Source organism: Aeromicrobium sp. 636 (assembly GCF_024433585.1).
Classification (GTDB): domain Bacteria; phylum Actinomycetota; class Actinomycetes; order Propionibacteriales; family Nocardioidaceae; genus Aeromicrobium; species Aeromicrobium senzhongii.
Genome location: NZ_WNJU01000006.1, coordinates 1 through 48898 on the forward strand (window position 1 = coordinate 1; position 48898 = coordinate 48898).

The 48898-nt window shown below is 69.5% G+C and carries 48 protein-coding genes, 1 tRNA gene and 1 riboswitch; of the genes, 35 read left to right on the forward strand and 14 right to left on the reverse strand.

Annotation, left to right across the window (positions count from 1 at the left end; translation table 11 throughout):
* Positions 1-23: 23 nt before the first annotated feature.
* Positions 24-1892, reverse strand: coding sequence for an acyl-CoA dehydrogenase (locus GL325_RS15170; RefSeq protein WP_187770096.1), 1869 nt, complete (start codon positions 1890-1892; stop codon positions 24-26).
* Positions 1893-2255: 363 nt separating this feature from the next.
* Here GL325_RS15170 and GL325_RS15175 point away from each other — a divergent pair, with 363 nt between their 5' ends.
* Positions 2256-3176, forward strand: a complete 921-nt coding sequence (locus tag GL325_RS15175; RefSeq protein WP_154597469.1) for a LysR family transcriptional regulator — start codon at positions 2256-2258, stop codon at positions 3174-3176.
* 3 nt (positions 3177-3179) lie between these two features.
* On the opposite strand, the gene GL325_RS15180 is transcribed toward GL325_RS15175, so the two are convergent.
* The 3 genes from GL325_RS15180 to GL325_RS15190 are packed head-to-tail and all read right to left on the reverse strand — an operon-like array spanning position 3180 to position 5848.
* Positions 3180-3911, reverse strand: a complete 732-nt coding sequence (locus GL325_RS15180) for a sulfite exporter TauE/SafE family protein (protein WP_154597470.1) — start codon at positions 3909-3911, stop codon at positions 3180-3182.
* Positions 3912-3955: 44 nt separating this feature from the next.
* A complete protein-coding gene (locus GL325_RS15185; protein ID WP_187770097.1) occupies positions 3956-5236 on the reverse strand; it encodes a uracil-xanthine permease family protein in 1281 nt (426 codons plus the stop codon).
* Positions 5237-5242: 6 nt separating this feature from the next.
* Complete coding sequence (locus GL325_RS15190) at positions 5243-5848, reverse strand: enoyl-CoA hydratase-related protein (RefSeq protein WP_223111344.1); 606 nt, start codon at positions 5846-5848, stop codon at positions 5243-5245.
* 23 nt (positions 5849-5871) lie between these two features.
* Between GL325_RS15190 and GL325_RS15195 the strand changes: the two genes are divergently transcribed.
* On the forward strand, positions 5872-6762 hold the full coding sequence (locus tag GL325_RS15195) for an alpha/beta fold hydrolase (protein WP_187770098.1): 891 nt from the start codon (positions 5872-5874) through the stop codon (positions 6760-6762).
* Positions 6763-6799: 37 nt separating this feature from the next.
* A tRNA-Gly gene (locus tag GL325_RS15200) sits at positions 6800-6873 on the forward strand.
* A 231-nt stretch (positions 6874-7104) separates the two neighbouring features.
* On the opposite strand, the gene GL325_RS15205 is transcribed toward GL325_RS15200, so the two are convergent.
* Both GL325_RS15205 and GL325_RS15210 read right to left on the reverse strand, forming a co-directional pair.
* On the reverse strand, positions 7105-7317 hold the full coding sequence (locus GL325_RS15205; RefSeq protein WP_187770099.1) for a hypothetical protein: 213 nt from the start codon (positions 7315-7317) through the stop codon (positions 7105-7107).
* Positions 7317-8066, reverse strand: coding sequence for a hypothetical protein (locus tag GL325_RS15210; protein WP_187770100.1), 750 nt, complete (start codon positions 8064-8066; stop codon positions 7317-7319). Before GL325_RS15210 ends, GL325_RS15205 begins: the two co-directional genes overlap by 1 nt.
* Here GL325_RS15210 and GL325_RS15215 point away from each other — a divergent pair.
* Both GL325_RS15215 and GL325_RS15220 read left to right on the forward strand, forming a co-directional pair.
* Entirely contained in the window at positions 8052-8345 is a 294-nt protein-coding gene (locus tag GL325_RS15215; RefSeq protein WP_187770101.1) for a hypothetical protein, read from the forward strand. The genes GL325_RS15210 and GL325_RS15215 overlap by 15 nt on opposite strands.
* On the forward strand, positions 8338-8928 hold the full coding sequence (locus GL325_RS15220) for a hypothetical protein (protein ID WP_187770102.1): 591 nt from the start codon (positions 8338-8340) through the stop codon (positions 8926-8928). The genes GL325_RS15215 and GL325_RS15220 overlap by 8 nt, the downstream gene beginning before the upstream one ends.
* A gap of 77 nt (positions 8929-9005) precedes the next feature.
* Here the strand turns inward: GL325_RS15220 and GL325_RS15225 are convergent, their stop codons facing one another.
* A complete protein-coding gene (locus GL325_RS15225; protein WP_187770103.1) occupies positions 9006-9827 on the reverse strand; it encodes a DUF4839 domain-containing protein in 822 nt (273 codons plus the stop codon).
* A 312-nt stretch (positions 9828-10139) separates the two neighbouring features.
* A complete protein-coding gene (locus tag GL325_RS15230; protein ID WP_223111345.1) occupies positions 10140-10610 on the reverse strand; it encodes a universal stress protein in 471 nt (156 codons plus the stop codon).
* Positions 10611-10681: 71 nt separating this feature from the next.
* On the opposite strand from GL325_RS15230, the gene dcd reads away from it, so the two are divergent.
* From dcd to GL325_RS15260, 6 genes are all read left to right on the forward strand, one after another.
* A complete protein-coding gene (gene dcd / locus GL325_RS15235) occupies positions 10682-11260 on the forward strand; it encodes a dCTP deaminase (protein WP_187411589.1) in 579 nt (192 codons plus the stop codon).
* A gap of 5 nt (positions 11261-11265) precedes the next feature.
* Positions 11266-12075, forward strand: coding sequence for an HAD family hydrolase (locus GL325_RS15240; protein ID WP_187770104.1), 810 nt, complete (start codon positions 11266-11268; stop codon positions 12073-12075).
* An 80-nt stretch (positions 12076-12155) separates the two neighbouring features.
* A complete protein-coding gene (locus tag GL325_RS15245; protein WP_187770105.1) occupies positions 12156-13061 on the forward strand; it encodes a pseudouridine-5'-phosphate glycosidase in 906 nt (301 codons plus the stop codon).
* Entirely contained in the window at positions 13058-13927 is an 870-nt protein-coding gene (locus tag GL325_RS15250) for a carbohydrate kinase family protein (RefSeq protein WP_154597478.1), read from the forward strand. The genes GL325_RS15245 and GL325_RS15250 overlap by 4 nt, the downstream gene beginning before the upstream one ends.
* Positions 13928-14019: 92 nt before the next feature.
* Positions 14020-14940, forward strand: coding sequence for an ABC transporter ATP-binding protein (locus GL325_RS15255; RefSeq protein ID WP_187770106.1), 921 nt, complete (start codon positions 14020-14022; stop codon positions 14938-14940).
* A complete protein-coding gene (locus tag GL325_RS15260) occupies positions 14937-15731 on the forward strand; it encodes an ABC transporter permease (RefSeq protein WP_187770107.1) in 795 nt (264 codons plus the stop codon). The genes GL325_RS15255 and GL325_RS15260 overlap by 4 nt, the downstream gene beginning before the upstream one ends.
* Positions 15732-15798: 67 nt before the next feature.
* On the opposite strand, the gene GL325_RS15265 is transcribed toward GL325_RS15260, so the two are convergent.
* From GL325_RS15265 to GL325_RS15275, 3 genes are all read right to left on the reverse strand, one after another.
* The gene (locus GL325_RS15265; RefSeq protein WP_187770108.1) at positions 15799-18867 is read right to left on the reverse strand and encodes a heterodisulfide reductase-related iron-sulfur binding cluster; all 3069 of its coding nucleotides are present in this window, start codon (positions 18865-18867) and stop codon (positions 15799-15801) included.
* A 94-nt stretch (positions 18868-18961) separates the two neighbouring features.
* Positions 18962-20143, reverse strand: coding sequence for an MFS transporter (locus GL325_RS15270; protein ID WP_223111346.1), 1182 nt, complete (start codon positions 20141-20143; stop codon positions 18962-18964).
* Entirely contained in the window at positions 20140-20685 is a 546-nt protein-coding gene (locus GL325_RS15275) for a DUF4916 domain-containing protein (RefSeq protein ID WP_154597482.1), read from the reverse strand. Before GL325_RS15275 ends, GL325_RS15270 begins: the two co-directional genes overlap by 4 nt.
* Before the next feature lie 154 nt (positions 20686-20839).
* On the opposite strand from GL325_RS15275, the gene GL325_RS15830 reads away from it, so the two are divergent.
* The 16 genes from GL325_RS15830 (at position 20840) to GL325_RS15360 (ending at position 37446) form a co-directional block, all read left to right on the forward strand.
* Positions 20840-22927, forward strand: a complete 2088-nt coding sequence (locus tag GL325_RS15830) for a PT domain-containing protein (protein ID WP_308209246.1) — start codon at positions 20840-20842, stop codon at positions 22925-22927.
* Positions 22928-23003: 76 nt separating this feature from the next.
* Positions 23004-23113: riboswitch (TPP riboswitch) on the forward strand.
* A complete protein-coding gene (locus GL325_RS15290; RefSeq protein WP_154597483.1) occupies positions 23103-23696 on the forward strand; it encodes an ECF transporter S component in 594 nt (197 codons plus the stop codon). (Overlaps the previous riboswitch by 11 nt.)
* Positions 23693-25042: an ABC transporter ATP-binding protein gene (locus GL325_RS15295; protein WP_187770109.1), complete on the forward strand. Its 1350-nt coding sequence runs from the start codon at positions 23693-23695 to the stop codon at positions 25040-25042. The genes GL325_RS15290 and GL325_RS15295 overlap by 4 nt, the downstream gene beginning before the upstream one ends.
* Positions 25039-25713 carry an energy-coupling factor transporter transmembrane protein EcfT gene (locus GL325_RS15300; RefSeq protein WP_187770110.1) on the forward strand — a complete coding sequence of 225 codons (675 nt, stop codon included), beginning with the start codon at positions 25039-25041 and terminating at the stop codon, positions 25711-25713. The genes GL325_RS15295 and GL325_RS15300 overlap by 4 nt, the downstream gene beginning before the upstream one ends.
* 119 nt (positions 25714-25832) lie before the next feature.
* Complete coding sequence (locus GL325_RS15305; protein ID WP_187770111.1) at positions 25833-26834, forward strand: DUF6801 domain-containing protein; 1002 nt, start codon at positions 25833-25835, stop codon at positions 26832-26834.
* A gap of 60 nt (positions 26835-26894) precedes the next feature.
* Positions 26895-27878: an ABC transporter ATP-binding protein gene (locus GL325_RS15310; RefSeq protein WP_154597487.1), complete on the forward strand. Its 984-nt coding sequence runs from the start codon at positions 26895-26897 to the stop codon at positions 27876-27878.
* A 2-nt stretch (positions 27879-27880) separates the two neighbouring features.
* Complete coding sequence (locus GL325_RS15315; protein ID WP_154597566.1) at positions 27881-28654, forward strand: ABC transporter permease; 774 nt, start codon at positions 27881-27883, stop codon at positions 28652-28654.
* Between the two features lies 1 nt (position 28655).
* Positions 28656-29483: an MlaE family ABC transporter permease gene (locus GL325_RS15320; protein WP_373681484.1), complete on the forward strand. Its 828-nt coding sequence runs from the start codon at positions 28656-28658 to the stop codon at positions 29481-29483.
* Complete coding sequence (locus GL325_RS15325; RefSeq protein ID WP_187770112.1) at positions 29483-30799, forward strand: MCE family protein; 1317 nt, start codon at positions 29483-29485, stop codon at positions 30797-30799. The genes GL325_RS15320 and GL325_RS15325 overlap by 1 nt, the downstream gene beginning before the upstream one ends.
* Positions 30796-31881, forward strand: a complete 1086-nt coding sequence (locus GL325_RS15330) for an MCE family protein (RefSeq protein ID WP_187770113.1) — start codon at positions 30796-30798, stop codon at positions 31879-31881. The genes GL325_RS15325 and GL325_RS15330 overlap by 4 nt, the downstream gene beginning before the upstream one ends.
* Positions 31872-32858, forward strand: coding sequence for an MCE family protein (locus tag GL325_RS15335; RefSeq protein WP_187770114.1), 987 nt, complete (start codon positions 31872-31874; stop codon positions 32856-32858). Before GL325_RS15330 ends, GL325_RS15335 begins: the two co-directional genes overlap by 10 nt.
* Positions 32858-34057: an MCE family protein gene (locus tag GL325_RS15340; protein ID WP_187770115.1), complete on the forward strand. Its 1200-nt coding sequence runs from the start codon at positions 32858-32860 to the stop codon at positions 34055-34057. The genes GL325_RS15335 and GL325_RS15340 overlap by 1 nt, the downstream gene beginning before the upstream one ends.
* Positions 34057-35163 carry an MCE family protein gene (locus GL325_RS15345; protein ID WP_187770116.1) on the forward strand — a complete coding sequence of 369 codons (1107 nt, stop codon included), beginning with the start codon at positions 34057-34059 and terminating at the stop codon, positions 35161-35163. The genes GL325_RS15340 and GL325_RS15345 overlap by 1 nt, the downstream gene beginning before the upstream one ends.
* The gene (locus tag GL325_RS15350) at positions 35160-36428 is read left to right on the forward strand and encodes an MCE family protein (RefSeq protein ID WP_154597493.1); all 1269 of its coding nucleotides are present in this window, start codon (positions 35160-35162) and stop codon (positions 36426-36428) included. The genes GL325_RS15345 and GL325_RS15350 overlap by 4 nt, the downstream gene beginning before the upstream one ends.
* Positions 36425-36946 carry a hypothetical protein gene (locus tag GL325_RS15355; RefSeq protein WP_187770117.1) on the forward strand — a complete coding sequence of 174 codons (522 nt, stop codon included), beginning with the start codon at positions 36425-36427 and terminating at the stop codon, positions 36944-36946. Before GL325_RS15350 ends, GL325_RS15355 begins: the two co-directional genes overlap by 4 nt.
* Positions 36943-37446, forward strand: coding sequence for a hypothetical protein (locus GL325_RS15360; protein ID WP_187770118.1), 504 nt, complete (start codon positions 36943-36945; stop codon positions 37444-37446). The genes GL325_RS15355 and GL325_RS15360 overlap by 4 nt, the downstream gene beginning before the upstream one ends.
* Positions 37447-37464: 18 nt before the next feature.
* Here GL325_RS15360 and GL325_RS15365 read toward each other — a convergent pair whose 3' ends face one another.
* Positions 37465-38178 (reverse strand): class E sortase, encoded by a 714-nt coding sequence (locus GL325_RS15365; protein ID WP_187770119.1) that lies wholly within the window; start codon positions 38176-38178, stop codon positions 37465-37467.
* Positions 38179-38310: 132 nt separating this feature from the next.
* Here GL325_RS15365 and GL325_RS15370 point away from each other — a divergent pair, with 132 nt between their 5' ends.
* From GL325_RS15370 to map, 5 genes are all read left to right on the forward strand, one after another.
* Positions 38311-38769, forward strand: coding sequence for a MaoC family dehydratase (locus GL325_RS15370; RefSeq protein ID WP_154597497.1), 459 nt, complete (start codon positions 38311-38313; stop codon positions 38767-38769).
* Positions 38770-38774: 5 nt separating this feature from the next.
* The gene (locus GL325_RS15375) at positions 38775-39995 is read left to right on the forward strand and encodes an acyl-CoA dehydrogenase family protein (protein WP_154597498.1); all 1221 of its coding nucleotides are present in this window, start codon (positions 38775-38777) and stop codon (positions 39993-39995) included.
* Complete coding sequence (locus GL325_RS15380) at positions 39992-40777, forward strand: SDR family oxidoreductase (RefSeq protein WP_187770120.1); 786 nt, start codon at positions 39992-39994, stop codon at positions 40775-40777. The genes GL325_RS15375 and GL325_RS15380 overlap by 4 nt, the downstream gene beginning before the upstream one ends.
* Before the next feature lie 75 nt (positions 40778-40852).
* Positions 40853-42742 carry a hypothetical protein gene (locus GL325_RS15385; RefSeq protein ID WP_187770121.1) on the forward strand — a complete coding sequence of 630 codons (1890 nt, stop codon included), beginning with the start codon at positions 40853-40855 and terminating at the stop codon, positions 42740-42742.
* Between the two features lie 22 nt (positions 42743-42764).
* Entirely contained in the window at positions 42765-43535 is a 771-nt protein-coding gene (gene map / locus GL325_RS15390) for a type I methionyl aminopeptidase (protein ID WP_154597501.1), read from the forward strand.
* On the opposite strand, the gene GL325_RS15395 is transcribed toward map, so the two are convergent.
* Positions 43516-44883: an amidase gene (locus tag GL325_RS15395; RefSeq protein WP_187770122.1), complete on the reverse strand. Its 1368-nt coding sequence runs from the start codon at positions 44881-44883 to the stop codon at positions 43516-43518. The two genes, map and GL325_RS15395, sit on opposite strands and share 20 nt — an antisense overlap.
* 116 nt (positions 44884-44999) lie before the next feature.
* Here GL325_RS15395 and GL325_RS15400 point away from each other — a divergent pair, with 116 nt between their 5' ends.
* Both GL325_RS15400 and GL325_RS15405 read left to right on the forward strand, forming a co-directional pair.
* Positions 45000-45584, forward strand: a complete 585-nt coding sequence (locus tag GL325_RS15400; protein WP_187770123.1) for a maleylpyruvate isomerase N-terminal domain-containing protein — start codon at positions 45000-45002, stop codon at positions 45582-45584.
* A complete protein-coding gene (locus GL325_RS15405) occupies positions 45581-46183 on the forward strand; it encodes a DinB family protein (protein WP_154597504.1) in 603 nt (200 codons plus the stop codon). The genes GL325_RS15400 and GL325_RS15405 overlap by 4 nt, the downstream gene beginning before the upstream one ends.
* A 13-nt stretch (positions 46184-46196) precedes the next feature.
* Here the strand turns inward: GL325_RS15405 and GL325_RS15410 are convergent, their stop codons facing one another.
* Positions 46197-47147, reverse strand: coding sequence for an FKBP-type peptidyl-prolyl cis-trans isomerase (locus GL325_RS15410; RefSeq protein ID WP_187770124.1), 951 nt, complete (start codon positions 47145-47147; stop codon positions 46197-46199).
* A 141-nt stretch (positions 47148-47288) separates the two neighbouring features.
* Here GL325_RS15410 and GL325_RS15415 point away from each other — a divergent pair, with 141 nt between their 5' ends.
* Positions 47289-48728 carry an NCS2 family permease gene (locus GL325_RS15415; protein WP_187770125.1) on the forward strand — a complete coding sequence of 480 codons (1440 nt, stop codon included), beginning with the start codon at positions 47289-47291 and terminating at the stop codon, positions 48726-48728.
* The last annotated feature ends 170 nt before the right edge of the window (positions 48729-48898 follow it).

Genomic DNA, 48898 nt, shown 5'->3' on the forward strand with positions numbered 1-48898 from the left:
CGCCGCTCGAGTGAGTCAGTGGCTCAGAAGGCCGCTTCGTCCAGCTCCATGACGTCGAGGTCGACGGCCTCGGCCATCGCACGCTCGGCGGCCAGGCGGGGCAGGACGGTCTTGGCGAAGAAGGACGCCGCGGCGACCTTGCCCTCGTAGAACGACTTGTCCGCACCGGTGGCGCCGGCATCGAGCTTGTTCTGCGCGACCTCGGCGCCGCGCAGCAGCAGCCAGGACACGACCAGGTCGCCCAGGACGTAGACCAGGCGCGTCGTGTTCAGCGCGACCTTGTAGACGTTGCGGGCGTCGCCGTTCTCGTCGGCCGGGTTCGAGGCCATGAGGTCGTTGAACATCGCCGTGATGACGGCGGTGGTGTCCTCGAGGCCCTTCGCCAGCAGGTCGCGCTCGACCTTGAGGCGGCCGTTGCCCGACTCGTTGTCGATGAACGCCTTGATCTGGTCGGACAGGTAGCCCAGCGCGCGGCCCTGGTCCTTCACGATCTTGCGGAAGAACAGGTCCTGGCCCTGGATCGCCGTGGTGCCCTCGTACAGCGTGTCGATCTTGGCGTCACGGACGTACTGCTCGAGCGGGTACTCCTGCAGGAAGCCCGAACCGCCGAAGGTCTGCAGCGACTCGGTGCCCAGCAGGACCCAGGAGCGCTCGGAGCCGTAGCCCTTGACGATCGGCAGCAGCAGGTCGTTGACCGAGTGCTCGAGGCTGGCGTCCTCGCCCGACTCCTTCTTGACCATGACCTCGTCCTGGAAGGACGCGGTGTAGATCATCAGCGAGCGCAGGCCCTCGGCGAACGCCTTCTGCGTGAGCAGCGAGCGGCGCACGTCGGGGTGGTGCGTGATCGTGACGCGCGGGGCGTCCTTGGCCGGGTTCAGCATGTCGGCGCCCTGGACGCGCTCCTTGGCGTACTCGAGCGCGTTGAGGTAGCCGGTCGACAGCGTCGCGATGGCCTTGGAGCCGACCATCATGCGGGCGTTCTCGATGACGCGGAACATCTGGTTGATGCCGTCGTGCACCTCGCCGAGCAGCCAGCCGGTGGCCGGGCCGCCGAGCTGGGGGTCGCCGAAGGTGACCTCGCACGTGGCCGAGACCTTGATGCCCATCTTCTTCTCGACGTTGGTGACGTAGACGCCGTTGCGCTCACCGGTCAGCTCGCCGGTCTCGAGGTCGAAGTGATGCTCGGGGACCAGGAACAGCGACAGGCCCTTGGTGCCCGGGCCACCGGCGCCCTCGACGCCGACGGGACGCGCCAGCACCATGTGCATCGTGTTCTCGCCCAGGTCGCTGACGGCCGAGGTGATGAAGCGCTTGACGCCCTCGATGCGCCACGTGCCGTCCTCGTTCGGGAAGGCCTTGGTGCGGCCGGCGCCGACGTCGGAGCCGGCGTCGGGCTCGGTGAGGACCATCGTGGTCAGCCACTTGCGGTCGATCATGGTCTGCGCGATCTTCTGGTCGCGCTCGGTGCCGTTCTCCCACACGACGCGGCTGAAGGCCGGGCCGGCGCCGTACATCCAGATGGCGGGGTTGGCGCCCAGGACGAACTCGCCCATGGCCCACACGAGGGAGGAGGGGGCGGGCTGGCCACCGAGCTCGGTCGGCAGCTGCAGGCGCCACCACTCGGCGTCCATCCAGGCCTGGTAGCTCTTGGCGAACTCGGGGTTCTGCTTCAGCGTGTGGGTGGCCGGGTCGAAGACCGGCGGGTTGCGGTCGGCGTCGACGAACGACGCGGCGAGGTCCTCGCGCGACAGGCGCTCGACCTCGGCGAGGATGCTCTTCGCCGTGTCGACGTCGACCTCGTCGAAGGGACCGGTGCCGAGGACGGACTGGCGGTCGAACAACTCGAAGAGGTTGAACTCGACGTCGCGCAGATTGCTCTTGTAGTGGCTCATGGGCCGTGGACCTCCGGGAAGATGAAGCTGCCAGTGTTACTGGCGGGTTCTACTGGCCAGTAACTAGATCGTACTCCAGCGTCGTACCAGTGCGAAAGGCGATCCCGGAAAAGAAAAACGACCCGTCTCCGTGCGGAGAGCGGGTCGGTTCTGGGAGGTGCCGTCAGACGCGACGCGTGGGGACGCGGGTCAGGCCGTCGGTGGCGACCAGGTAGGCCGTGTGGATGGTGCCCGCGGTGAGGGCGACGACAGCGGCGAGGGTGAGGAAGGTCATGGGTGCTCCTTTCGTTCTCCCTCCATTCTGCGTCGTGCCACTGTCAAGGACAATCCAACAGAACTTCATCGAAGATGTAGTTTGTCTACATGGATGCGCGACGCCTTGCGATGCTGCGGGAACTGGCCGAACGGGGCACCGTGGGGGCGGTCGCCGATGAGATGGACGTCACTCCCTCGGCCGTGTCGCAGCAGCTGAAGATCCTCGAGGCAGAGGCGGGAGTGCCCCTCCTGGAGCCGGCCGGCCGCGGCGTGAGGCTGACTGCCGCAGGGCGGGCGCTGGCGGAGACGGCGACCGAGGTGGCCGTCGCACTCGAGCGGGCCGAGGCCAAGTGGCGCGAGTACCTCGGCGGCCCCGCCGGCGACGTCACCTTGACGGTGTTCCCGACCGGCGGCGAGATGCTCCTGCCGGGACTGTTGTCGCGGGTGGGCGCCGAGCCGGCGGTCAACCTGATCTGCTCGGACCGCGACCCGACGCAGCGGTTCGAGGTGCTCGACATGGTGGCCCACTTCGACATCGTCGTCGCGGACTCCCCGTCGGCCACCGAGGAGTGGCACGACCGCGGCCTGCAGTTGGTCCCGCTCATGCGCGAGCCCCTCGACGTCGCTCTGCCCGAGGACCACCGGCTCGCGGACCGGCCGAGCCTCTCGCCCAAGGACGTCGTCGGCGAGACCTGGATCGGCGCACCGCGCGACTTCCCCTACGACCGCGTGCTGCAGCATCTGGTGACCGTCACCGGCGAGTCGGTGCGCATCGCCCAGCGGTTCGACGACAACGGCGTCGTGGAGGCGGTGGTGGGCGCGGGGCACGGGATCGCGATCCTGCCGCGGTTCACGACCCGGACCCGCGACAACGGGCTCGTCACGCGCCCGCTGGTCGGCATCCGTGCCCGGCGCGACATCACGGCCGTCCTGCGACCGGACCGCTTCGAGCGGCCCAGCGTGCGGTTCGTGGTGCAGGCCCTGCGCGAGGAGGCTCGCGCCGTCGCCGATCGCCACGGCGCGCTCTGACCCTCACCGGGCGGCGTCGACCAGCAGCCAGAGGGCGACCAGGGTGATGGCCACGAGGTAGAGCCGGTCGAACCTGCGCTCGGGCATGCGGTCGAGGAACCGGCTGCCCAGCCAGGTCCCGCCGATGACACCGGCGATGCCGGCGGCGGCCGCGGGCGCCTGGGACGCGGGCAGCAGGCCGACCACGCCGAACAGCACCAGCTTGGCGAGGTGCCCGGACACCTGGGTGGCGGCGAACGTGCCGACGAAGCCCAGCCGGTCGCTGGTGCCGGCTCGGAAGAAGGGCGCAGCCAGCGGGCCGGTCGCGCCGACCACGGGATTCAGCGCGCCGATCACGCCGCCCAGACCGATCCACCCGGCGGTGCCCGGGGCACGGAAGGGCCGCGAGAGCCACTCGGGCAGCCAGGTCGCGGCCAGCACGGCCACGGCGATGAGCGCCTGCAACGCCGCCTCCGGCGCCTCCCGCGCGAGGGGGAGCGTCAGCGCTCCGGCCGGCAGGAGCAGCAGCGAGGTCTTCCAGACGACGGACCAGTCGACGTCCCGGTGCCGGACGACGGTACGCGTGCCGTTGGAGACCACCTGGATGGCCGCGTGCAACGGGATGGCCACGAGGGGGTCGACGAAGGCGACGAGGACGGCCAGCAGCACGATCCCGCCGCCGAAGCCGAGCACCGCGGTGAGCGCCGAGGTGGCGACGGCGCACACGCCGACGAGCACCACCGTTTCCAGGCCCACGGGACGTGTCTACCGTCTCGAGGCCCGCAGCGCCGGGTGGCGCGTCAGGCGCCCGGGTCGACCGGGTCCTTCGAGACCGTCTCGTGCGGATCGCGCTGGAGCGCCCGCATCACGTGGTAGATCACGATCGCGGCGATCGACCCGAGCGTGATGCCCGACAGGGACACGTCGCCCCGGGCGACCGTCAGGTTGCCGATGCCGATGATCAGGGCAGCGGCCGCGGTGTACAGGTTCACCGGGTCGGCGAAGTCGATGTGGTTGTCCGACCAGATCCGCACGCCGATCAGGCCGATGAGGCCGTAGAGGGCCACGGTGACGCCACCGATGACCCCCTCGGGGATCGTCATGAGCAGGGCGCCGAACTTGGGGGAGAGGCTCAGCAGTATCGCGACGACGCCGGCGACGACGTAGGCCGCGCTCGAGAAGACGCGCGTCGCGGTCATGACGCCGATGTTCTCGCCGTAGGTCGTGGTGGCGGAGCCGCCGAAGCCGCCGGCGACGGTCGTGGCGACCCCGTCGGCGATCAGCGCACGGCCCGACTCGCGATTGATCGCGGGGCGGTTCGTGAGGTGCGCGACGCTGCGCACGTGACCCACGTTCTCGGCGACGAGCGCGAGCACGATGGGCAGGAACATGGGCAGCACGGACCAGTCGACCGTGGGGTGGTGGAAGTCGGGCAGCCCGATCCACGCGGCCTTGTCGACCTTGTCGAAGCTGACGTCACCCAGCCCGAGTGCCACGAGGTATCCCACGATGATGCCGAAGAGGATCGACAGACGGGCGGCGAAGCCGCGCAGCACCACGGCCGACAGGCAGACGACGGCGAGGGTGATCGTCGCGACGAGGGGCGCCTTGCCGTAGTTCTCCGTCGCGGCGCCGGCGAGGGCGAAGCCGATGAGCGCCACGATCGCACCCGTGACGACGGGCGGCATGAGCCGGTCGAGCCACGCCGCGCCGGTGATCTGCACGATGGCACCGATGAGCGCCAGCAGGATGCCCGTGCACATGATGCCGAACAGCGCCGAGCCCATGTCGCCGTCCTCGACGAGCGCCTTGACCGGGGCGATGAACGCGAACGACGAGCCCAGGTAGCTGGGCAGGCGGCCCCACGTGATGAGTAGGAAGAACAGCGTGCCGAAGCCGGAGAAGAACAGCGTCGTCGTCGGCGGCATGCCCGTGAGCAGCGGCACGAGGAACGTCGCACCGAACATCGCCACGACGTGCTGGGCGCCGAACCCGATCGTGCGCGGCCACGACAGTCGTTCCTCGGGCAGGACGATCGCGCCGGGCTTCACGTTCGTGCCGTCACCATGCAGGGTCCACATGGACCCTTACTTTCCCACGGGTCGGGGTCGGTCCGCGCGGGGGATCAGCGCGAGGCGAACTTCGCGGCGAAGGCCGCGAACTCCTCGCTGCTGAGCGACTCGGCCTGCGCCCACGACTCGAAGTTCAGCGACTCGTGCAGGTCGGACCGCACCGCGACGCCGACGGACTTCTTGATTGCAGCCACCGCCGGGGTGCAGGCCGATGCGGCTGAACGTGGGGCCGAAGCCTGCCTGCGGACCGGCGATGATCACGTCGCAGGCCAGGGCGATGTTGAGCCCGGCGCCGACGGCGGCGCCCTGCACGGCGGCGATCGTGGGGATCGAGAGGCTGCGGATGCCGAGGAACGAGGAGTAGACGTTCATCAGGTGCTCGCGCAGGACGTCGGCGGGGCGGCTGGTGTCGCCGAAGAGGCTCTCGAGGTTCGCTCCGGAGCAGAACGCCTTGCCCGCACCGGTGACCACCAGGGCACGGGCCTCGTCGTCGGCGGCCACGGACTCGACGGCCGCACGCAACTCCTGCAGGAGCGGCCAGTCGAGCGCATTGAGCCGGTCGGGGGCGTTCAGGGTGATCGTGCGGACGGTGTCTTCGCGGCCGAGTTCGACGAGAGGCATGTGATCAACCTTACGATCGCCCTATGACCTCTCCGACCCTGCCGGTCGTTCCCGGCGTCGAACACCGATGGATCGATGTCGACGGGGTGCGTCTGCACGTCGCCGAGGCGGGCCTGGCCCATCAGTCCGTCGACCGTCCGTCCGTGGTGCTCGTGCACGGCTGGCCCCAGCACTGGTTCTGCTGGCGGCACGTGATGCCGGCGCTCGCCGAGACGCACCACGTGGTCGCCGTCGACCTGCGCGGCGCGGGCTGGAGCGACGTGCCGGAGGGCCCGGGCGCCTACGACAAGCGGGTCATGGCCGACGAGATCGCCCGCGCGATCGAGGAGCTCGGCCTCGACCGGCCGATCCTCGTCGGGCACGACTGGGGTGCCTGGATCTCGCTGTTGGTCGCCAGCCGCCACGAGGGTGCCGTCCGCGGGGTCGTCGCCGCCGCGATCGTCGCGCCCTGGGCCGACATCCCGTTGCACCAGATGTGGCGCTTCGCCTACCAGCCGATCGTCGGCGGTCCAGGCGGTGCCTTCCTGCAGCGGCAGGCGGGGCAGGTCGTCCTGAAGACGATCTTCAAGCTGGGGGCCGCCTCGGGCTACCGGTGGCAGCGCTCGGACCGTGAGGAGTACCTCGCGCGCTTCCGCGAGCCGGCCCGGGCCCGGGCCGGGCAGGCGCTCTATCGCACGTTCATGCTCCAGGAGATCCCGAAGGTCGGGCGAGGCTACGCGCGCCGCGTCGTGGAGATTCCGCTGCTGTTCCTGCCGGGCACGGGAGACACGGTCCTCGCGCCGAGCATCGTGCGCCGCGCCGGGGGCCCGCCGAACGTCACGGTGACCGAGATCCGCGGCAGCGGCCACTGGATCCCCGAGGAGAAGCCCGCCGAGCTGATCGCTCAGGTGCGCGACTTCCTGCGCCAGTTCTGACCCCGGTCGCCGGTGCTTGTACGATCGACGCAGCACCGCCGGTGTAGCTCAATGGCAGAGCGCTTGCTTCCCAAGCAAGATACGCGGGTTCGATTCCCGTCACCGGCTCCACGGGTTGTTCGGGTAACTGAGCAATTTCAGTCGGGAAACTCCCGCTCAAACTGACGTTTGGGCGGGAGTTCTCTGTTGGGGCCGGTCAGGCCCATGTCAACGCCGTGTCAACAACGACGAAGCCCCGCCGATCAGTGATCGGACGGGGCGTCGGGCTGTTTTCGGGGTCGCCAAGTTTGCTGGCTGTGGCGGTGTGGGTCGCGTTCAGTTCAACGCGGGGAAGATCGTTCGTCAGTTGTGACGGGTAGACGTGCCCGTCTGCTTCTGGCGCTTGAACTCGCCCTTGAAGTATGCGACCACCACGCTCCCGGCGATGATCGATACCGTCCCGATGAGACCCGCCTTCACGATGTCCGCTCCGGCTGCCATGTCCCCGGGGGCAAACACCAGACCAAACCAGAAGAACATCGTCGCGACTACTGCGGTGTTCACGATTTCCTTCATCAACAGTTCACCGTCTTCCACCTAGTTAACACTCCGGACGGAATGAAGAAGTGCAGTTCGATGCACTTCCCGTTCTTTGCTGCGCTTACGAACGACTTCCTCAACTTCGTGCCCACCAGAGCGACCGCGGCCGCGCACGTCGCCTTGCCGATGAGGGCCGGGATCCCCGTGCACAAGACCCCCGCGAAGATGGCCGCTGTGGCGCCCTCATCGACACGATTGCGGATCTTCTTCGTCTCGGACTTGCTGAACTTCACGCAGAGGTGCGTGTATGCGTCACACGTGAAGTATTTCGGGTCAGCGGTCACCGGGTAGGCGATGTCCGCCTGCCGATGGTCGACCACCTGAACGAGGTTACTCCCGTCCGTCACGTACCGAGTGGCAACTTCGACACCGTTCGCGTCCACGGCCCACGGCTTCTCGATCGCGGCGACCGGTTCACCGGTCTCGACGTCGATCACTCCGGCACTTCCGTCCTCCTCGAGAACGACCTCCTCGCCGACACCAGCGACACCGTACGTGAACGAGGTCGGCGCGGACGAGTCTCCCAGAACGGTGAGCACCTGAGTTCCACCTTCGAACGGGTTCACCGCGACGGCGTAACCGTCCGTCTTGTTCTGGTAGACGGCCATCCCGTCCTTGATCTGCCGGTCCCCGAGGCCCGCGGCGTCAGGCAACGTCAACGGTTCACTCGACGCCCCCGTCTCCACGCCGTTCGTCGCGTCGGTTTGGTCGTGTACGCGCCGCACTGGACCATCGTTGTCGAAGCGAAGACGTTCGCACCCGAACAGCCGCGACAACTAGAACGCCTTCACGACGAGTGGTCTGAAGACCCTTCGCCGTCCTTCGTGTTCCTGACGCGCGGGCGCCGCGAAGCAATGACAGCGGCACATACAGCCAGCCACTGGACCGCCCTGACCTGGTCAGATGTGGGACGCATTGCGCGTACCGCGATCGGGGTCGATTCCACGGTCGCGCCGGGCGTGCTCGACTACCTAGCCACTTTGGAGGCTTATCACCGTGTCTGACCCCAATCCGCCGGCCAACCGGGACGATGCTGACGCGAAAGCGTGGTTCTACCTCGATCATTGGCGCGACGTTGAGGAGTGGGCTTCACTCCGCGCTGACGCTGCCAGGCTTCTGGAAACGCGGCTTCTCGAACTCGGCCCGGAGGTCGAGGCCCTTGGCGAGGAATTCCAAGCAGCCACGATCGTCAGCGACGTCGAAAGTGGCAACTTTCCCGGGTACGGGTTGCATCGCCCAGAGTGGAACGCGATCGGATATGGCGGCGTCTCGGTCGTGATCCAATGGGAACGCACGAAATTGCTGAAACCGGGCTCCAACCAATGGCCCTACGTTGCCGTGCAGGTCGATGGTTCCGTCAAGTCCACGGCGCTTCACACCCTCGCCGAGGGTCTCTCCGATGTGAGTAAGCAGTTCGGCGGAAATCGACATTCCTCAACTTGGCCGCTCTGGGAGTATGTGGAACCCGGGGATGACGAGAAGGCTGTTTCCCCCGAGAGGCTCGCGAGCGCGGCCTTGGTGCGACTGCGTCGGTTGTGGCTCGCCGCGGCCCCGATCATCGACGGTACTCAACTCACGCTTCGCTGAGAGCGGCGCTCGGACATCATCGCAATGTGGATTGGTGCTGCGTTCTCGGAGCGTGTGGACGCGTAGCGACGCAGGCGTCAGCGGATGCGCACCATGACAGGTTCGAGCTCGAATAGGCCACTGTTGTCGTCGTAGCCCACTACGACTGCCTTGACGCGCACGTTATCTCCCTGTGAGAGCAGGGGGAGGTCGGCGTCCTTGAATTGAAAGTTGGGTCCGGAAGCCGTCGTCTCGCTGTAGTCATTGGCCAAGATGAGGATATTGGAGCCGATGTCGTAGGCCGCCACGTTGGCGACGTTCCCGTCGAACGCAATCGTTCTTCCCTCGTATTTCTTCGCGAAGGTCGACACGACCTCGTCGAACTCGCCAGCCTTTAGAAGAGCGGCAAGATCCTTGCTGTTCTTAACGGTGAGCGTCTCCACGGGAGCTGGCGCCGTCGTCTTCGCGGGCGCCTCTGTCGGCTCGGTCGCAGCCTTCGGGGGTTGGGTCGTGACCTTCTCGGTCGGCTTGGCAGTGGCCTTGGTGGGTGCAGCGACTGGTGCGTCGTCGTCCCCTCCGGCCGTGATGGAAATTGCAACGATCAGGGCGACGCCAGCACCCGCCGCTGCCAGGAAGCGAAGTTGATTGCGCCGCTCCCAGCGATTGATGGGTTTCACCGTTCCGGGCGAGAAGGATGCGAGACGAGCCCACAACGTTGTGGGTTTCGGTCGACGGAAGGTCATTTCCGTCCGCACGAGCCCTTGGCTCTCCGAGACGAGTTCCCACCCCGCGGTCTTGCGCTGGGCCTTCGTCGTTGCTTCCCGTCCGCGGATTGCCTTGACGGACTCGTATACGTACTTCGGCTCACCGCCAGGCGGGGGATCGCTCTGCGGACTGCTTGGGTCGTCGTGCGTACTCACGTCGTGACGCTAGCAGCGGGGCGACCGCCATGTAGAAGAGTTGCGGCGATCGTTCAAGCAGGTCACTCCCACCGAACGCCCCCAGAGTTGGGGACATGCAGGCGAGCGATCCAACAAGATGCAGCAAGGCCGAAGTGGTTGGGGTTGGGCAGAACCGGAAAACGTCAGCGAGTTAGCCGGAATGGCGTGGCGGCAGGGCGCATGAAGGCGCCGCATTGCAGGCTGAATCAGTTTCGCAACTGACTCTCCACGGACGTCGCGAGCAGCGCCCGGGCGGGACCGCGAAAGGCTCCCGCCCCGGGCGTTCCGGAGTCAGACCGTCTTGACGATGTAGACGTCGCAGGGCGCGTGGTGAGCCACGTCGGTGGCGACGCTGCCCAGCAGTCGGCTGATGCCCTGGACGCGACGGTTGCCCACCACGATGAGGTCGGCGTCGATCTCCCTGGCGACCTGCACCAGGGCGTCGGCGGGCTTGCCGGGCGCCGGGCTGGCCTGGACGGTTCCCTTGTAGGACAGGCTCTCGGCGACCTGGCGCGCGATGGCCTCGGCCCGCTCGCCGGGGCTGAGCGGATGCATGCCCCCGGGGAGGTCGGAGGGTGCGCCGCCCTTCTCGTCGACGGCGGTCACGATGTGCAGGGTGGCGCCGGTGGCCGAGGCCAGTCCGGCCGCGACCTCGGCGGCGCGCTGGGCGCTGTCGCTGCCGTCCACGCCGACCAGGATGTTCTTGTACACGTGCTGCTCCTCACGATTGGTTTCTCGCACGATGGCACACGTGGGGTTCACGCGCCGAGTGTGAAGAGCCGTTCCGCTCCGGGGCGCGGCTCCGCGCGCCGCCCGTGCGTTAGGTTCTCCTTGTGCTGCTTTCGGACCGCGACATCCTCGCCGAGATCGACGCCGGACGGGTCGCGCTCGACCCCTACGAGCCCTCGATGATCCAGCCGTCGAGCATCGACGTGCGCCTCGACAAGTTCTTCCGGGTGTTCGACAACCACAAGTACCCCCACATCGACCCGGCGCAGGACCAGTCCGACCTCACGCGCGAGGTCGAGGTCAACGGCGACGACGCGTTCATCCTGCACCCGGGCGAGTTCGTGCTGGGCTCCACGTACGAGTACGTGACGCTGCCCGACGACGTCGCTGCGCGGCTCGAGGGCAAGTCCTCCCTGGGGCGCCTCGGCCTCATGACGCACTCCACCGCCGGCTTCATCGACCCGGGCTTCCAGGGCCACATCACCCTCGAGCTCGCCAACGTCGCCACCTTGCCGATCAAGCTCTACCCCGGCATGAAGATCGGGCAGCTGTGCTTCTTCCGGCTGACCTCGGCGGCCGAGAACCCCTACGGCTCCACGAAGTACGGCTCCCGCTATCAGGGCCAGCGTGGACCGACGGCCTCCCGGTCCCACGCGAACTTCCACCGGAGTGTGATCGACTAGAGGGCATGACCGCGCCCGACATCCGACTCGTCGTGGCCGACCTCGACGGCACCCTGCTCGACGAGCACAAGCGCCTCCCGGACGGGACGATCGACCTGATCCGCGATCTGCAGGCGGCGGGTGTGGCGTTCGCCCCCGCGAGTGGCCGGCAGTGGGCGACCCTGACCGCCATGTTCGAACCGGTCTCGGACGGCCTCGTGATCATCGCCGAGAACGGCTCCTACGTCACCGACCGCGGGACCGAGGTGGCCGTGCACCCCCTCGACGCCGCGTGGGTCTCGACGAGCGTGGCCCGGATCCAGGAGCTGGCCGACGAGGGCGTCGACCTCGGCATCGTCGTGTGCGGCGTGAAATCGGCCTGGATCACCCGCACCGACCGGCCGTTCCTGGACCAGGTCGAGCCGTACTACCGGCGCCTCGAGGTGACGGACGATCTGACCACGATCGACGACACGATCATCAAGCTCGCCGTGCACGACTTCGGCGACCTCGAGGCGGTCACGGCGCCGTTCCTGCGCGAGTACTGCCAGCCGAATCCCGTCGCGGTCTCGGGCGCCCACTGGGTCGACGTGATGGCCGAGGGCGTCGACAAGGGACTCGCCGTCCGCGAGCTGCAGAAGGCCATGGGCATCGACGCCACGCAGACGATGGCCTTCGGCGACTACCTCAACGACTACGAGATGCTGCAGGCCGCGGACTGGTCGTTCGCCATGGGCAACGCCCACCCCGACATCATCGACGTCGCCAACTACACCGCCCCGCCGAACACCGAGAACGGCGTCATCACCACCGTCCGGACGGTCCTGGGCATCTGAGCGTCATCGGGGAGTGCCGAGGTCACGACGTGACTCCGGGACTCCCCGACAACGACGCTCACGGCGGATAGAGTCACGACGTGAACGTCCAGCCGTCCCCCGAAGTCGCCGCCGCGCTGTCCGAGGGACGGCCCGTCGTCGCCCTCGAGTCCACGATCATCAGCCACGGCCTGCCGCGCCCCGACAACCTCGCCGCGGCGCAGGAGTTCGAGGAGATCCTGCGGTCACAGGGCGTCACGCCCGCCACGATCGCGGTGCTCGACGGCGAGCTGAAGGCCGGTCTGACGGCCGACGAACTGGCCCGCATCGCCAACGAGGACGTCCCGAAGCTGACGGTGCGCGACCTGCCCGTCGTGCTGGCCATGGCGGGCAGTGGCGCCACGACCGTCGCGGCGACGTCATGGATCGCCGACCGCGCCGGCATCCGGGTCTTCGCCACCGGCGGCCTCGGCGGCGTGCACCGCGGCGCGTCGGAGACGTTCGACGAGTCCGCCGACCTGACGGTGCTGGGCGAGGTGCCGATCACCGTGGTCTCGGCCGGCGTGAAGTCGATCCTCGACATCCCGGCCACCCTCGAGCGCCTCGAGACCCTGGGCGTCATCGTGCTCGGGTTCCGGACCAAGGACTTCCCCAGCTTCTGGCTGACCTCCTCGGGGCACCAGCTCGACTGGCGGGCCGAGGACGCGTACGCCGTGGCCGCCGTGATGCGCAGCCGCGACGCGATGGGCCTGACCTCGGGCATCGTCGTCGCCAACCCCCTGCCCGAGGAGAAGCAGCTCGACCCCGTCGTCCACGATGAGGCGCTCGAGCGGGCGCTCGCCGAGGCGGACGCCCAGGGCCTCTCGGGCAAGGAGGTCACGCCCTTCCTGCTCCAGCGGATCGTCGAGCTGACCGGCGGCGACAGCCTCGCGGTCAACCTCGACATCGCGCGCAACAACATCGCGGTCGCGGCACGCATCGCGAAGGCGGCGGTGGAGCACCCGTGATCCTTGTCGTGGGTGACGTCGTCGACGACATCGGCGTCCTGCCCCTCGAGCCCGTGGCTCCGCGCAGTGACACCCGCTCGCAGATCCGGATGACGCCCGGGGGCTCCGCAGCGAACACCGCTGCCTGGCTGGGGTTCCTCGGCTCGGACACCCGGTTCTTCGGCAAGGTCGGCAACGACGGCATCGAGCGCCACGGCGGCGCGCTGCGTGAGCACCAGGTCGACCCGCGTCTGGTCGCCGACCCGCTGCTGCCGACCGCCACCATCGTCCTGACGCTCGACGACGAGGCCGACCGCACGATGTACGTCGACCGCGCGGCCAACGGCACCCTCACGGTCGACGAGATCCCCGACGACCTCCTGCAGGACGTCGACTGGCTGCACCTGACCGGGTACACCTTCTTCGACCCGCAGACCCGCGATGCGGCCATCGAGCTGATCGCCCGGGCGAAGCAACGCGGCGCCGGCGTCAGCGTCGACCCCAGCACCACCGCGTTCCTGCGCGAGGTCACCCCCGAGGCGTTCGTCGAGTGGACCCGCGGCGCCGACCTCGTGCTGCCCAACCTCGACGAGGCACGGTTGCTGATCGGCGCGACCGGCCCGTTCGTGGACTTCGACGCCCTCACCCGGATGTACCCGCACGTGGTCGTGACCCTGGGGTCCATGGGCGCGGCCTACGTCGCGGGGGACATCCGCGAGCAGGTCGCCTCGCCACGGATTCAGGTCGTGGACACGACCGGAGCCGGCGACGCCTTCACCGCGGGCTTCCTCGCCTCGTGGGTGTCGCAGCGCGAGCCGCGCACGGCACTGCAGGGCGGCATCGGCGCCGCGAGCCGCTGCGTCCAGCAGCGCGGCGCCCGACCCTGAGCCCGGACCCCGGCCGACCTCGGGGTCGGGTGGGGGCTGGCCGGGGGAGTCGCCCGATGTGCTGACGGACTCCGCGGGCAGACGCTGGGCGCATGATCGAAGCACACTCCCTGACGAAACACTACGACGACGCCGTCGCCGTGGACGGGATCGACCTCGTGGTCCGGCCGGGATACGTCACCGGCTTCCTCGGACCCAACGGCGCCGGCAAGTCCACCACGATGCGCATGATCCTCGGCCTCGACCGACCGACCTCCGGGACCGTCACCGTGAACGGACGGTCCTACACCGAGCTGGCCGCGCCCCTGCGCGAGGTCGGCGCCCTCCTCGAGGCGAACGCCCTGCACCCCGGGCGCACAGCTCGCCACCACCTGCGGCAGCTGGCCACCAGCAACCGCATCCCGGCGTCACGGGTCGACGAGGTCCTCGACCTCGTCGGACTGAGCGACGTCGCCGATCGCCGGGCCGGGACGTTCAGCCTCGGCATGGGCCAGCGGCTCGGGATCGCCGGCGCCCTCATCGGCGACCCCGCGGTGGTCGTCCTGGACGAGCCGGTCAACGGGCTCGACCCGGAGGGCATCCGCTGGGTGCGATCCCTGGCACGCCGGTTGGCCGACGAGGGCCGGACGGTCTTCATCTCCAGTCACCTCATGAGCGAGATGGCCCTGATGGCCGATCACCTCGTCGTGGTCGGCCGCGGGCGGATCCTGGCCGACTGCTCGATGGAGCAGTTCATGCAGGACCACGCCACCTCGACCGTGCGGGTGAGGACCCCGGACCCGGCGGCCGCGGCGCACGCCCTGCCGCGGGCCGAGCTCGCCCGCGAGGGCGACGCCCTGGTCGTGCGCGGGATGGGCGCCGCCGAGATCGGCGACGCCCTCTTCGGCGCCGGGGTGCGGGTCCACGAGCTCGCCCCCCAGCGGTCCTCGCTCGAGGACGCCTTCATGACCCTGACCGCCGACGCGGTGCAGTTCCACACCGCGTCCCACACTCCCGAGGACGTGCCCGCATGACCACCGTGACCGCTCCCGCAAGCGCGGGACCCACCTGGCTCGACGCCGTCCGCGCCGAGCGACAGAAGCTGTTCAGCGTCCGATCCACGTGGTGGACGCTGGCCGCGATCGTGGTGCTCGGCGCCGGGCTCACCACGATCATCTGCGCGGCGAGCGCCGATTGGCTCGCCAGTGACGACGCCGACGAGGCGGTCGGCTCCTTCATCACCTGGGGCATGATGATCGCCCAGGTCGGCGCCGTCGTGCTGGGCGCCCTGGCCGTCACGACCGAGTACGGCTCGGGACAGATCCGATCCACGTTCGCGGCGACGCCGTCGCGCGGCCGGGTGCTGGCCGCCAAGGCCCTCGTCGTCACCGTGGTGCTGTTCGTCGCCGGCACGGTCACGGCGCTGCTCGGCTACGTCGGCGGCAACTGGTTCCTCGACCGCGAGGGCATCGGCATGGCGCTCGAGGGGGACGTCCTGCGCTCGATGTACGGGTCGGGTCTGTACCTGGCCGGCCTCGGACTCATGTCCGTGGGCGCCGGCTTCATCCTGCGCCACACCGCCGGGGTCATCTCCCTGCTGCTGGCCCTGGTGTTCGTCCTCTCGGCCATGGCACCGCTCATCCCCGGTGTCGTGGGGGAGTGGATCGAGAAGCTCATGCCCGGCAACGCGGGCGCCTCGATCGCCACCCCGGTGACGTTCAACCCGGGACTGCTCGATCCCTGGCCCGGGTACGGAGCCTTCGTGGTCGAGATCGCCGTTGTGCTGGCCGTCGCGTGGATCCTGGTGAAGCGGCGCGACGCCTGAGCCCCTTCGGGAACGACATCGCGCCAGCGCCCCTGAGGGGCACTGGCGCGATGTCGGATGAGGGCCGTCAGGCCTTCGTGTCGTCGCTCTCGACGTTCGACGCGTCGGTCGCCGATCCGCTCAGGTCCTCGCCCGAGGGGTTCGCCTCGCTCAGGGGCGCGGCGTCCTCGGAGACCGGATCGGGTGCCGGAGCATCCTCGACGGGCGTGATGGCCGCCAGCTCCTCCTCCTCGGGGGTGGGCTCGGCGTGCTTCTCGGCCGGGATCTCGGGCCTCGGGTCGTCGTACACGACCGACTCCGCGTCGGGGTTGGTCGTGTCGCCGCTCTCGGGGTGCGGCTCCGGCTTCGGCTCGTCCTCGGCCGCCGTGTGGGGCTTCGGCTCGTCCTCGATCGAGTCGAGCAGCGACGGCTGCTCGTGCTCGGTCGCCGGCGTGGCGTCGGCCTTCGGCTCTTCCTCGGGCGTCGGCTCGGCCGCGGGCTCAGCATCGGCCTCGGGCGTCGGCTCCGCCTCGGGCTGGTCGGCCTCGTCCTCGGAGTCGAACTCCGGCTGCGACACCGCGGTGCCGACGGCCTCGGGCTCGGGATCGGACTGGGCCGGCTCGTCCTCGGGCTCGGTGGCCACGGAGACGGGCTTGGTGCCCTCGGCGTCGGCAGCGCCCTCGGGCGTCGCGTCCCCGGACTCGAAGATGCCGCCCGCCGTGCCCTGGTCGTCGACCGCGATGTTGTGCTTCGCGGCCACCTCGGCGTCCGCGGCCCGGCTGTCGCCCTCGGGGTTGTCGAGGTCGTCACCGGCGTCGGTGGGCGCCTCGGCGGACTCGTGGGCGTCGGCGGCAGCGCCGACGTCCTCGGTGTCCGTCAGCGTGCCGGCGTCGGCCGTCGCCTCCGGGCCCGGCTCGGCGTCCTCGGGCTCGTCACCCGCAGCGTGCGAGTCGGCCGCCGCGGCGGCGAGCGCCTCGGCCTCGGCCACGACGTCCTCCTCCGAGCGCTTGACGGCCTGCAGCAGCAGCTGCGCCACATCGAGCACCTCGACGTTCAGCAGCGACTCGTCGTCGGCCTGCTTGGCGGTGAGGCCGTCGGCCAGCATGACGCGGCAGAACGGGCAGCCCACGGCGATCTTCTCGGCGCCCGTACCGATGGCTTCCTCGGTGCGGTTGATGTTGATGCGCGAGCCGATCTTCTCCTCCATCCACATGCGGGCGCCGCCGGCGCCACAGCAGAACGAGGTCTCCTTGGCGCGATCCATCTCGACGTAGTCCGCACCGGTCGCGCCGATCAGCTCGCGCGGCGGCGAGTAGACTTGGTTGTGGCGGCCCAGGAAGCACGGGTCGTGGTAGGTGACCTTCGCCGCGGGAGCGGCGGGCGCGACCGGCTTGAGCTTCTTCTCGCGCACGAGGCGGTTGAGCAGTTGCGTGTGGTGCACGACCTCGAGCTCGACGCCGAGCTCCTTGTACTCGTTCTTCAGCGTGTTGAAGCAGTGGGCGCAGGTCGAGACGACCTTCTTGACGTTGACTTCCTCGAACGTCGCGACGTTCTCCATCGCGAGCTGCTTGAAGACGATCTCGTTGCCGGCGCGGCGAGCCGAGTCGCCGGAGCAGGTCTCGCCGTCACCGAGCACCGCGAACGTGACGCCCGCGATGTCCAGCAGCTCGGCGACCGCCTGCGTGGTCTTCTTCGCGCGGTCCTCGAACGCACCGGCGCAACCGACCCAGAACAGCCACTCGACCTCGTCGAGGGACTCGACGTCGACGCCGACCTGCTTGACCTCGAAGTCGAGGTCCTCGGCCCACTTCATGCGGTCGCGCGGGTTCATGCCCCACGGGTTCCCCTTGCGCTCCAAGCCCTTGAAGATGTTGTTGAGCTCGGTGGGGAAGTTCGACTCGACGAGCACCTGGTAACGACGCATGTTGTCGATGTGGTCGACGTGCTCGATGTCGACCGGGCACTGCTGGACGCAGGCGCCGCAGTTGGTGCAGGACCACAGGACGTCGGGATCGATGACGCCGAAGAGGTCCTCGGTGCCGATGAGCGGACGCTCGAGCTCGCGCTGCTGCTCCTCGGTGAGCGTCTCGGGATCGGCGCCCAGCAGGGGGACCTTGGCGTACGCGTGCTCGCGCAGGCCCATCATCAGCAGCTTGGGCGACAGCGGCTTCTCGGTGTTCCACGCGGGGCACTGGCTCTGGCAGCGGCCGCACTCGGTGCAGGTGGAGAAGTCCAGGATGCTCTTCCAGGAGAAGTCCTCGACCTTGCCGACGCCGAGCTTCTCGAACTCCTCCTCCTCCATGTCCTCCATGGTTTCGAGGTCGAGCGGCTTGCCGCCGACGTAGAGGGGGACGAGGGCGCCCAGCGCGGTGCTGCCGTCGGCCTCGCGCTTGAAGTAGATGTTGAACCAGGCCAGGAAGCGGTGCCAGGCGACACCCATCGTGAGGTTCTTGCCGATGACCATCAGCCAGACGGTGGCCGAGACGACCTTGACCACGGCGATGATGGAGATGGCGGCCTCGAGGCCGGTGACGGACAGGCCGGACCAGAGAGTCTCGCCGATCCAGCTCGTGGTGGGGAAGTGGAAGGCGCTGGCATGGCTGTCGCCCTCGAGCTTCATCAGCTGGTACTCGGCGCCGCGGATGAGGATGCCGGCGCCGCACTCGAGCGCCACCATCGCCTCGACGAAGTAGGCCTGGCCGAAGCGTGAGCCGAAGAAGCGGCTCTTGCGGCCGAGGTTGCGCGGGTGGTTGCGCTGGCGGATCACGATGAGGGCCGCGATGCCGATCAGGCCGAGCCAGGAGATGGCCTCGCTGACCCACTCGAAGAGGAAGAAGTGTCCGATCAGCGGCAGCACCAGGTGCGGGTTCCAGACCTGCAGGTACGCGGTGGCGACCGCGGTGCTGAGGATCAGGAAGCTGAAGAACACCGCCCAGTGCAAGATGCCCACCCAGTGCCACTGGAGCATGCGGGTGTGACCGAGAGTCTCGACCAGCATGTTCTTGGTGCGGCTCTTCGGGTTGTCGGTGCGTCCGTACGCAGGCGTGCCGGCGCGGATGACCCCGAGCATCCGCTTGACGCCGGGTGCCAGGTAGTACACCGCCAACGCCGTCGAGACCACAGTGATCACGCCGGCGATGATGTTGATCGGTTCCATGCCGATTCCTCTCGCGGTTCAAGCAGTTTGTGCTGACCCTAATCTGCGGCGATCAGCGTTGCTGAGTTAGGCCTGCCAAAGGCCTGCCCAGATGTTACCTGCGAGTAGCAACAGGCACGAGCGCGATCGCGAACAGGGGGAAGATCGCGGCTCCCGCGAAGGCCCAGCCGTAGCCCGCATGTTGGATCACCGCGCCCATCAACGGAGGCACCGCCGCGGCCGTGAGGTACTGGCCGGTGTTCTGGATCCCGAAGGCGCGTCCCGACCACAACGGGCCGGCGATCTCGGCGACCGCGGTGAACGCCAGCCCGTTGGGCGCCACCGTGACGACGGCGGCCACGACCATGACCGCGATGGCCAGGGGAGTCGCGTCGAAGGCCGCGAGGGCGACCATCACCACGGTCGCGGCGGTCGCGACCTGCCGCATCGGGCCGAGGCGGTCGCCGACCCGGTCCGACCACCAGCCGGCGCCGACGCGTCCGGCCGCCCCCAGTACTTGGGATCCCGCGTAGAGCGCTCCGGCGGCCGCGGCGCTCCAGCCGTGTCGGTCGATCAGCCACAGCAGCATGAAGCTCCAGACCACGTACTGCGGGATCACCAGCAGTGCCGACGCGGCGTGGATGCGCACCAGGCGGACGTCGCCGCGGTAGGGGTTCGCCGCGGCCACGGGATCGGAGCTCCGGGGCCGCGGCGGATCGACGACGGTGAGCCCGACGAAGATCGTCGAGACGACGGCCAGGCCCACGCACAGGCCCACGACCGAGGCGATGCCGCGCTGGTCGGCCCAGCCCGGGACGACGAGTGCCGCGAGGCCGACGCCCAGCGGGAGACCGGTCTGGCGGATGCCCATCGCCAGCCCGCGTCGCTCGGCCGGGAACCACCCGACGACGAGGCGGCCGCTGGCGGAGTTGGAGCTGCTCGCCCCCACGCCGCACAGGGCGAACCCGGCGGCCAGGAGGGTCGCCTCGTCGGCGCGCGCGCCGGTCAGGGCCACGGTGCTGCCGGCCACGAGGATCAACAGTCCGGCGGTCAGCGAGATGCGCTCGCCGACCCGGTCCACGACCGCGCCCCAGGCCACGAGCGTCAGCAGGGTGCCGACGGTCGGGGCGGCGGCCAGGCCACCGCTCGCGACGAGCGACAGGCCCTGGTCCAGGTGCAGGAACGGGATCAGCAGCAGCGGGGTCGAGACGATCGCGGTGGCCGTGACCTGGGCGGCCATCGCGGCCGTGAGCATCAGCCAGGGGTTGGGGCGCCGCCCGTCCACCCGCCCGGTCACATCAGAGCGCCGAGGTGCGCCATCGCCTGCTGCAGCAGGATCCCGCGGCCGCCCTCGAGCTCGTCGAGGATCGCGGGGGAGAGCGCCTCCTGCGGCGTGAGCCAGCTCAACTCGAGCGCGTCCTGGCGGGGATCGCACTCGCCGGTGACGGCCACGACGTACGCCAACGCGACGGCATGCTGGCGCGCGTCGTGCAGCGGGGTGATTCCGGGCATCGGGAAGTACTCGGCGACGGTGAACGGCACGATGTTCGCCGGCAGCTGGGGGAACGCCGTGGGGCCGAGGTCCTTCTCGAGATTGCGCATGAGCGCCGAGCGGATCGGCTCGCCGTGGAGCACCCGGCCCGACACGAAGGAGCGGGCCAGTGAGCCCGTGGTGGCCGAGCCGCGCAGCAACAGGCCGACCTGCTCGACCTGGCCGAGACTGTCGAGCCGGACGGGCACCGCCTCGACGTACAGGATCGGGACGCGAGAGCGGGTCTCCTCCAGCTGGAACTCCGAGAGCCAGCCGGGATTCGGATCAGGGGTACGCACGGAGGGCATGGGCCCATTGTGGTCGATCCGGGGACGACGGCAGGGCGAGTCGTCTTGCAAAAGATGTTGTCACTGGGAGTTACAGCACTTATGGTGAGGTGGATCACACGCCGTGTTCGGCCTCGTGTCCGTTGCGCAGGCCATCGATGAGGGGATTCATTTCGTGACCTTGCTCCAACCGTCCCGCCGCATCAGTGCCGCTGCCGCCGCCTGTGCCGTGGTGCTCGTCGGTGCCGTCGGTGGCGGCGTCTTCAGTCCTGCCAGCGCCGACACCACGCTCGACAAGAGCTTCGACTACATGTGTGTCGTCAAGGCCGGTGGCCTCAACCTCGGCAACCGTCCCGTTGGCGTGCGCGCCCAGACGACGGTGCCCGAGAGCGTCAGCCCCGGTGACAAGATCGCGCCGACCCCGGTCACCATCACCCTCGCGATGCCCGAGGTCCTGCGCTCGTCGACGGTGGACCTCGTCGGTGGCGTCGCGGCCAGCGGTGGGTCGACCGACTCGGTCGTGACTCTCACGACCGGCGGCCAGACCACCTCCGTGGCGATCCCCAACCTCTCCTCGCCGCGCCGGGACATCCCGCAGGAGGAGAACGCGCCGTGGACGATCCCCGCGGCGGGCACCGTGCCCGAGATCACCGTGCCCGACTACGCCGTGGACAAGGTCGACGTCGGCCTGCCGGCAGCGTTCAACGTCGTCGCGACGATCTACACGGCCGCCCCCGCGCCCGACGACCAGGTTCCGGCGACCCTGGCCTGCACCGCCGTCGCCGGCAAGGACCTGACCCTGGGATCGATCGGCGTCACGCCGACGACCGAGCCGACGACGGATCCCACGACGGAGCCGACGACGGAGCCGACGACCGAGCCGACGACGGAGCCGACGACCGAGCCGACGACGGAGCCGACGACGGAGCCGACGACCGAGCCGACCACGGAGCCGACCACGGAGCCGACGACCGAGCCCACGACGGAACCGACGACGGAGCCGACGACCGAGCCGACCACGGAGCCGACGACCGAGCCGACCACGGAGCCGACGACCGAGCCGACCACGGAGCCGACCACGGAGCCGACGACCGAGCCCACGACGGAACCGACCACGGACCCGACTGACCCGCCGCCCGCCGGTCCGGTGGATCTGTCCAAGAGCTTCAACTACGAATGCAAGGTCACGGCCGGCGGCCTCAATCTCGGCCTCCACGAGGTCGGAGTCCTCGCCGAGACGACGGTTCCGGGGTCGGTGCGTCCGGGCGAGGTCATCTCCCCGCGTCCGGTCGGCATCACGCTGACGATGCCCGAGAAGCTGCGCGCCTCCACGGTGGACCTCCTCGGAGGCGTCGCGGCCGAAGGTGCCTCGACGGACTCGTCCATCACCCTCACCACCGGGGGACAGACGTCGACCGTGGCGATCCCCCGACTGGCGGCGCCGCGTACCGACATCCCGCAGACGACGAACGCGCCGTGGCTGATTCCCGCCTCGGGCGAGGTCCCCGCGATCACCACGCCCGCCTCGGCGGTCGGCACGGTCGAGTTGGGCATGCCCCAGGGGTTCACGGTCAAGGCGACCATCCATCCCGCGGCGGGCGAGACGATCCCTTCGGACCTGACCTGCACGGGACCGGCTGACCTCGATCTCGGCAGCATCCCGGTCAACGGCGACCCGGTCACCTCCCCGACCTCGGAGCCCACGTCGCAGCCGACCTCGGAGCCCACGTCCGAGCCGACCAGCCAGCCCACGTCGGAGCCCACGTCGCAGCCGACGTCCGAGCCGACCGGCCAGCCCACGTCGGAGCCGACCACGGAGCCCACGGACGGAGCCGGAAGCGAGGCGCCGGAGCTCATCAGCTCCGACGTCGTGTCGCCCGGTGACGTGCTCACGTTCTCCTTCGGGCAGAACTGGGTCGGTCGCGAGGTCGCCTTCGAGCTGCACTCCGATCCGATCGCCATGGGCACGCGGACCGTGGACGTGTCGGGCCACGCGTCCGTGCGCGTTCCCGAGAACGCGCCGCTCGGCGAGCACACGGTCGAGCTGGCGAACAACGGTCGTGTCATCGCCGCGATCCCGATCGAGATCGTGGCCGCCGATGCCGGCGGCGATGACGACTGGTCGAACGACGACGCGTACGACGACTCCGACTGGCTCGCCTCCACCGGCGGTCCGAGTGCCGGCCTGGCCGCCCTCGGTGGCGTCCTGGTCCTCGCCGGTGCGGGTGTCGTGCTGATGCGCCGCAGGGCACGTCGGGACTGAGTCCGTAGGAACGAGGCGGGGGCGGATCTTCGGATCCGCCCCCGCTGACGTCTGCGCCGGGAACGGTTAGGCTGGCCGAACACGACAGGGGAGCGCCATGCAGAGGGCGCTGAGAGTGCGGAACAGCCGCAGACCCTTGAACCTGCTCCGGTTAGCACCGGCGAAGGGAGTCACGATGACATCTGCCATCCGTTCCACCTCCATCCGATACCGGACGCTCGACCTGGTCACGATCGCCATGCTCGGCGTCGCGTTCGGAGTCGTCTTCTGGGGATGGGGCAAGTTCTACGACGTGATCGACCTGGGCGCGGCGGTGGGCTTCAAGCCCGCGACCGGCCTGCTCGCCGGGATGTGGCTGATCGCCGGTGTCGTCGGCGGGCTCATCGTCCGCCGGCCCGGCGCGGCCTTCGCCACCGAGATGGTGGCCGCCATGATCTCGATGTTCGTGCTGGGCGGCACCGCCTGGGGCGGCACCGTGTTGCTGTCCGGCATCGTCCAGGGTCTGGGCGCCGAGCTGATCTTCGCCCTGTTCCTCTACCGCCGCTTCGACGTCGTGACCGCGATGCTCGCCGGTGCTCTCGCGGCCGTCTTCGCCTGCCTCTACGAGTGGCAGTACTACTGGCCGGACTGGGACCTGCAGTGGCGCCTGGCCTACCTCGGCTTCTTCACGGTCTCCGGCATCGTCATCGCCGGTCTCGGCGGTTGGCTGCTCGTCCGCCGGCTGGCACAGGCGGGAGCGCTCGACTCCTTCCCTGCCGGCCGACCGTGACGCTCGCGTTCCGCGACTACTCCTGGACGCCGTCGCACGCGTCCCGGCCGGTGCTCGCCCGACTCGACCTGACGGTCGAGCCGGGTGAGCGGGTCCTGCTGGTGGGCCCGAGCGGCTCAGGCAAGTCCACCGCCCTCCATGCGGCCGCCGGCGCCCTGGGCGCGACGCTGGTGGGCGAGTCCAGTGGGTCGGTCGAGGTCTCGGGCCGGATCGGCATGGTCACCCAGAACCCGTCCTCGTCGATCGTCGCGGACCGGATCGGCCGGGACGTCGCCTTCGGGCCCGAGAACCTGGGTCTGCCGCGCGACGAGATCTGGCGGCGGGTCCGGGCCGCACTCGAGTCGGTGAGCCTGCACCACGAGCTGGATCGGTTCACCAGCGCGCTCTCGGGCGGTGAGCGTCATCGCCTCGCCCTCGCGGGGGCACTGGCGACCCGACCCGACGTGCTGCTGTTGGACGAGCCCACGTCGATGCTCGACCCGGACCTCGCGGCGGAGGTGCGGGACTCCGTGCTGCGCGTCGTCGGCGATCGGACGCTGATCGTCGTCGAGCACCGTTTCGAGCCCTGGCTCGACCACGTCGACCGGGTGATCGTCCTCGATGCGGGGCGGGTCGTCCTCGACGGCTCGGTGGCGGAGTTCCTGGGTGCGGCGGTGCCGGACGCACTCTGGATGCCCGGGCGTCCCGTGCCGGTGCCGGCGACGATCCCGGCGGAGCTGGTCCGGCCGGTCGTCGAGGCGACGGTCGAGGCGCGCGACCTCGTGATCGACCAGGTCACCCGCACGCTGCGGGGCACCGAGCGCACGCGCGCGGTCGATGCGATGACACTCACCCTCTCGCCGGGCACGACCACGGCGCTCGTCGGGCCCAGTGGTGCGGGCAAGTCCAGTGCCCTGCTGGGCCTGGCGGGACTGTTGGAACCCGTGTCGGGGCACCGGACCGGGCCGGACGAGCTCGGGTGGTGTCCGCAGGATCCGGAGGTCGGCTTCGTCGCGAGGTCCGTGCGCCTGGAGCTCGAGGCCACGCCCCGTGCGCTGGGTCGCCCGGTCGACGTCGATGCGCTGCTCGAGGTCATCGGCCTGCCCGGCCGCGGTGACGACCATCCGTACCGGCTCTCCGGCGGGGAGCAGCGTCGTCTCGCCCTCGCCGCGGCGGTGGCGCACCGGCCGGGCCTGGTGCTCGCGGACGAGCCGACGGTCGGGCAGGACCGGGGCACCTGGGCCGTCGTCGCGGGATGGCTGGGCACGGCCGCCGGCTGCGGCGCGACGGTGGCGGTGTCGACCCACGACGCCGACCTGCCGCGAGATCGCGACGTCGTCCTCAAGGACGGGGCGGTCGTCGCGTGACCGGACTGATCACCCGCTTCAACCCCATCGTGCTGGTGGCGATCGCGCTCACGGCGGCGCTGGGGTCACCGGCCATCCGGACGCTGCCGGTCGCGCTGGTGTGCGTTGCCGTGTACGTCGTCACGCTGGCGTTCCTGGTGCCGTCGTGGCGCTACCCCGCGTTGTGTCTGGCTCTGGTCGCGCTGCCGGTCGCCAGCATCACGTGGTCCACCTGGCTGCTCGGCGGACGGGACCTCGAGGTGGCGGCGGTCGCGGGCCTGCGCACCTTCGTGATGACGTGGCCCGGTGCGGTGGCGGTCGGTTACGTCGACGTCGCGCGGCTCGGTGACTACCTCGCGCAGACCCTGCGGTTCCCGGGGCGGTTCGCGGCGGCGCTCTCGGCGGCGCTGCAGCGGGTCACCGGGGTGTGGCAGACGTGGCACGAGCTCGAACGGGTACGGCGGGCGCGCCATCTGCCGCGCCGGCCCGGGGCCATGGCGTTCACGCTGCTCGTCCACACGATGCGCGAGGCGACGCGCACGTCGATCGCGATGGATGCGCGGGGATTCGCCTCGGCTCATCGGCGCACGTGGGCCGAGCCCGCGGTGTGGACCCGACTCGACGTCGCGGCGCTCGCTGCCGCGGCGGTCCTGGGCGCACTCCCCGTGGTGTTTCGCCTCATCGGCACCTGAGGTCACACCCCGGTAAAGTGGCTTGCATCACAGTGCAACTAGAGGTTACAGTCTTCGACGTTGCCCGGGTCACAGCCGAGACCTCCGGGTGATCCGTTGTTCTGAAGCGAGGAGACCCGATGCGCAAGAGCGCCTCAGCAGTACGTCGAGGACTTCGGTTCACCATCGCCACCGGCGTGGTCGCCGCAGGACTGGTGCAGCTGGCACCCACCGCCACCGCGGCCGACGCCAAGGTCGAGCGGGTCGGGTACACCTGCAAGGCGACGAACTCCGTCATCAACACCTCGCTCCAGGGCCCGCAGCAGTTCTACGTCACCGCCGAGACCACGCTGCCCGAGAGCGTGCAGCCCGGCGAGACGGTCGCGGCCACGAAGGCCAAACTGACGCTGTTCCTCCCGCCCAAGCTGGTCAACCGGCTGTACGGGCCGATGAAGGTCCGCAAGGTCAAGGGCGGCTCCATCTCCGACACGATCCTGCAGGCCGTGGCGCCCGGCGTCGGCCTCGTCGAGACGCGCAAGGAGCCGGTCCGCAACCTCCTGGTCAAGAGCTGGGTGGACCTCAAGCCCGACCAGGAGGTGGCGATCGTCGCCGAGGGCGACGTCAGCGCCGTGCCCGTGCCCCAGGTCGACGGTGGCAACGGCCTCATCTACGTCCAGATGCCCCCGTCGTTCGTGCTGAACTCCGAGATGAGCCCGCCGGTCATCGACGCGATCGACAAGGCCGACCTCAACTGCACCCGCGACAAGAGCGACGCCGCCTCGCGCGTCATCGGCACCATCAAGATCGGCGCCGGCTGCAGCGAGGCCGAGTGCCCGCTGCCGGCCGCGGACGCCAACCCCACCAACCCCGGTGGTGATGGCGACACCCCCGGTGACGGCAGCGGCACCGATCCGGAGGTGATCGAACCCGGCGAGCCGGTTCCCGTCACCCAGATCGACGGGTACAACGACGACAACTACGGCGTCAGCTCCGCCGACGCGGCGAGCGGCGGCGGCTCGTACCGGACGACCGAGCTCCCCGCGACGGGCTCACCGTTCGGCCCGGGCCTGCTCGGCGTGTTCGGCGCACTCGTCCTGGCGCGGATCGCGCTCGTCCTCCGGTCGCGACGTCGCAGGGCCTGACGTCCCGATCCTGTGTGGCCGCCCCGGAGGCGGTTCAGTCCCCCTTGGTAAGGAGCCCTGATGGGTGTCGAAGTTCGAGTTGAAGGATTGACGAAGGCCTTCGGCAAGCAGACCATCTGGCGCGACGTCTCGTTGAGCCTGCCCGCCGGGCAGATCAGCGTCATGCTCGGACCCTCCGGTACCGGCAAGTCGGTGTTCCTCAAGACCTTGATCGGTCTGATCAAGCCCGACGAGGGCCACATCTTCATCGAGGGCGTCGACATCGCGACCTGCAGCGAGAAGGACCTCTACGAGATCCGCAAGCTGTTCGGGGTGCTGTTCCAGGACGGCGCGATGTTCGGCTCCATGACCCTGTTCGACAACGTGGCCTTCCCGCTGCGCGAGCACACCCGCAAGTCCGAGTCCGAGATCAGCGACATCGTCATGGAGAAGATGTCGATGGTCGGCCTGGTCGGTGCCGAGGACAAGCTCCCCGGCGAGATCTCCGGCGGTATGCGCAAGCGCGCCGGACTGGCGCGCGCCCTGGTGCTCGAGCCCGAGATCATCTTGTTCGACGAGCCCGACTCCGGCCTCGATCCCGTGCGCACCGCGTTCATCAACCAGCTCATGGTCGACCTCAACGCCCAGACCGAGGCGACGTTCCTCATCGTCACGCACGACATCAACACGGCGCGGACGGTCCCGGACAACATCGGACTGCTCTACCACCGGCACCTGTCGATGTTCGGCCCGCGCGAGATGCTCCTGTCCAGCGAGGAGCCGGCAGTGCGCCAGTTCCTCAACGCGCAGACCGTCGGCCCGATCGGCATGAGCGAGGAGAAGGACGCCGACGAGCTGGCCGCCGAGGACCACAGCACCCTGCCCCCGCTGCCGCCGATCCCGCTGCAGCTGTTCCCGTCCGACGGTCGCCCGCGCGCGACCCAGTCCGAACCGGGTGCGTGGTGCGCCGCCAACGGGGTCGTGCCGCCGGCGGGCTCGTTCCTCGACGACGGCTCCAGCTTCACCGTGCCGCCCCAGACCTCGCTGCCCGGAGGTGCCCGGTGAGCATGGTCAAGTTCCTGACGGGACCCCTCTCCACCGCGGGCAATCTCTTCGCCTTCGGGGCCGACGTGCTGCTCGCCGTGTTCAGGCGGCCGTTCCAGTTCCGTGAGTTCGTCCAGCAGGCCTGGTTCATCGCCTCGGTCACGATCATCCCGATCGCGTTGGTCGCGATCCCCTTCGGTGCTGTCGTGGCGTTGCAGACCGGCAGCCTGGTCCAGCAGTTCGGTGCCCAGTCGTTCGTCGGCTCCGCCGCGGTGCTCGCGGTGCTGCGCGAGGCGGCCCCCATCGCGACCGCCCTGCTGGTGGCCGGTGCCGGCGGCTCGGCGATCGCCGCCGACCTCGGCGCCCGCAAGATCCGCGAGGAGCTCGACGCGATGATGGTGCTGGGCATCGACCCCATCCAGCGGCTCGTCGTGCCCCGGGTGCTGGCCTGCATGCTCGTGGCGGTCTTCCTCAACGGACTGGTCAGCGTCGTCGGCGTGCTGGGCGGCTACATCTTCAACGTCGTGCTCCAAGGCGGAACGCCCGGCGCGTATCTCGCGTCGTTCACCGCGTTGGCGCAGACCCCCGACCTCTACCAGGGCATGGCCAAGGCGCTCGTGTTCGGCCTGATCGCCGCGATCGTCTCCACCTACATGGGCATGCACGCCGACGGCGGCCCCCAGGGTGTGGGCCAGGCGGTCATGGAGTCGGTCGTCATCACGTTCCTGCTGCTGTTCATGGCCAACTTCGTCATGAGTGCCCTGTACTTCCAGCTCGTCCCGTCGAAGGCGTTGTGACGTGGTCGACGTGACACGCGTGTACGGCGCGCCCCTGAGCGCCCTCGACAATCTCGGCCTGCAACTGGCCTTCTACCTGCGCACGATCGCGTGGATGCCGCGCGTCATCACGCGCTACCCGCGCGAGATCATGCGACTGCTGTCGGAGGTCACCTTCGGTCGCGGCTCCCTGGCGGTCATCGGCGGCACGGTGGGCGTCATCACCGCGATGTCGTTCTTCACCGGCGTCGAGGTGGGCATGCAGGGCCACAGCGCCCTCGAGCAACTGGGCACCAGCGCCTTCGCGGGCTTCTTCTCGGCGTACTTCAACACCCGCGAGATCGCCCCGCTCGTGGCGGGCATCGCCCTGGCGGCCACGGTCGGCTGCGGCTTCACGGCGCAGCTGGGCGCCATGCGGATCTCCGAGGAGGTCGACGCGCTCGAGACGATGGCGATCCCGTCGCTGCCGTACCTGGTCACCACCCGCGTGCTGGCCGGCATGATCGCGATCATCCCGCTGTACATGCTCGGCCTGCTGTCGTCCTACTTCGCCACGCGGATCACCATCACCGCGATCTACGGGCAGAGCTCTGGCACGTACGACCACTACTTCAGCCTCTTCCTGCCACCGGAGGACGTGCTCTGGTCGTTCTTCAAGGTGCTGGTGTTCGCCGCGCTGGTCATCTTGATCCACTGCTACTACGGCTACTACGCCAGCGGCGGCCCCGTCGGCGTCGGCGTGGCCGTGGGCCGCGCGGTGCGCACGTCGATCGTGGTCATCAACGTCGCCGACCTGATGATGTCGATGGCGATCTGGGGCACCACCACGACCGTGAGGCTGGCCGGCTGATGGCGCGCGTCTCCACCCTCGAGAAGCCGGCCGTCGTCCGCGCCCTGGGCGTCGTGATGATCGGCCTGATCGTCGCGTGCGTGTTCCTGACGTACGCGATGTTCACCAAGCTGTTCTCCGACGACGTCCCGGTCACGATCCGCAGCAACGGGGTCGGCCTGCAGCTCAACCGCAACGCCGACGTCAAGCTGCGCGGTGTGATCGTCGGCCGCGTCGAGCGCATCAGCTCCGAGAAGGGCGAGGCGGTGATCCACCTCAAGATCGATCCCGACCAGCAGAGCGTGATCCCGTCGGACGTCCAGGCGTTCGTCACCCCCAAGACGCTGTTCGGCGAGAAGTTCATCGACCTGCAGCCGGTCGCACAGTCGTCGGGCACCCCGATCCGTGCCGGCGACGAGATCGTCCAGGCGGCGCTGCCCACCGAGGTCGAGAAGCTGCTCGCCGACCTCGACCCGCTCTTGACGGCGTTGAACCCCACCGACCTGTCGTTCGTGCTCACGGCGTTGTCCGACGCGCTGTCCGGCGAGGGCGAGTCGGTCGGTCAGACCCTCGAGACGCTGTCGGCGTACATGCAGAAGATGACCCCGCTGGCCGACGACATCGTCAAGGACATCACCTTGCTGGGCGAGACGGCCGACACCTACGCCGACGCGATGCCCGACATCGGTCAGACGCTGCGCAACGCCGTCGTCACGGGCAACACCCTGACCGCGCGCCGCGCCCAGCTGCAGACGCTGTTCACCGAGACCGCGGCCTTCGCGACGTCCGCCGAGCAGCTCGTCGACCGCTCGGGTCAGGACTTCATCACCCTGTCGCGCGACTCCCAGCCCACGCTCGACCTCCTCGCCCGCTACTCGCCGACGATCGAGTGCGTCCTCAAGGGCATCGACCGCCTCAAGCCGGCCATCGACAACACCTTCCGCGACAAGCGCGCGCACGTCTCGATCGAGTTCGCGGCGCGCTCCCCGCGGACGTACGCCGGTGGCGACTCGCCCCGCGTGCCCGCGGCCAGTGGCGGGCCCAGCTCCGTCATGCCCAGCTGCGCGACGCTGCCCAAGACCCCGTACTCGGGCAAGCGGCCGTCGCCGGGCATGAGCGACGGGCTGATGGGCCAGCTCGGGGTCGGTGACGACCTCGGCAAGACGTCGCCGTTGTCCACACCGTCGGTCGCCGGCCCGGCGGGCAGCGAGATCGAGCGCCAGCAGATCCAGGCGATCGTGGCCTCGGCGACGGGCGTCGAGCCCGGTGACGTGCCCGACATCGCCCAGCCCCTGTTCGGTCCGGTGCTGCGTGGCGCGGAGGTGAGCCTCGGATGAGCAGGACGGGATTCGACCGCCGCACCACGATCGCCTTCACGAAGCTCATGGCGTTCCTCGTGATCACCGGCGTCATGACGGCCCTGTTGGCGGCCGTCATCGGCAACGCCTCGTTCGACCGCACGCACGAGTACAAGGCGGTGTTCACCGACGTGACCAGCCTCGTCGAGGGTGACGACGTCCGCATCGCCGGTGTCCGCGTCGGCAACGTCGCCGACGTCCGCGTGCGATCGGGCTCCACCGCCGAGGTGACGTTCCGCGTGGACTCCGACATCACGCTGACCCAGAGCACCGAGGCCACCCTGCGCTACCGCAACATGATCGGCCAGCGTTACCTGGCGCTGGCCGAGGGCACCGACGGTCCCGCCGGTCGACTGAAGCCCGGCCAGACGGTCGGCCTCGACCGGACCACGCCGGCGCTCGACCTGACCGACCTGTTCGGCGGCTTCCAGCCGTTGTTCGAGGCGCTGTCGCCGGAGGACACCAACCAGCTGGCCTACGAGCTGATCCAGGTCTTCCAGGGCGAGAGCGGAACCGTCGAGAGCCTGTTGTCGCACACCGCGTCGCTGACCGGCACCCTCGCCGAGCGCGACGAGCTCATCGGCTCGGTCATCGACAACCTCACCGTCGTCCTGACCTCGTTCAACGAGCGCGACGACGAGCTGTCGACGGTGATCTCGACCCTGCAGCAGCTCATCACCGGACTGAAGGACGACCGCGGCGTGCTCACAGGATCACTCGACGACATCGCGACCCTGACCGGCGAGACCGCCGGCCTGCTGGAGGAGTCGCGACCGGCGCTCACCGCCGACATCAAGAACCTGCGCCGCGTGACCGACAAGGTCGGCACGAAGAAGGCGCTCCGCGACCTCGACAACACGCTGGGCGTCCTGCCGATCAAGATCGACCGGATCGGCCGCACGGGCGAGTACGGCTCGTTCTTCAGCTTCTTCGTGTGCGACGTGGGCGTCAACGGCGAGCTGCCGTCGCTCAGCGGCGTCCCGGGCTGGGAGAAGAAGCGACCCTTCAAGACGACGAAGCGCGTCACGGTGACCGGGCCGGGGGCGAGCCGATGCCGCTGACCATGAAGCCGTTCCGCGACCGGAACGCGGCCGCCGTCGGAGCCGTCGCGCTGCTGCTGATCGCCCTGGTGCTCGCCGTCGCCAGCCAGGCCTCGAGCCTGCCGGTGATCGGCGGGGGAGCGAAGTACGCCGCCGAGTTCACCGAGGTGGGCGGCCTGAAGAAGGGCGACGACGTCCGCCTTGCGGGCGTCCGCGTCGGCGAGGTCTCCAGCCTCGACCTGCGCGGCGACAAGGTGCGGGTCACCTTCCGGATGAAGAAGGACCGCGAGCGACTCGGCAGCCAGACCGGCGCCTCGGTCCGGATCAAGTCCCTGCTCGGCACGATGTACGTCAGTCTCGAGCCCGAGGGTCCCGGCACGCTGGAGAAGGGCGCGGTCATCCCCGCCTCACGCACCAAGCCCCCGTACGACATCGTCCAGGCGTTCTCGGGACTCACCGAGACCACGCAGGAGATCGACCAGGACCAACTTGCCCAGGCGCTGAAGACCGTCAGCGAGGTGGCCGCCAAGACGCCCGAGGAGTTCCGCGAGGCGGTCACGAACGTGACGGCCCTGTCCAACAACCTCGCCGAGCGGGACCAGGAGATCGAGGCGCTCCTCAAGAACATCGACGGCATCTCCGGTGTGCTGGCCGACCGGAACGCCGAGTTCATCAAGCTGTTCGAGGACGGCACCGTGCTGTTCGACGCGCTGACGGCGCGCCGCGACGCGATTCACCAGGTGCTGGTCAGTGTCACGGCGATGTCGGGCGAGATCGACAAGCTGGTCGTCGACACCCGCGACGACCTGAAGCCGGCACTGGACCGCCTGGCCGGTGTGGTCAAGGTCCTGCGCCAGAACGAGGCCAACATCGAGGCCGCTATCGCGCAGTTGCCCGCGTACTACGCGATGGTCGCCAACAACGGCGCCAACGGGCCCTGGTTGGACTCCTACATCTACAACCTGCTGAGCATCCTCGGCGTCGAGGGAGGTCTGTGATGGCCACCGTCCTGAGTCGGCTCTCCAGCAGGACCGTCGCCATCGTGGTGGCGGCCGTGTGCCTGGCCCTCGTCGCCGTGGCGGCGTTCGTGGTCCTGTCGCGCTCGGACGAGAACGTCGTCACCGTCGACTTCGACCGCACCGTCTCGCTGTACGAGGGCTCCAGCGTCCGCATCCTGGGCGTCACGGTCGGCACGGTCGAGAAGATCACTCCACGCGGCCAGAACGTGCGGGCGCGCATCGCCTGGGACTCGGACTACGAGGTGCCGGCCGACGTCAAGGCCGTCATCGTGTCGCCCTCGGTGGTCGGCGACCGCTTCGTCCAGCTCACGCCCGCGTACACCGGCGGCGCCAAGCTCGAGGACGGTGCCCACCTCGACCAGTCGCGGACGGCGACCCCCACCGAGCTCGACGACACCTATGCCGCGCTCGACCGCGTCGCCACCACGTTGGGTCCGAAGGGGATCAACGAGGACGGCACGCTCAGCGACCTGGTGGCCAACTCGGCCGACAACCTCGACGGCAAGGGCGCCGAGATCCGCGAGAGCATCGCGGCATTGGCGAAGTTGACCAAGACGGTCGACGGCAACAAGACCGAGCTCTTCACCTCCGTCGAGAAGATCGAGCGCTTCGTCTCGGCGCTGGAGGCCAACGACCAGAGTGTCCGCGAGTTCAACACGAGCCTCGCCGGGGTCTCGGGTGTCCTGGCCGACGAGGGCGACGACCTGCAGCTGGCCGTCGCCGAGCTGGCGACCGCGCTGCAGCAGGTCCAGTCCTACGTGTCCGAGAACCGCACGGCCCTGCGTAAGAACGTCAAGGGTCTCTCCCGCGTGACCAACTCCTTGGCCAAGCAGCGCAAGGACCTCCAGAAGATCCTCGACCAGGGCCCGAAGGCGCTGTCCAACCTGGCGCTCGCCTACAACCCCACGACCGGCACGCTCGATTCCCGCGCCTCGATCAAGGGCTCCAAGAGCGGCGCGTTCTCCGTGTTGACCGAGGCCGAGTTCATCAGCGGCTACTGCGGATTGGCGAGCCGGCAGAACGAGAAGTACGAGGACGCCTGCTACGCGCTGACGAACGTCCTGCGCTGGCTCGCCGAGAGCGCGCCGGGGGCGAAGCCTGCACCGGGCCAGCCGGCGGCGCAGCAGGCCGACCCGGTCTCGAGCGATCCGCTGGCCGAAGTGATGGGGGTGTCGTGATGACCGCACTGCGAGCCCGGCACGCCCTGGTGGCCGTCGTGGCGCCGATCGCCCTCGTCTCGGGCTGCGTCTCCAGCGTGGGCGACCTGCCCTTGCCCGGCGGCGCCGACCTCGGCGACGACCCGTACACCGTCGTGATCGAGTTCCAGGACGTCCTCGACCTGGTGCCGCAGAGCGCCGTCAAGGTCAACGACGTCTCCGTCGGCCGCGTCACCAAGGTCGAGCTCGACGGGTGGCGCGCGAAGGTCACGGTCAAGGTCAACGGCGACGTCGAGCTGCCCGACCAGTCCGTGGCGTCGATCCGCCAGACGTCCATCCTGGGCGAGAAGTTCGTCTCGCTCGCTCCGCCCGAGGACGGCGGCGGCGATACGGGCCGACTGGGCGACGGCGACGTGATCCCGCTGGCGCGCTCGGGCAACGCACCCGAGATCGAGCAGGTCCTGGCCGCGATGTCGCTCGTGCTCAACGGCGGTGCCCTTGGCAAGGCCCAGGTCATCAGCCGCGAGCTGAACACCGCCCTGTCGGGCCGCGAGGCCGACGTCCGCACGCTGGTGCGCCGCCTCGACGAGTTCATCGGCGTGGCCGACGACTCCAAGGGAGACATCGTCGCGGCGATCGAGCAGATCGACCGCCTGGCCAAGAACACCAACGACCAGAAGCAGGCCATCGACGCCGCGCTGGACGACCTGCCGGCCGCGCTGCGGACGGTCAACGAGCAGCGCGCCAATCTGGTCAAGATGCTCGAGGCCCTGTCCAAGCTCGGCGCCGTCGGGTCGGACGTCATCGTCAAGAGCAAGGAAGCCGTCGTGGCCGACCTCAAGGCCCTCGCGCCGATCCTGGACGCTCTCGGATCGGCGGGCGACGCGTTGGTCACCTCCCTCGAGGTGCTGCCCACCTTCCCGTTCCCGGACGCGCTCGTCGGCCGGACGCCCGAAGAGGCGAACGCCTACCAGATGGGCGACTACATGAACGTCTCGATCGACTTCAACACCGACTTCTCCACGACGATCGGACTCATGACCGAGGCGGAGCGCGCGGCCCTCAAGGAGGCGCTGCGCGAGGACTCGGTGGCCGGCGTCATGGCCGGGACGGTGGTCGCGCCATGATCACCCAGCGCGTCAAGGTCCAGTTGGCCGTCTTCCTCGTCGGCACGCTCGTGGCGATGACCTACATCGGGATCAACTACGCCCACGTCGACCGCCTCTTCGGCAGCGGATACACCGTGACCGTCCAGATGGCCGAGTCCGGCGGCATCTTCACGACCGCTGACGTCACCTACCGCGGCGTCAGCGTCGGCCGCGTCACCGACATGTGGCTCGACGGCGACGGCGTGAAGGTCGAGGTGCGGGTCGATCCGGGTGCCCCGGACATCCCCGCCGACACCGACGTCGTCATCGCGAGCCGCTCGGCCGTCGGTGAGCAGTTCCTGGACTTCCAGCCGCGCACGGACCGCGGCCCGTTCCTCGACGACGACTCCGTCATCGCGCGCGAGCGCACCCAGGTGCCCGTCGACACGCGGACGCTGCTGTCGAACGTCAGCGATCTCCTGGGGTCGGTGGACAACGAGGACCTCAGCACCGTGATCACCGAGTTGGGCGCCGCGTTCGAGGGCTCGTCGCAGGACCTGCGGACCATCATCGACTCGTCCAACTCCTTCATCACCGAGGCCGACCAGAAGTACGAGGTCACGGCGGCGCTGATCAAGAACTCGACGACCGTCCTGCAGACGCAGGTGGACTCGCAGAACGACATCCGCGCCTTCGCCAAGAACCTGCGCGCCCTGTCGACGGCCGTGCGCTCGTCCGACCAGGACCTGCGCCAGGTGATCGACTCCGGTGCGCCGACGGCCACGACCCTGCGGGCCCTCATCGACGAGAACGGCGACGACATCGCGGCGCTGCTCGACGACGCGATCACCGTGAACTCGGTGGTCCGTGCCAATCTGCCCGGCGTCCGCGGCGTGCTGGTCATCGCGCCCTACGGTGTCGAGAGCGCCTTCTCGATCATCGCGAAGGACTCGCGGACGGGGCAGTTCGCCGCCCGGATGAGCCTGTCCCTGCAGCCCGAGAACTCGCCGTGCCTGAAGGGCTACCAGCCCGAGTCCAAGCAGCGCACCCCCTACGACCGCACGGTCGAGAGGTGGGACCGCTCGTTCGCCTGTGCGCAGAAGCTGGAGCGCGGGTCGCGGACGTCTGGCACGACCGCGTCGTCCTCATCCGCCGAAGCCGATGGCGGCGTCGTCCTGGGCACGTACGATGTGGCGACGAAGCAGCTGGTGGAGGGCGACGAGACCTCGACGATCCCCCCGGCGCTCGATCTCGGCGAGGAGTCGTGGAAGTGGATGATGCTCGGTCCCGCGGTGGCGCGGTGATTCGCGGTCGGTCGATCGTCGTCGGTCTCGTGGTGGTCGCGCTGGTCGCGCTGGCGGCCGGCACGGCGCTGCTGGTCCGCGGTCCGCAGATCCCGGCCTCCGCGGACTCCGCGAGCCGCCAGGACGTGCGCGCGGCGACCGAGCGGTTCGCGACGGCGATCAACACCTACGACGTCACCGACCTCGACGAGTACGTCGAGCGGGTCGAGCCGTTGCTCACCGACGAGCTGGCCGAGCAGTTCAAGGCGTCCACGCGCGATCTGCTGGCGAAGTTCGAGGCGGCGAAGATCGTCTCGAAGGGCAAGGTCGGCCAAGTCGCCATCGACAGCATGGATCGCGACAGCGCCGAGGCGATCGCCGCGATCACGATCAGCACCGAGCCCGCCGACGTCCAGTTCGGCCAGCCCCGGCTCCGGTGGCGTGTCTCGCTGGTCAAGCAGGAGGGCGCATGGCTCGTCGAGAACTTCGCGAACATCCCCGTCGAGACGACCGCTCCTGAGGAAGGTGCCGCCCCGTGAGGCTCCGTCGCCCCCGCGCCGGCACGGCGCTGCTCGCCCTGGCCGTGTGCGCCGTCGTGTTCGCTCTCGTGTCGCTCCTGGTCGTGCAACGCGCCGAGGCGTCGGCGCAGGACCAGGTCGACGCGCAGGACGCCGCCGTGGCGGCCGCGTCGAAGGCGTTGCCCGAGATGCTCGGGTACAAGCACGCCACCGTGGAGCAGGACCTCGACGACGCGACGAAGGTCATGACCGAGAAGTTCGCGAAGAAGTACTCCGAGCTCGCGCCGCAGCTGGTCGCCACCGCCGGGCAGCGTCAGATCGACGTCGTCGCCACGGTGCGCACCATCGCGCCGCTCGAGTGCGGCCAGGAGTGCTCCACCTCGAAGGTCCGGGTGCTGGCATTCGTCGACCAGAACCGCACGATCGCCGGCAAGCCGGGGTCCCCGGCGGCGCTCGCGGTCGTGGTCGAGATGAACCAGGTCGACGGCGACTGGCTGGTGGCCGACCTCACCACCAGCTGAGGTCCTCGGTGGCGACCGTCAGACGTGTTTGGCGTCGACCAGCGTGCCGAAGACGGCCGAGCGGTTGTCGGTGTGGAAGATCTCCGAGCACGTCGTCAGGGTCAGGAGGGCCTCGCTGGGCTTGGCGCCGGAGCGCTGGTCCTTCGCCTTCTTGGCCTTCTCGGGGACGGGTTGGACGACCCAGATGTCGGTGAAGTCGACGATGGTGTCCGTGCCGGAGTTCTGCAGCTCGTACGTGTAGACGTGGGTGCGGGTCTCGACCTCGACCCGGTCGCCGGCGCGCAGGTCGGGGAAGTTCTTGAACGGCTGGCCGTTGGTGACGCGGTGGCCGGCCACCGCGAAGTTGCCGAGCTGGCCCGGGCGCTGGGTGTCGGGGAACCAGCCGACACCGGAGGTCAGGGCCGTGTCGTCGACCCCGGCCACGACGGGCACCTCGAAGTCGTCACCGAAGCGGGGCACCCGCAGCACGGCGAAGACCTGCCCGATCCGGAGCTTGTCGGTGGCGGCGTCGCCCTCCCGGTTGCCCTTCCAGTCGTCGGCGAGCGCCACGGCCATCTCGCCCTGACGCTGCTTGGCCACGACGTTCGTGCCCACGTACTTCCACCCGGCCCACCCCGCGCCGACCAGCAGCGCCACGGTCACGAGAGTCGCCAGCAGGCGCATCGGGCGCAGTTGAGGGGTCGGCTTCAGCTCGGGGCGCTCACGGCGCGGTGGGCCGACGTCGGGGGTCACGGTAACGAGTGTCACACCTGCGTGCCGCCGGGACAATCGTCCAGCGGAGACATGTCGGCACGTCGTTGCTCGTGACGACCATCACGCGGTACGGTGAGGGCTAAGCAAGCGCTTAGTCAGGAGACCCGCGACATGACCCGTGAATTCGAGACCATCGCCGACCTCAAGGCCGCCGTCGGCCAGGAGCTCGGCACCAGTGACTGGGTGACCGTCACCCAGGACAAGATCAACCTCTTCGCGGACGCCACCGGCGACCACCAGTGGATCCACGTCGATCCCGAGGCCGCCGCCCAGGGCCCGTTCGGCAAGACGATCGCCCACGGCTATCTCACGCTGAGCCTCCTCCCGGTCTTCACCCAGCAGATCTACGCCGTCAAGAGCGCCGTGATGGGCGTCAACTACGGGGCGAACAAGGTGCGCTTCCCGCACCCGGTGCCGGTCGACTCGCGGATCCGCGGCACGGCCACCCTCAAGGAGACGCAGGACATCGCGATCGGCACGCAGATCGTGCTCACCGTCGTCGTCGAGATCGACGGCGTCGAGAAGCCGGCGTGCATCGCCGACGTCGTCTACGTCGTAGCGGAAGGCTGAGTTCCATGGACTTCGCCTTCGACGACAAGACCCAGGACCTCATCGCGCGCATGCAGTCCTTCATGGACGAGGTCGTTCACCCGGCCGAACCACTCGCGCACGAGCAGATCCAGGCCAACTACGCGAACGACGTGTGGGACATCCCGGCCGTGATCGAGGACCTGAAGGTCGAGGCGAAGAAGCGGGGTCTGTGGAACCTGTTCCTGCCCGGCGAGGGCGGTGCCGGCCTGACCAACCTGCAGTACGCGCCGCTGGCCGAGATCCAGGGCCGCAGCATCCAGCTGGCGCCCCCGGCGACCAACTGCGCCGCCCCCGACACCGGCAACATGGAGGTGCTGAACGAGTTCGGCACCGACGAGCAGAAGAAGCAGTGGCTCGAGCCGCTGCTCGCCGGCGAGATCCGGTCGGCCTTCGCCATGACCGAGCCCGACGTCGCGTCCAGCGACGCCACGAACATCGAGACCTCGATCGTGCGCGACGGTGACGAGTACGTCATCAACGGCCGCAAGTGGTGGATCACCGGGGCCATGAACCCCCGGGCCCAGGTCTTCATCGTCATGGGCAAGACCGATCCGACGGCCGCGCGGCACCGCCAGCAGTCGCAGATCCTGGTCCCGCGCGACACCCCGGGCCTGGAGATCGTCCGCGGCATGCATGTGTTCGGCTACCACGATCGCGACCACGGCGGCCATGCCGAGCTGCGGTTCACCGACGTGCGCGTGCCCGTCACGAACCTCATCGCCGGCGAGGGCGACGGCTTCGCGATCGCCCAGGCCCGCCTCGGACCTGGACGCATCCACCACTGCATGCGCTCGATCGGCATCGCCGAGCGGGCCATCGAGCTGATGTGCCAGCGGGCGCAGAGCCGTACGGCGTTCGGCAAGCCGCTCGCCGACCAGGGCGTCATCCGCGACTGGATCGCCGAGTCGCGGGTGCGCATCGAGCAGTTGCGCCTGCTCGTCCTCAAGACCGCGTGGCTGATGGACACGGTCGGCAACCGGGGTGCTCACACCGAGATCCAGGCGATCAAGATCGCCACCCCGCGGACCGTGGAGTGGATCCTCGACAAGGCGATCCAGACCCACGGCGGCGGCGGCCTGAGCCAGGACTTCCCGTTGGCCGAGATGTACGCCGGCATCCGCACGCTGCGGTTCGCCGACGGCCCCGACGAGGTGCACAAGAACTCGTTGGCCAAGGCGGAGCTGAAGCGGCAGGGCCTGCGATGAGCCGGCGCTGCGTCGTCACCGGTGCCGCGGGCGGCATCGGCCTGGCCATCGCCGAGGCGCTCGTCGAGCGGGGCGACCGGGTGTTGCTCGCGGATCTCGACGAGCAGCGCCTGGCGGAGGCCGGGGAGCGTCTCGGCCAGCCCTGGATCGCCGGCGACGTGGCAGCCGAGCCCGGCATCGCGGCGCTGATCGAGAAGGCGGACGCGGAACTCGGCGGGATCGACCTCTACGTCGCGAACGCCGGTGTCTTCCGCGGCTTCGGGCTGGCGGCCGACGAGTTCGACTGGTCGCTGTCGTGGGACGTCAACGTCATGGCCCACGTCCGCGCCGCTCGCGCGCTCGTCCCGCGCTGGAGCGTGGAGAATCCGGGCGTCTTCGCCGTCACCGCCTCGGCGGCCGGCCTGCTGACGCAGTTGGGCTCGCCCACCTACGCCGTGACGAAGCGCGCCGCGGTCGGCTTCGCCGAGTGGCTCGCCGCGACGTATGGCGACAGGGGTGTCCAGGTCGCCGCGCTGTGCCCCATGGGCGTGGCCACGCCCATGGCCGAGGCCGGCGAGACGGTCACGGATCCAGAGGGTCGCCTGGCGCACGCCTCGGTCACCGCCGCCGGTGAGACGCTCACGCCGCAGGAGGCCGCCCGGGTGCTGCTCGAGGCGATCGACACCGGTCGGTTGCTGGCGCTCCCGCACGAGTCGGTGGGCACGATGTACGCCCGCAAGGCGCAGGACACCGACCACTGGGTCACCGGGATGCAACGGTTCAGGACGACGCTCGGCGGCTGATTCGCCGATCAGCGCCGCGCGCCCCCTCCGCGTCGGTACGATCATCCGACTTGTGTCCGTCTACGGGGGTTTCCGATGAACCGTTCGTCCCTGCGCCTGCTTGCCGGCGCCGTCCTCGCGGGCGTCGCCGCGACCACCTTGGTCGCGCCGGCGGCGCACGCGGCGCCTGAGGACGCGGCGTTCTGCTCGGACGGCACCCAGCCGATGGTCCCGAAGGCCGAGACGGAGGCGTTCGACGACTCGACGGTGGTCCGGGGCCTGACGGTGGTCAAGGGCACGACCCCGGTCGAGTTCACGGGCACGTTCGTCGGCGCGGTCGACAACGCGCTCGGCGCGGCCGACGGTGGCACGGACATGCTCCTGTTCTCGCTCAAGGGCGCCGGGATCGACCGGGCGTCGACGCCGGCCGACGCCACGCCGGCGGGGATCTGGGCCGGCATGTCGGGATCGCCCGTCTACCTGCCGGACGGCCGCCTGATCGGAGCGGTGGCCTACGGGCTCACGCCCGACAACATCGCGATCGCGGGCATCACCCCGGCGTACGCCATGAAGCGGCTGGGCACCGACCGGTTGAAGGCCCCGGCCTCCCTCAAGATCAAGCGCACCGCGCTGCGCGGCGCGTCGGCCCGGACGTCCAGTTCGGTGGCCGGTCACTCCGCGCGGCAGCTCAAGGCGGTCCGGGTCGTCGCCGGTGGCAACGCCGCCAATGCGCTGGCGAACCGCACGCTGGCGCGCGTCCCGGCCGACTCCGCATCGGCTCGCTCGGTGCGAGCCGGCGGCTTCGGTGCCGTCGCGGCCCCGTCGGGTCTGGACCTGCCGCTCGTGCCCGGCGGCAACATCGCCGTCGGCTACACGACCGGCGACCTGTTCGCCGGCGCCGTGGGCACGGTGACCGCGATCTGCGGCTCGACGGTGTGGGCCTTCGGCCACCCGATGGACTTCGCCGGACCGACGTCGCTGTCGATGCACAACGCCTCGGCCGCGCTCGTGGCGCCGGACGCCACCGGCGCATACGGCTCGTACAAGCAGGTCGGCAAGGTGGGACGGCAGATCGGCACGATCACGACGGACGGGTTCTCCGGCGTCAAGGGCCAGGTCGGCCTGATCCGCGGGTTCCCGGTCGTGACGCACGTCCGCAACGCCGCCGGGACGGCGCTCGGCTCCTACCGCGGCAGTGTGGTCGACCCCGCCGTGGCCCCGTTCGGTGCCGCGTACGGTCCCGCCTACGCGGTGCAGGACGTCCTGGACAACCTGGGCATCGGCACGGCCAAGCTCTCGTGGCGGATCGGCTACCGCCTCGCGAACGGCCGCACCGGCAGCCTGTCGAACTCGCAGGTCTACGCCAACTCCGGCGAGCTCGCCGACGAGATCAGCACCGACATCGGCAACGACGTCGCCGCCATCGCCTCCACGGACCTGGCGGACGCCTCCATCACCTCGGTCAGTTCGACCCTCACCCTGCTCAGCGACGCCGCGATCACCTACCGCTTCTCGGGCGCCCAGCGCTGGACGGGCAAGAAGTGGGTCAAGCTCCGCGGCTCGTCGGTCAAGGCCGGCCGCACGGTGAAGGTGCGCCCCGTCTACCGCCAGTACGTCAACGGGCGTCCTCGCGGCACCTCGACCGGCCCCGTCAAGTCGTTCAAGATCGGTCGGAACGCGGTCGGTCGGGCCCAGATCGCCTTCGCGGCGCGCGCGTCAGAGGACGGCGACGAGGACGAGTGCATGAAGCTCGACGACGGTGAGGTCATCTGCCCCGACTTCGGCACGGAGGGCACCGGGCCGGGCACCTTCGCCTCGTTGCTCGAGAGGCTCGACGCGTTGGTGCGCGTCGATCGTGCGGACGTGTCGGCGCAGTGGAAGTGGAAGCTGCGCAAGTCCAAGGGCGTGTCACAGCGCCGGGCCGGTGTCGTCGCTCCGGGCAAGATCAGCGGCTCGTACGCCGCGACCTTCCGGGTCCGCCGCTGACCGCAGTCCGTAGGCTGGGTCCATGGCGATCGAGCTGCTGACCCCCACCCAGATCGACGAGATGCGGCCGGCCGGTCGCTTCGTCGCCGATGTCCTGACCACCTTGGTCGAGACGGCGGACGTGGGGACGGACCTGATCGAGCTCGACGCCCTGGCTCACCGGATGATCCGTGATCGAGGCGCCGAGTCGTGCTACATCGACTACGCGCCGTCGTTCGGCCGGGGCCCGTTCGGTTACGTGCTGTGCACCAGCGTGAACGACGCCGTGCTGCACGGACTGCCGCATCGCTACAAGCTGCGCGACGGCGACCTGGTCAGCTTCGACTTCGCGGTCGCGGTCGACGGCTGGGTCTGCGACTCCGCCGTCAGCAGGGTCGTCGGCACGCCCCGCGACGAGGACCTGCGTCTGATCGAGGCCACCGAGGTGGCGTTGGCGCGTGCGATCGAGGTCGCTCGGCCCGGCAAGAAGGTCGGCGACATCAGCGCGGTCATCGGCGAGACGGCCCGCGAGTACGGCTACCCGGTCAACACGCAGTTCGGGGGACACGGCGTCGGGCGCACGATGCACGGCGACCCGCACATCTCGAACGACGGCAAGGCCGGTCGGGGCTTCCCGCTGAAGCCGGGTCTCGTCATCGCGATCGAGCCGTGGTTCCTGGCCTCCACCGATGAGATCCGCATGGACGACGACGGTTGGACGATCCGGAGCGCCGATGGCTCCCGTGGCGCGCACAGTGAGCACACGATCGCGATCACCGAGGGTGATCCGATCATCATGACCGCGCGCGACTGACCAACTGATCGGCGACCTGCAGCACGAGTGCGTCGGCCCCCACGTGGCCGGCGATCATCACACCGACGGGCAGGCCCTCGTGCACGTGGCCCGGCACGCTGACCGCCGGTTGGCCGCTCATGTTCATCAACGCCGTGTACGGGGTGAACAGCAGCTCGCGCCGGTGGTCCTCGGCGGGGTCGCCCGACTCGGTGAACCAGGCGTGGGGCTGGGGCGGCAGCGCGAGGGTCGGGGTCAGGAACAGGTCGATGTCGGCCAGTGAGGCGTTGACCGCCGCCGTGGTGAGCTCGAGGTGTGTCAGCGCTGCCGCCAGCTCCGGAGCCGACGCCCGTCCACCGCGCTCGTACCAGTAGCGGGTGGTGGGCCGCAGTTGCGCGATCGCCGCGTCCGGCAGCGGGACCGAGGCCATGCCGGCCGACCAGACCACGTTGAACTGCTGTTCCAGTTCCGCGGGCCAGGGGTTCGCGATCTCGACGATCTCGTGACCCAGCGCGGCGAGCGCGTCGCGAGCGGCCTCGACGGCGGCGACGGAGCCGGGGGAGGCCGTGGCGAAGTCGAGGTAGGGGTCGGTCCAGCTGGCGATCCGGAGTCGGCCGGGGTCCCGGGTGGTCGACTCGGCGAACGTGACCGACGGGGCGGGCCAGACCCGGGACGAGCCCGGGACCGGCCGGGCGAGCAGGTCGAGCACGGCCGCCACGTCGCGCACCGAGCGCGCGAGGACGCCGTCGGTCGCCAGACCGTTCCACGTGGCGGAGTCCGGACCCGCTCCGACCCGCCCTCGTGAGGGCTTGAACCCGATGACCCCGCAGCAGGAGGCCGGGATGCGGATGGAGCCGCCTCCGTCGCTGCCCGGCGCCCACGGCAACAGACCGGATCCGACGGCGGCCGCCGCGCCGCCGCTCGAGCCGCCGGCGTTCAGCCGAGGGTCGGCCGGGGCGCGCGCCGGTCCGACGACGTCGTTGTCGGTGTAGGAGCTGAGACCGAACTCGGGGGTGTTCGTCTTGCCGAGGCTGACGAAACCGGCGGCCTCGACGAGGTCCACGACGTGCGCGTTGTGGTCCGGCACGTTCTCGGCCATCAGCCGCGACCCCATCGACGTCGGCACGCCGGCCGTCATCGTGAGGTCCTTGAAGGCGGTGGGGACGCCCGCGAACGCCGGCCGCTCGGTCATCGAGTCGAGGTCCGCCGCGCGAGCCAGGGCGCGCTCGGGCGTGACGGTGACGAACGCGCCGAGCTCGTCGGCCTCGACCCGCTCCAGGAAGTGTCGGGTCACCTCGACGCAGGAGACGTCGTCCCGCGCGATCGTGGCGGCCAGGTCGTGTGCGTCCAGTTCGTGCAGTTCGGTCACGTCGCCCACCGTCTCGCGCGGGAGTGAGCCGATCAAGGGCGCGCGCCGTGGTGGTCGTGGCTTGACGTCCGTCCTCGCGGGCGGTCGACTGGTCCCAGTCGTCGGAGGAGGACAGGATGCCCGCACCACAGGACGTCTCACCGGGCCGCGCGCCGGCCGATCGCCATCGTCGGATCGCCGAGGGCTTCGGAGCCGTGGTCGAGCACATCCGGGACTGGGACGCTCCCACGCCCGTTCCGCAGTGGCAGGCCCGTGACGTGGTCCTGCACCTGGTGACGTGGTCGCAGGGATTCCTGGGGGCCGGCGGGATCGACCTGGCCCGTCAGGTCGACTCCGGTGATCCGGCCGGCACGTGGCACGCCCATGCCGCCGAGATCCAGGCCCTGCTCGAGTCGTCCGCCGCGGCCCAGGACTTCACGCATCCGCAACTGGGCACCGATCCGCTCGACGCCGTGGTCGACCGGTTCTACACGACGGACGTGCTGATGCATTCGTGGGACCTGGCGGAGTCGGCGGGCGTCCCGTCCGGACTGGACCCGGTCGAGTGCGCGCAGATCCTCGAGGGCATGCGTCCACACGAGCAGCTGCTGCGGGACTCCGGGCAGTACGGCCCGGCCGTCCCGGTGCCCCCCGAACGGGACGCGGTGGTGCGGCTCATGGGCTTCATCGGCCGCGATCCCGAGTGGAGCCAGAGCCGATGATCGATCGACAGACGTGCCTGCACTACCTGCGCCGTGACCGCCGCGCCGTCCTGCGGGCCGTGCACGGTGTCTCCGAGTACGACGCCCGGCGTCCGCTGACCCGGACGGGGACGAATCTGCTGGGAGTGGTCAAGCACCTGGCGCTCGTCGAGCTCGAGTACGTCTCGGACTGTGCGGGATTCCCCTGCGACCTCGGGACGCCGTGGAAGGACGCGGACGAGGCGACCAACGCCGACCTGTGGTTGGCGGCCGACGAGAGCGCGGAGTCGGTGATCTCCCTCTACGTCGCCGCCGCAGCGCACACCGAGCGCGCCGCCGCCACTCTGCCGATCGACTCTCCGGCCACGGTGCCGTGGTGGTCGGAGGGCGACACCACGTTCGACCGACTGCTGGTGCACCTGATCTCCGAGACCGCGCAGCACGCCGGGCATCTCGACATCCTGCGCGAGGGGATCGACGGTCAGGGCGACACGTGGGACGAGGCGCGCACCGAGCGCGACGAGGCCTGGTGGACGGCGCTGCTGGGGCAGATCGCGGCGGCGGCGGAGCCGTTCCGGGGTTCCGACTCGATGGTCGCGGCGCCAGAAGGGTTCTTCTGACGCCGCGACGCGGTCACGAGTCGATCGAGACGATCTCGACGACGAACACCACGGACTTGCCCGCGAGCGGGTTCTCCTTCGAGGCCTCGGCGCCGAAGCCGTACTCCGGCGGCATCGTGATGAGGACGGTCGAGCCGACCTTCTGTCCGATCAGCCCGGCCTTGAAGCCCTGCACGACCTGGTCGGTGCTCAGCTGCGCCGGCTGCCCGTCCTTGCCGAAGGTCTGCTGGAAGACCTTGCCGTTGTCCTCCCAGGTGCGTCCCTGGTAGTTGACGGTGAGGACGTCGCCGGCCTTCACCTTCTTGCCGTCCCCCTCCTTCAGCACCTTGACCAGGACGTCCTTCGGGGGAGCGGTCGTGGGCAGGGTGACCTGCGGCTCGTCGCCCTCCAGGGAGACCTCCGGGACGTCCTTCTTCCACTCCTTGGCCTTGACCTCCTCGCGCACGTCCACGACGTCGGTCACGACCACCAACGAGTCATCGGCCTTGATGTCGAGGTCGGGGTAGCCCTGGTCGCCGTAGACGTCGGAGGCCACGACGGTGGTGACGACCCGCGAGCCGACGGGCACGCACTCGATGCCGGCGCGGAACGCCTCGAACGTCTTGTCGTCGCCGGCGGTCAGCGTGGCCTGCTCGCTGAGCGCCTGCTTGCCCGTGCGCCCGTTGAAGACCGTGATGACGGCCTCGACCTGCTCACCCTCGGCCGTGTCGTCGCCCTTGCCCTCGTCGACGACGGTGCGCTGCAGATCGTCGGCCTTGACGGTGAGCGGCGTCGTGAACGTCGCCTTCGGGCCGGGCTTGCCGAACTCGCCGCTGACCTTCACGGCCTCGCTGGACGTGCCGGACGGGTATTCGGTGCAGTCCGCCTTCTTCGCGTCGTCCTTGTCGTCGTCGCTCGAGCTGCAGGCGGCCAAGGGGGCCGCGGCCAGCAGCAGGACGACGGGGAGGGCCTTCAGGTTCCGCATGGGTGGGGTTCTCGTTTCCTCTAGATGGCGTACGCCGAACAGTCTGGCGAGCGTACCTGTCTGTTCGCCGAGGGCCGCCCGAGAACTTCCTGAGAACCCCGATGAACCGCGGAATTGCAGGCTTTGGCAGAATCGCCAGACGTGTTGACTACCCTCGATCGTTACTTCAAGATCTCCCAGCGCGGTTCATCGTTCGGCCAGGAGGTACGCGGCGGAGTCGTGACCTTCCTCACGATGGCCTACATCATCGTCCTCAACCCGATCATCCTCAGTGGTGTCGCGGACGCGGACGGCAAGTTCCTCGGAGGCGGCTCCGAGCCGGGCTCGGGATTCGCCACGATCGCGGCGTGTACGGCGCTGGTCGCCGGACTGTTGACGATCCTCATGGGGGTCGTCGCGAACTTCCCCCTCGCCTTGGCCACCGGCCTCGGCCTCAACGCCTTCGTCGCCTTCTCGGTCGCGACCCAGATGACGTGGGCCGACGCGATGGGCCTGGTCATCCTCGAGGGCATCGTGATCCTCGTGCTGGTGCTGACCGGCTTCCGCAAGGCCGTGTTCGACGCGGTGCCCGCGCAGTTGAAGACGGCGATCGCCGTCGGCATCGGCCTGTTCCTGACGTTGATCGGCCTCATCGACGCCGGCTTCGTGCGCGCCACGGGCAACGCGTCCCCGCCGATCGGCATGGGCATCGGTGGCGAGCTGTCCGGGTGGCCGGTCCTGGTCTTCTGCTTCGGCCTGCTGTTGATGATCAGCCTGCACGCCCGGCGGGTGCCCGGCGCGATCCTCATCGGCATCGTCGTCACGACCATCGTCGCGATCATCGTCCAGGCGATCACCGACACCCCGGGCGCCAACGGCGACCCGACCTCCAAGGGCTGGAACCTCAACGTGCCGGCGTGGCCGGACAAGCTGGTCTCGAAGCCCGACCTGTCGCTGCTGGGTGAGTTCAACCTGTTCGGCTCGTTCGAGCGGGTGGGCGCGGTCGCCGCGATCCTGTTGGTCTTCACCCTGATGCTGGCCGACTTCTTCGACACGATGGGGACCATGACCGCCGTCGGCGCCGAGGCCGGCCTGAACGACAAGGACGGCGCTCCCGAGGGAACGCAGCGGATCCTCATCGTCGACTCCGTGGCAGCCGCCGTGGGTGGCGCTGCCGGCGTCTCCAGCAACACCTCGTACGTCGAGTCGACCGCCGGCGTGGCCGACGGCGCCCGCACGGGCCTGGCCAGCGTCGTCACCGGCCTGTGCTTCCTGCTGGCGACCGTCTTCACGCCGATCGTGCAGATCATCCCGAACGAGGCGGCGGTGGCAGCTCTCGTCCTCGTGGGCTTCCTGATGATGACCCAGGTCACGGGGATCGACTGGACGGACGCCGAGATCGCGATCCCGGCCTTCCTGACGATCGCCGTCATGCCCTTCACGTACTCGATCACCGCCGGCATCGGCGCGGGCTTCCTGGCGTACGTCGTGCTCAAGGTGGCGATGGGCAAGGCCCGTCAGGTGCACCTGCTGCTGTGGCTGATTGCCCTGCTTTTCGTGGTGTATTTCGCCATCGACCCGATCAGCCGCGCGCTGCTCTGAGACGCACTGAGGGGGGGTGGTTTGCACCCCCCTCAGGGGGTCATGTAATGTTCTTCTTGTTGCACCGAACGGCGCAGCGAAGCGCAGACCGAAGCGGTTAACGCCAGGCACTCGTGAGAGGGCCGGAGACTGGCCGCGGAAAACGTAGCGCTACATCGTGACCGACCCGG

Coding starts and splice junctions, on each gene's coding strand:
- GL325_RS15375 (WP_154597498.1), top strand. CDS start 38,775: ATGGACTTCGCCTTCGACGACAAGACCCAGGACCTCATCGCGCGCATG.
- GL325_RS15290 (WP_154597483.1), top strand. CDS start 23,103: ATGACATCTGCCATCCGTTCCACCTCCATCCGATACCGGACGCTCGAC.
- GL325_RS15335 (WP_187770114.1), top strand. CDS start 31,872: ATGCCGCTGACCATGAAGCCGTTCCGCGACCGGAACGCGGCCGCCGTC.
- GL325_RS15205 (WP_187770099.1), bottom strand. CDS start 7,317: ATGAAGGAAATCGTGAACACCGCAGTAGTCGCGACGATGTTCTTCTGG.
- GL325_RS15370 (WP_154597497.1), top strand. CDS start 38,311: ATGACCCGTGAATTCGAGACCATCGCCGACCTCAAGGCCGCCGTCGGC.
- GL325_RS15340 (WP_187770115.1), top strand. CDS start 32,858: ATGGCCACCGTCCTGAGTCGGCTCTCCAGCAGGACCGTCGCCATCGTG.
- GL325_RS15195 (WP_187770098.1), top strand. CDS start 5,872: ATGACCTCTCCGACCCTGCCGGTCGTTCCCGGCGTCGAACACCGATGG.
- GL325_RS15175 (WP_154597469.1), top strand. CDS start 2,256: ATGGATGCGCGACGCCTTGCGATGCTGCGGGAACTGGCCGAACGGGGC.
- GL325_RS15380 (WP_187770120.1), top strand. CDS start 39,992: ATGAGCCGGCGCTGCGTCGTCACCGGTGCCGCGGGCGGCATCGGCCTG.
- GL325_RS15410 (WP_187770124.1), bottom strand. CDS start 47,147: ATGCGGAACCTGAAGGCCCTCCCCGTCGTCCTGCTGCTGGCCGCGGCC.
- GL325_RS15190 (WP_223111344.1), bottom strand. CDS start 5,848: ATGCCTCTCGTCGAACTCGGCCGCGAAGACACCGTCCGCACGATCACC.
- GL325_RS15330 (WP_187770113.1), top strand. CDS start 30,796: ATGAGCAGGACGGGATTCGACCGCCGCACCACGATCGCCTTCACGAAG.
- GL325_RS15345 (WP_187770116.1), top strand. CDS start 34,057: ATGACCGCACTGCGAGCCCGGCACGCCCTGGTGGCCGTCGTGGCGCCG.
- GL325_RS15255 (WP_187770106.1), top strand. CDS start 14,020: ATGATCGAAGCACACTCCCTGACGAAACACTACGACGACGCCGTCGCC.
- GL325_RS15275 (WP_154597482.1), bottom strand. CDS start 20,685: ATGCCCTCCGTGCGTACCCCTGATCCGAATCCCGGCTGGCTCTCGGAG.
- GL325_RS15325 (WP_187770112.1), top strand. CDS start 29,483: ATGGCGCGCGTCTCCACCCTCGAGAAGCCGGCCGTCGTCCGCGCCCTG.
- GL325_RS15310 (WP_154597487.1), top strand. CDS start 26,895: ATGGGTGTCGAAGTTCGAGTTGAAGGATTGACGAAGGCCTTCGGCAAG.
- GL325_RS15350 (WP_154597493.1), top strand. CDS start 35,160: ATGATCACCCAGCGCGTCAAGGTCCAGTTGGCCGTCTTCCTCGTCGGC.
- GL325_RS15170 (WP_187770096.1), bottom strand. CDS start 1,892: ATGAGCCACTACAAGAGCAATCTGCGCGACGTCGAGTTCAACCTCTTC.
- GL325_RS15400 (WP_187770123.1), top strand. CDS start 45,000: ATGCCCGCACCACAGGACGTCTCACCGGGCCGCGCGCCGGCCGATCGC.
- GL325_RS15185 (WP_187770097.1), bottom strand. CDS start 5,236: ATGTGGACCCTGCATGGTGACGGCACGAACGTGAAGCCCGGCGCGATC.
- GL325_RS15260 (WP_187770107.1), top strand. CDS start 14,937: ATGACCACCGTGACCGCTCCCGCAAGCGCGGGACCCACCTGGCTCGAC.
- map (WP_154597501.1), top strand. CDS start 42,765: ATGGCGATCGAGCTGCTGACCCCCACCCAGATCGACGAGATGCGGCCG.
- GL325_RS15240 (WP_187770104.1), top strand. CDS start 11,266: ATGACCGCGCCCGACATCCGACTCGTCGTGGCCGACCTCGACGGCACC.
- GL325_RS15315 (WP_154597566.1), top strand. CDS start 27,881: ATGGTCAAGTTCCTGACGGGACCCCTCTCCACCGCGGGCAATCTCTTC.
- GL325_RS15405 (WP_154597504.1), top strand. CDS start 45,581: ATGATCGATCGACAGACGTGCCTGCACTACCTGCGCCGTGACCGCCGC.
- GL325_RS15385 (WP_187770121.1), top strand. CDS start 40,853: ATGAACCGTTCGTCCCTGCGCCTGCTTGCCGGCGCCGTCCTCGCGGGC.
- GL325_RS15265 (WP_187770108.1), bottom strand. CDS start 18,867: ATGGAACCGATCAACATCATCGCCGGCGTGATCACTGTGGTCTCGACG.
- GL325_RS15305 (WP_187770111.1), top strand. CDS start 25,833: ATGCGCAAGAGCGCCTCAGCAGTACGTCGAGGACTTCGGTTCACCATC.